Raw genomic sequence first — 57,014 nt, forward strand, 5'->3', positions numbered from 1 at the left:
TGAAGCTCGGCGACACCACGCTGAACGTGAAGGCCGGCCGCTTCGCCTGGCTGCCGGGCGAGTTCCTGTTCGGCAACGGCGGCAGCTTGAGCTACTCGATGGCGCCCAACGACGGTCGCAAGTCCGACTTGAGCCCCGGCTCGTCGGCCAAGGAAACCGCCATTCCGATCGGCCAGCTCGCCGGGACCTGGCAACTGCGCAGCGACTTCTCCCTGATGGGACAGTACACGGCCGAGTTCCGCACTTCGCGCATCTCGGAAGGCGGTACGTTCTGGTCGGTCGCGGACGTCGCGCTCGAAGGTCCGCAATTCATCTCCAACCCGGCCGTGCCACGCGTCGCCCCGTTCAAGGGCGGCAAGGGCGATGTGGCTCTGGGCGCCAAATGGACTCCCGCGGCATTGGACGGAGACTCCCTGCAGCTGTGGTACCGCAAGTTCGACGACAAGACTCCCACCTGGCAGAACCAGGTTGCGATCGCGGGCGCAGCACGTACCGGACGCGCCGTCTACGCGAAGGACATCGAGCTGCTGGGCCTGGCCTACAACACCTCCCGGGGCGGTTGGGGCACGGGCATCGAACTGAACTACCGGAAGAACATGCCGCTCGCCATCCGCAGCGGCGTCGCGTTCGGCACCAGCCAGGGCCTCGTGAATGACCCCGCCATGGAAGGCCCGCGCGGCAACACCGTCCACTTCCTGGCGAGCTCGGTGTTCACGATCAACAAGAACCCGATCTTCGACTCCGGCTCGTTGGCGATGCAGTTCGATGCCACGCACCTGCAGAAGATCACCAGCGGTGCCAACCTCTACAACGGCGAGGGCGGCAACGCCGCCTGCGTCGACAACCTGGTGCTGCGCGGTTGCTCCACGCGCAACGCGGCCAGCGTCGGCTTCAGCTTCACCCCCACGTGGCAACAGGTCATGCCCAGCGTGGACGTCTCCATGCCAGTCCTGCTGCTCTACGGCCTCAAGGGCAACGCAGCCGCGGTCGGCGCCGGAACCCTGCCCCAAGGCTCGTACCTCTTCAAGCCCGGCATTCGTGTCGAGTACCTGAAGGGGGCTTACAAGCACCAGTTCGACCTGGCCTACACCGCGCGCGGCGGCAAGACCGGCATGCTGGACAACGGCGCCGGCGCCGTCAAGGGGCACGGCGGCGCGCAACTCTTCAACGCGTCGGGCCTCGCCAACTTCCGCGACCGCAATCTCGTGAGCTTCACGTACCAAACCGCGTTCTAAGGATCCGAAGGAATCAACGCCATGACCATTCGACACATCACCGCCGCAGCCCTGATCGCCACCGCGGGCGCCGCGCTCGTCACCTCCGCTTTCGCACAAACCGGCGAACGCCTGCCCTGGGGCGCGCTGAAGGCCGGCAACAAGGACAACACCATCCCGGCCTGGGACGGCGGCCTGCCGGTCACCACCCAACCCCCGGGTTTCAAGAAGGACAGCGGCTTCTGGGCCGACCCGTACTCCGCCGACAAGCCGCTGTACTCGGTGACGGGCAAGAACGTGGCGGAGCACGCCGACAAGCTGACCGAAGGCACCAAGGAACTGCTGAAGCGCTATCCGACCTTCCGCATTGACGTCTACCCATCGCACCGGCCGGCCAACTACTCGCAATGGGTGGTCGACAACACAGTGAAGAACGCCGCGGGGCGCTGCAAGACGATCGAAGGTGGCGAGGCCTTGTCCGGCTGCTTTGGCGGCGTGCCGTTCCCCAGCCCCAAGACCGGCCACGAAGCGATGTGGAACCTGATCCTCGCGCCCAAGGGCTCGTCCGTGTGGACGTACGGTCAAGGCTGGTACGTGGATGCGGCCGGCAACAAGGTGATGACCGCCGAGGTGAACAACCGCAACAACAACGAGTACTACAACAAGAACCAGAACGTCGAGAAGTTCTACGCCGATGGCGGTTTCTATTTCGGCAACAACAACCTCTACACGGCCCCCGCACGCAACACGGGCGAAGGCAACCTGCAGCGCAAGTACATGAACCCGGTCGCCAACCCCGACAAGACCTGGAGCTACTCGCCGGGCCAGCGTAGGGTTCGCCTGTCGCCGGACGCGGCCTACGACTTCCCGATCGCGACCAGCGGCGGCGCCAACCTCTATGACGAGATCTACATGTTCTCGGGCAAGATGGATCGCTTCGACTGGAAGCTGGTGGGCACGAAGGAGATGCTCATCCCCTACAACGCCTACAAGTACCTGCAGTCCAAGGCCGAAGACCTGATGCACAAGGGCCACCCCAACCCGGACCTGATCCGCTGGGAGCTGCATCGCGTCACCATCGTCGAAGCCACCCTGAAGCCGGGCGCGCGCCACGTCGCCGCCAAGCGCCGCTACTACTTCGACGAAGACATGCCCGCCGCGGCGATGTCCGATGCATGGGATGCGCAGGGCAAGCTGTCGCGCACGGGGATGGCCCCGGTGGCCTGGGCCTACGACAAGCAGGTCATCATCGCCGGCGGCGGCTTCTTCTTCGACATGGCCACGGGCGTGTACTACAACTCGTCGGTCACAGGTTCGTACAAGGGCATGTTCATCGAAACCGACACGGTGGATGTGAACTCGTTCTATAGCCCGGAGGGCCTCGCCCGCCGCACCCAGCGCTGAGAAAAGGCTCCCCCCCGAAGCGGGCTGCGCCCGCCTCCCCCTCAAGGGGGCGCCACCAGCGGCCCGGCGAAGCCGGTTCCGCGGTGGCCCCCGCATAGCCCGCACGCTTCATGCGCCCCATGCCCTACTTCAGAACTCTCACACTCGGTACGGCGCTGGCGACCACACTGGCCCTCACGCCCTTGCACGCCACACAGGCTGCAGGCGCTGCCGCTTTCGCCGACCCGCTGGACACGCCCGCGCGCGTGTCGCCGCGCGCGGTGCGCTCGCCCGTCTTCGCGCTGGCACCCGTGGACGCCGACCACATCGTGGGCGTCGGGCCGCGTGGCCACATCCTTCGTTCGGCCGACCGCGGCAAGACCTGGACACAGCAGCCCTCGCCGGTGAGCACCGACCTGGTCGCGGTGCACTTCCCGACGCCCAAGCTGGGTTGGGCCGTGGGCCACGACGGCGTGGTGCTGCGCAGCACGGACGGCGGCGTGAGCTGGACGCGCGTGCTCGACGGGCGCGGGCTGGGCAAGCTGATGGTCGCGCACTACGAAAAGGCGCTAGTCGCCGGTGACACATCGGTTGCGAAGGCGCTTGAAGACGCCAAACGCATGGCGGCCGAAGGTCCCACCAAGCCTTTCCTGTCCGTCTACTTCCGCAGCGCAAACGAAGGCTGGCTTGTCGGCCAGTTCAACCTCATCCTGCACACGGCCGACGGCGGCGCCACCTGGCAGCCGTGGCTCGATCGCACGGAGAATCCCGACGGCTATTCCCTGCATGCCATCCGCGCCGCCGGCGACGAGGTCTACATCGTGGGTGAGCTCGGCCTGGTGCTGGGCCTCGATGCCGGCGCCAGACGATTCAAGCGCATCAAGACGCCCTATCCCGGCACATGGTTCGGGCTTGCCGCGATGAAGGGTGCCCTTGTTGCGGTGGGTTTGCGCGGCGCGGCCTGGGCCTCCACCGACGCAGGCGCCAACTGGCGGCAACTCAACACCGCAACGAACGCATCTATCAACAATGGCATGTTCCTGCCGGACGGCCGGCTGGTGCTGGTCACGCAACAGGGCAGGGTGCTCACAAGCGCCGACCTGCGCGACATCGCCGAGCTGCCGCGCGTGCCCGGCCTCGCCAGCGCATTCGACATCGTGACGATGGAGCCCGGTTGGCTCCTCATCAGCGGGCCCGGCGGGGTGCAGCGGCTCGCGTTGCCGCCGGCGCCGCAGTAACTAACAAGGGCGAAGGCCGTGGCTACCTCATTGAATTCAGACGGAGACCAGTTCCCCATCGTGCGGGATCGCGCGCAGTTCGACGGGCAGTCGGGCAATGCGCTCGAGCGCATCATCTTCAACAACCGGCGCGTCATCCTGGTGGTGTTCGCCATCATCTCGCTCTTCCTCGGCTGGCGTTCCACGCTGCTCGACGTTAACGCGAACTTCGAGCGGATGATTCCGGCGTCGCACCCCTACATCAAGAACTTCCTGGAGAGCAAGGACGAGCTTCGCGGGCTGGGCAACCAGGTGCGCGTGGTGGTCGAGAACACTCAGGGTGACATCTTCGACCCCGAGTACTTGAAGACGCTCGCGCGGATCAACGACGAGCTCTACGCCATGCCGGAGGTCGACCGGCCCTGGCTGAAGTCGCTGTGGACACCCCTCTTGCGCTGGAGCGAGGTCACTGAAGAGGGCATGCGCGGTGGCCCTGTGATGCCCGACCGCTTCGACGGATCGCCGGCCAAGATGGAGGAGCTCAAGATCAACATCGGCCGCTCCGTCTCGGCTGGCCGCTTCATCTCCGATGACCAGCGCTCGTCGATGATCGTGGTGCCTTTGCTCGACAAGTACGCCGACAGCGGCAAGCCGGTGAACTACCTGGCCCTGTCGCGCAGCCTCGAAGAAAAGGTGCGGGCGAAGGCCGGCGGGAAGGATGGCGCGAAGGTCAAGATCTACATCGTGGGCTTCGGCAAGCTGGTGGGCGACCTGATCGAGGGACTCTCCACCGTCATCTCGTACTTCGCCTTCTCGGTGGCGATCGCTGCGCTGCTCGTCTTTCTCTACACGCGCTGTGTGCGCAGCACGCTGGTGCTTGTGACCACCGCCGTGCTGGGCGTGGTGTGGCTGATGGGCCTGCTGGAGCTGCTGCGGTTCGAGCTCGACCCGTACTCCATCCTGGTGCCCTTCCTGCTGTTTGCCATCGGGCTTTCCCATGGTGCGCAGAAGATGAACGGCATCATGCAGGACGTCGGCCGCGGCACCCACAAGTACGTGGCTGCGCGCTACACCTTCCGGCGGCTGTTCCTGGCGGGCCTGACCGCGCTGCTGACCAACGTCGTCGGCTTCATGGTGCTGATCATCATCGACATCCCTGTGATCCGCGCCCTGGCCGTCATGACCAGTGTGGGCGTGACGGGGCTGATCTTCACCAAGCTGGTGTTGATCCCGGTGCTGCTCTCGTATACCGGTGTCAGCCCGAGTGCCGCGAAGCGCTCGCTGCAGGATGAAACCGGCGGCGCCGGGCACGGCGCGCACCGCGGCATGGGCCGCGGCATGGGTCGGGTGTGGTCCGCGCTGGAACTGCTCACGCAGCGCCGCTGGGCGCTCATCGCAATCATCGCTTCCGCCGTGTTGAGCGCCGGCGCGCTCAGCCTGCGCACCGGCCTGAAGATCGGCGACCTCGATGAAGGCGCGCCGGAGCTGCGTGCCGACTCGCGCTACAACCTCGACAACGCCTACATCTCTCGCCACTACGGGCTGTCCAGCGACCAGTTCGCCGTGATCGTGAAAATCCCGAAGGGCCAGTGCGAGCGTTACGAAGGCCTGGTCGACGCCGACCGCCTGGGCTGGGAACTGGAGCATGTGCCCGGCGTGAAAGCGGTGACCTCGTTTGCCGACCAGACGCGCCGCGTCGTGGCCGCGACCAGCGAGGGCTACTACAAGTGGAACACCATTGCGCGCGACGCCAAGACCCTGGGCTATGCCGCGGGGCGCGTGATCCAGGACAACCCCGACTCGATGAGCCCCAACTGTTCGGTGTTTACCGTGACGGCCTACCTGGCGGACCATCGCGCCGACACGCTCGCGCGCACGTTGAAGGTGGTCGAGGACTTCGGCGCCACGCACAACCGCCCCGAAGTCATGTTCCTGCCCGCCGCCGGATCGGCCGGCGTCGAGGCGGTGACCAACATCGTCGTGCAGGAGTCTTTCTACATCATGCACGCCGTGCTCTACGTCGCCGTGATCCTGCTGTGCTTCATCACCTTCCGCTCGTGGCGTGCGGTGGTGGTCGCCATCGTTCCGCTGGCCATCACCTCGATCCTCTGTGAAGCGATCATGGTGGTGATGGGCATCGGCGTGAAGGTGGCGACGCTTCCTGTGATCGCGCTGGGCGTCGGGGTGGGCGTTGACTACGCGCTGTACCTGCTGTCGATCCAGCTCGCGATTCAGCGCCGGGGCGGCAGCCTGCGCGAGGCTTACGCGCAGTCGTTGCAATTCACCGGCAAGGTGGTCGCTCTGGTGGGGGCCACAATGGCCGCAGGCGTCGTCACCTGGGCCTGGTCGCCCATCAAGTTCCAGGCCGACATGGGCATCCTGCTGACCTTCATGTTCATCTGGAACATGCTGGGTGCGCTTGTGCTGATTCCGGCGTTGTCGCATTTCCTGCTGCGCAATGTGGGCGTGGAGCGTCGCAGCACGACGGCAAGTCCGGCTGCGATGCCCGCATGACCTGCCTGTAGATAGCGCTGCTCATCAGGGGCTGGCGGACTAACATGAGGGTTGGCGCATGCGCGTGAGCTGCCTGTGCCACACCCGATGACGCCAGCCAAGCCTGAAGACCTGATTCGCGCGCGCGGCGAAATGGCCGACCTTGTGCGCGCATTCGATTGGGCGAGCACTCCGGTGGGCCCGATGGAAGATTGGCCCGCCAGCCTCAGGTGCGCGGTCGCGACCATGCTGGAGTGCCAGATCCCCATGTACATCACCTGGGGCGACACATTCATCCAGTTCTACAACGACGCGTGCCGGCCCATGCTGGGCACCACCAAACATCCGCAAGCGCTGGGCACGGGGGCGCAGGCATCTTGGCCCGAGATCTGGCAAACGCTAGCGCCGATGTGGCAGGACGTTCTCAGTGGTAAAGCCATCGGACTCAATGACTTCAAGCTGACCATCGAGCGCCATGGCTACCCCGAGGATGTGTACTTCAACATTTCGTACAGTCCGCTGCGCGACGATTCCGCCAAAGTTGCCGGCATCCTGGTCACCTATTCCGAAACCACCGATCGCGTGCGCACGGAGAGGCGCCTGAACGCGGCGCGGGACCAGCTGCGGTCGATCTTCATGCAGATGCCTGCCGCCATCGCGATCCTCCGCGGCAGCGAGATGCGGTTCGAGTTTGCCAATGCGGCCTACCAGAGCCTGGTTGCGAAGTCTGAAGACGAATTGATCGGCCGGAAAAGAACGGATGTCTTTCCGGACTCGCCCGAGCGGATCAATTCGCAGTTCTCGCATGTGTATCGCACAGGCGATCGGTTGGTGACCAGCGAACATAGCTTCACCCGGGACTGGAACAACGACGGCCACGCGTCCGAGCGCTCCCTCAACCTGATTTTCGAACCGTATAGGGACGCCGACGGAATCATCGTCGGCGTGATCATCTTTGCGTTCGACGTGACCGAACACGTCGAAGCCCGCCGCAAAGCGCAGGAAGCCGAAGCCCGCACCCGGTTCGTCCACGAGGAACTGCGCGAGGTTGGCCGGCAGAAGGACGAGTTCCTGGCAACGCTGGCGCACGAACTGCGCAATCCCTTGGCGCCGCTGCGCAACGCAGCCCATGCGCTCGGACAAAGCGAGCTTTCGCCGACCGCGCTGGCCTGGTGCAGGGATGTGATCACCCGGCAGGTCAAGCACATGGCCTTGCTGCTGGACGATCTGCTGGATGTCTCCCGTATCAATACGGGCAGGATCGAACTGAAAAGGGAGACGGTCCGGCTGGACGCGGCCGTCAACGCGGCTGTCGAGACGGTTGCCCCATTGATCAGCAAGAAGCAACACGCGTTGCAGGTGAGCCTGCCGCGAGAAGCCATTGAGCTGGATGCAGATCCCTTGCGGCTGGCGCAGGTCTTCACGAACCTGCTGACCAACGCCGTCAAGTACACCGATCCGGGGGGCCGGATCGAGTTAAAAGCCGAGGTGGATGGCGAGGGGCTCAAAGTTTCCCTCCGCGACAACGGGATCGGCGTGGCGCCCGAGGCGCTTCCCAACCTGTTCAGGATGTTCAGCCAGATACCCTCGGCCATCGACCGGACCGAGGGCGGCCTGGGCATCGGGCTTGCGCTGTCGAAGGGGCTGGTCGCGCTGCATGGCGGCAGTCTGAGCGCCCATAGCGAAGGTCCGGGATGCGGCACGACGTTCGAGCTCCACCTGCCGGCATCCGTCATCAAGCTGCCCGCTTCGCCGGAGCACCCGCCCGCCAGTGCGAATGAGGCGTCACGCACGCAACGCCGGGTGCTGGTCGTCGACGACAACCGTGACGCCGCCGATTCCCTGGCCATGCTGCTCGACATCGAAGGGCACGACGTGACGGTCGCCTATGGGCCTGAAGAGGCGCTGTCGCTCGCCCCGAGCCTGATGCCCGAGGTGGCGTTCCTCGACATCGGCATGCCGACGATGAATGGCTATGAATTGGCCCGCCGCATCCGGCAAGAGACGTGGGGGGCTTCGATGTTCCTGGTGGCCGCGACAGGCTGGGGCACGGAAGACGATCGGCGCAAGGCGGCATCCGCGGGGTTCGACCGGCACTTGACCAAGCCCGTGAATCCGTCGGAAGTCCTGGCCCTGCTGTCGGAGAGAACGTCGCCTGAAATCAGAACGGCAGCGCGTGCGGCTCGCGCGTGACGGCGAGCGGGCGCAGGTAGGACGGGTCGGATTTGTCGCGCGAGGCGACGCCGGTTGCGGCGTAGGCCGCCAACGCCACTGCCGGCACGTCGATGTTGCCCAGTGAACCGCCGCCTTCGATGACGCACTTGCGCGCGGCAATGGCCCACTTGCCGTTGCGCTTCTCGAAGCGATCCAGGTAGCGCCCGGTGTGCATCGATGCCGCGGGCTCGCGCCGGTTGTTACCGACGAACAGCCAGTACGTCTCGGCGTGCGCCGTGTCGCCGTCGAGGTCGCAGCGATGGTTCAGGACGAAATGCTTGTGCGTGTGCTGGTACTTGGCGTGGTAGGCGAAGGCCCAGTCCACGAAAGCGTTGACCGGGCCGACGAAAGCGCCGTGGTCGTCCATCGCGTCCGGGTGGTAGACCGACAGCAGCATTTCGCGGTCGAAGCGGTCGACGCCGCTGCAGTAGCGCAGGATGCAGTCGTGGATCTGCTGGCGGTCGATGAGTTGCTGTAGGGCTGCTGGAATGGTTTCCGTCGTCATGGCGCCTCCTCGTGGGTTGATGCTGCAATTCGCAGAATGATCTTGCCGCGCGCGTGCCCTTGTTCGATGCGGCGGTGGGCTTCCGCTGCTTGCGCCAGAGTGAACTCGCTGTCGATCGTCACGTCCAGCTCGCCTGAATCGATGAGGCGGGCAATCTCCGTCAAGCGTTCGCCGTTCGGCAGTACGGTGGTCATCGCGGTGCGAACGCCATAGCTTTGTGCGACGGCGGCATCGGGCGGAGGCATCGCGACCGCCACCAGGATGCCGCCGCTTCGCAGCACGGGCCACGATCTTTCACGTGTCTGCCCGCCGACGGTGTCGAGCACCATGTCGAGGTTTGCCAAGCCCGCCGCAAAATCGGCGTTGCGATAGTCGATCACCACGTCCGCACCCAGGCGTCTCAGCAATTCATGATTGGCGGCGGAAGCGGTTGCGATCACGCGGGCTCCCGCGCGGCGTGCCAGCTGGATCGCGAACTGGCCGACGCCCCCGGCGCCGGCATGCACCAGCACCGATTGCCCGGCCTGCAGCTGCGCGATGTCGAACAGCGCGCTCCACGCGGTGAGCGCCGCCAGCGGCACGCCGGCCGCGTGTTCAAGCGGCAAGCGCGCGGGCGCATGCGCCACGTCGGTGGCGCGGACGGCGATGTATTCGGCGTAGGCGCCGTGGCGGCCCATGTCGGCCATCGCGAAGACGCGCTCATCCGCCTTGAAGCCGCCGGCGTTCGCCACGATGGCGCCGGCCACGTCCCAGCCAGGGATGAAAGGCAGCGGCAGCGGGGCGAACGCCTGGTAGTCGCCGCGGCGGAACTGCACATCCGCCGGATTGACGCCCGCGGCGTGCACCTTGATCAGCACATCGCCGTCGTTCGGCACGGGCAGCGGCGCATCTTCATGGCGCAGCACGCCGGCGTCGCCGTAGGCGTGGAAGCGGACGGCCTTCACGCGGGCTCGAACAGGGTGGGGGCGATGGCCTCCGGCACGACCTGGAACTGCGCCGTGGCCTGCGCAACCACGCGGCCCGCGCAGGTGATGAGGCAGGTGGTGAACACGATGGAGCGGCCGGCCCGCACGACTTCGGCATGTGCTTCGACCCATTCACCGGGTTTGGCATTGCCGATCAGGCTCACCGACAGGCCGGTGGTCAGTACCTTGAGGATCGGCTCGCGCGCATGCTTGGCGGCCCAATGGGTGGCCGTGTCCGCAAGAGTGCAGATCATGCCGCCGTGCATCATCTGGCCGCGGTTGCGGTGCTTGTCTTCGACGCGCATGCCCACGACGTGGCCCACTTTCTCGCGCTTCACGTACATCGGGCCCTGGGCTTCGTGGAACGGCCCGAAGATCGGCATTTGTTCGTAGCCTTCGGGGATGGCGCCCGGGTCGGCGTCGGCCAGATCGTGGAAGGGCCCGAAAGCCAGCTTGTCCGCGTGATTCAAGTCCATCGGTGTCTCACAGGTTGCCAAAGCGCGGAGGACGCTTCTCGAAGAATGACTTGCGTTTCTCGGCCGCGTCTTGCGTCGCTTGCGCCATGAACACGGCGCGGGCCTCGATCTCGCACGCGGCCTCCAGGCTGGCCACGCCCTGGTTGAGCCACAGCGACTGCTTGGTCAGCCACACGCCCAGGGGCACGTTCGCGCAAACCGCCTCGGCCAGCGAATGGGCCTCGGCCAGGAGCTTGTCGTCGTCGACCGCGCGCAAGGCCAGGCCGATGCGCTCGGCCTCGTCGGCCAGCACCGGGCGCGAAGTGAGCAGGATCTCGGCGGCGCGCTGGGTGCCGATCGCGCGCGGCAGCATCCAGCTCATGCCGAGCTCGTGACCGGTGCCCGCGTTGTGGATGGAATTGACGAACTTGCCGGAGCGGCCCACCAGGCACATGTCCGCGGCCAATGCGAAGGCAAAGCCCAGGCCCGCCGCCGCGCCGTTGACCGCGGCGATCACGGGCTGCGGAATGGCTCGCATCAGTAGCGGGATCTGCGCGATGCGGGTGATGGAATGCTTGGCGGCATACGGCTTGCCCAGCGCAGGGTCGACCCAGGGCGCGGTGCCGCCGCCGCGCAGGTCATGCCCGGCGCAGAAAGCGCGCCCGGCGCCGGTGAGGATCAGAACGCGAGCGGATGCGTCGTGCCGCAAGCCTTCCAGCAGCGCGATCAGCTCTTCGTACATGGCAAAGCTGAACGCATTCAATGCATCCGGCCGGTTCAGCGTGAGCGTGACGACGCCGTTGGGCGTGCGCTCCTGGAGGATGTCGGACATGGCGGCCTTTGCAATCGGTGGCGTTTCTATTATAGTACATCGTTCACATATGTGAAGGCAAGAGACAATGCAAAAAGCCGATCCCTGGTTCGACACGCCGGCGCGCCCCGTGCGCCTCGGCGAGACCGCCTGCCATGTGGAGCGCCAGCCCGATGGCGGCATCCGCATGCGCCTGAAAGAGCCTCTGGCCGCCTACCCCCGCCGCTATACCGACCGCCTGGTCCAGTGGGCCACCACCACGCCGGACCAGGTTTTCCTGGCCCGCCGTCCGCCCGGCGGCCCCAGCGTCGGCGCATGGGATACGTTGAGCTACCGGCAGACGCTGGAACAGGTACGCGCCATCGCGCAGGCGCTGCTGCGGCGCGAGCTGTCGCGCGAGCGGCCCGTGGTGATCCTGTCGGAGAACGATTTCGAGAACCAGTTGCTGGCGCTGGCCTGCACACACGTGGGCATTCCGTACGTGCCCGTGACGCCCGCGTACTCGCTGATGTCGAAGGACTACGCGAAGCTGAAGTTCCTGAACGGCCGCGTGCGCCCCGGCCTGGTCTTTGCGTCGAACGCGGCGCAATATGAAAGCGCCGCGCGCGCGGCGTTTCCCCAGGCGGAATTCGTCGCCACGCGCATCGAAGGCAGCGCCGCGACGCCTTTTGAAACCTTGCTCTCGTGCGATGCCGGGCCGGCGGTCGATGCCGCCTACGACGCGATTCAGCCGGAAGACGTGGCCAAGCTGCTCTTCACTTCGGGCACGACGGGCGAGCCCAAGGGCGTGCAGCTCACGCACCGCATGCTGTGCAGCAACCGCCAGCAGCTGGTGCAGGCCCTGCCGTTCTGCCTGGACGCGCCGCCGGTGCTGGTGGACTGGCTGCCCTGGCACCACACGTTCGGCGGCACCAACAACGTCGGCCTGGCCCTGTATTGCGGGGGCTCGTACTACATCGACCCCGGCAAGCCGATGGCCGAAGCCGTGCAGCCCACCATCGAAGCGCTTCGCGAGATCTCGCCGACGATCTACTACAACACGCCCGCCGGCCTGGCGGCGCTGTTGCCGCACCTGCAGCGCGACCAAACGTTACGAGACCGGTTCTTTGCGCGCCTGCAACTCATCTACTACGGCGGCGCGGTGCTGCCGGTGCACACCTGGGCCGGGCTGGATGAAGTGGCCGTCAAGCACATCGGCCAGCGCATCCTGATCGTTTCGGGCCTGGGCTCCACCGAGTGCGGGCCGGTGCCCGCCACGACATACACCGATCCGCGGCGCGAAGCCATGGTGGGGCTGCCGGTGCCGGGCGTCGAGTTCAAGATCGCGCCGGTCAACGACAAGCTGGAACTGCGGCTGCGCGGCGACTGCGTCACGCCGGGCTACTGGAACGACCCGGCATTGACCGCCGCCGCATTCGACGAGGAAGGCTTCTTCCGCCTGGGCGACGCCGTGACCTTTGTCGACCCCGAACATCCCGAGCGCGGCCTGCGTTTCGACGGCCGCATTGCGGAGAACTTCAAGCTCTCCAGCGGCACCTGGGTCCACAGCGGCACGATGCGCACCGCTGCCGTCGCGGCGTTCTCGCCGTTGGCGCTCGATGTGGTGATCGCAGGCAGTGGGCAGGACTTTGTCGGCGCCTTGGTGTTCCCCGATCTCGCCGCGTGCCGCGCGCTCGATCCCGAACTGCCCGCAAGCGCCCCAGCGCAAGCCGTGCTCGCCAGCCCAGCGGTGCGTGCGCGCTTCCAAGGCATGCTCGACACGCTGGCGGCCGCCGGCACCGGCAGCGCCAATCGCGTGGTGCGCGCTATCGTGGTGGCCGAGCCGGCGACGCTGGACAACGGCGAGATGACGCCCAAGGCGACGGTGAGCGCCGCGACCGTGCTGCGGCGGCGCGCGCAAGAGGTGGCCGAGCTGTTCGCGCCGGCCCCCGCCGCGCACGTGCTGCGTGCGGGCGGGGCCTGACACGCATGCGCCCGCCATCGTTTCGCACGCGCATCACCGAGCTGCTCGGCATTCGCCATCCGATCCTGGCCGGTGGCCTGGGGCCCAAGGTCTCGGACGCCCGCTACGTCGCCGCGGTCGTCAACGCGGGCGGCATGGGATTCATCGTCGCCGCCGGCTTCCCGGAACCCGCTGAGTTCCGCGCGCAACTCGAACAGTGCCGCGACCTCACCGAAGGCAAGCCCTTCGGCGTGAACCTCTACATCTCGCGCCAGGAGGGCGGTGTCGACCGCGTCAGGCGCCAGATCGACATCCTGGTCGAAGAGGGCGTGGCCTGTGTGGAGACCGCGGGCGCCAGCCCGGAGCCGATCGTCCCTTTGCTCAAGCAGGCCGGCATCAAGGTGCTGCACAAGGTGCCGGCGGTGCGCTACGCGCAAAGCGTGGCGAAGCTCGGCGTGGACGGCATCATCGTCGTCGGCAACGACTGCGGCGGCCACCCGGGCATCTACGGCATCAGCTCCATGGTGCAGGCGGCGCACGCGGCGCAGGTGATCGACCTGCCGCTGGTGATCGGCGGGGGCATTGGAACCGGCAGCCAACTCGCGGCCGTGTTGGCAATGGGCGCCGACGCCGTCATCATGGGCACGCGCATGATGGTGACCGAGGAGCTCTGGATCCATCCGCACACCAAAGAGCAGGTGGTGCGGGGCGACGGCACGGAAAGCGTGGTCGTGAAGAAAGCGATCCGCGACCACCATCGCGTCTACCGCAACGCCAGCGCCGAGGCAGCGTTGGCCTTGGACGACGCGAAGGTCACCGATTTCGAACAGTACCGCCCGCATGTGATGGGCAAGCTCGCCCACCACGCCTACGTCAGCGGCGACACCCGTAACGGAATGCTCGACTACGGGCCCGCCGCGGTCTTTGCCGACGCCATCGAAAGCGCCGAAACCATCATCGACCGCGTCATCGACGACGCCCTGGCCGCCACCGCGCGCGTGGGCGCCTTGCACCTCGCGGCGCGCCCGGTCGGCTCTCGCATCAAGAACACAGCAACAGGAGACATCGCATGAGTTCAGCCATCCGCTTCGACAACCGCGTCGCCATCGTCACCGGTGCGGGAGGAGGCCTGGGGCGAGGCTATGCATTGGACCTCGCCGCGCGCGGCGCGTCCGTGGTGGTCAACGACCTGGGCGGCAGCTTCGACGGCAAGGGCAGCTCGTCGTCGATGGCCGACGCGGTCGTCGCCGAGATCAAGGCGGCCGGCGGCAAGGCCGTGGCGTCGTACGATTCCGTATCGACTTCAGCCGGCGGCAAGGCCATCGTCGAGTCGGCGCTCGATGCGTTTGGCCGCGTCGACGTGCTGGTGAGCAACGCCGGCAGCCTGCGCAACGCGCCGATCGACGAACTGCCCGACGACACGCTCGACGCCATGATCGAAGTGCACCTGAAGGGCGCCTTCAACGTGGCTCGCCCGGCGTTCCGGTTGATGAAACAGCAGGGCTATGGCCGCATCGTTTTCGCTTCCTCGGCCGCCGGCATGCTGGGCAACGAGCAGCAGGCCGCTTATGGTGCGGCCAAGGCGGGCCTCGTGGGGCTGATGAACATCCTGTCGCTCGAAGGTGCGCCTCATGGCGTGAAGGCCAATGCGCTGTTGCCGACGGCGATGAGCCGCATGGCGGCGGCGATGGATCCGAAGCTGATGGAATCGGCCGGCGCCCTCTACGCCGCGCTGGGGGACAAATTGGGCAACTCCGCGGACCCGAGCTTCGTCACCCCGCTCGTGGTCTACCTGTGCAGCGAAGCCTGCGACAGCACGCACAGCATCTATTCGTCCACGTTGGGCCGCTATGCGCGTGCCTTCCTCAGCATGGGCGAAGGCTGGGTCGGCCCGCGCATGGAAGCACCGCGTGCCGAAGACATCGCCTCGCATTGGGCGGAGATCTGCGAGAAGAAGGGCGCGGTCGAACTCGCCTCGTTGATGGACGAGTTTGCGGTGGTCGCCAGGCAGCTCACGGCGGGCTGAAGGCCTCTACCGAACCGCTGGTCGGAAATATAAACGTCGTTCGGGAAAGTACCTAGCGACCGCGACTTAACAGCGTTAAACAATCTCCACATAACGGTGTTAAGTAGCGCTCGCCGAGCGCGGCACCGCGACGAGGAGACCTCGCTTGGCTCAAGTCAAACACCTGGCCGCCGGACCGACCGAGCTGGACCAGGCCTGGGGCGTTCGCCCCGGGTTCTATTCGGTATTCATGGCCGACTACCAGGCCTCGGTCGCGCGCGCTGACCCGGTCCTCATCGAGCTGTGCCGCCTGCGCATGGCGCAGCTGGTCGACAGCGATTTCGACCGCAGCCTTCGTTATGCACCCGCCTCGGCCGCGGGCCTCTCGGAAGCGAAGATCGGTGCCCTCGGCGACTACGGCACATCACCTCTCTTCACCGAAACCGAGCGCCTGTGCCTCGCCTTCGCCGAGCTGTTCGTCATCCAGTCCAGCAGCATCAGTGACGAAGACGTGGATCGTGTGCAGAAGGTCCTCGGCTCCGAGCAGTTCATCTACTTCGTCAAGGCGCTGAGCGTCGTCGACCAGCTGCAAAGAAGCGTGGTCGCTTTCGACGTGCGCCCCGGCCCGGTCGTGCCGAAGACGCTGAGCGACTTCCGTTTGCTCCAAGCCGCCTGACTCCGAGGAACCGCCCATGTCCACCACACCCCGAATCCCCGCCGAGCTCGCGCAAGGCTTCACCATGCTCTCCGAGGGCAGCGACGCCCCGGCGGCCAAGATCGCCATCCCGATCGAGTTGACGCGCCTGTCCGGCATCCCCATCGCCAGCGAAGGCTCCATCCGCCTCGACGCCGTGGTGCACGAGTGCATTCGCCTCTTCAACGCCAAGTACCAGGGCTGCGAGTACTGCATGAACGCACGCGCGGCCATCGCGGTGCAATCCGGTCTCGACGAGAGCTATGTCGAACAGCTGTCGCGCTTCGAGACGAGCACGCTGCCCGAGAAGATCAAGGCCGCACTGCGCATCACCAGCGCCATCGCCTCCGCCCCGAAGATGGTGACGCCGGCTGTGCTGGACACGGCGCGCCAGTTCTTCACCGACGAAGAGATCAGCGACATCATCCTGCTGTCCGTCGTGACGACCGGGAGCAAGGTCGCCATCACGCTCGGCGTGGAGCCGGGCAAGGGCGCCTCGGGCCGCGTGTTCTATCCCACAGACCCGGTCTACGGCAGCTCCGCCGAGCTCAAACGCGCGATCGAGGAGTACGCGAGCAAGGGCTTCTCCGTCGCCGGGGACGTCATCCCGGTTCGCGAAACCACACCCACTACCTGAAAGAACCAAATCATGGAACGTCTTTCAGGCAAGGTGGCGGTGGTCACCGGTGGCGCGTCCGGCATCGGCGCCGCGACATGCAGGCGGTTGGTGCGCGAAGGTGCGCGCGTCGTCATCGGCGATCTCGACGCACTGCGCGCGCACGAGCTCGCCAAGGAGCTGGGCGATGTGTCGCTGGCTGTTCCCTTCGATGCAGGTGACGTCAAGTCGGTCGAGGAGCTGATCGCCGCCGCCGTCGCGCGATTCGGGCGCCTGGACATCCTGCACAACAACGCGGCCATCATGGCCAACGAGCACATCAAGCGCGACAACAACCCGGTCGACATCGACTTCGACGTCTGGGACAAGACTTTTGCCGTCAATGTGCGGGGTTATGTGGCGGGCTGCAAATACGCCATCCCCCACATGCTCAAGGCGGGCGGCGGCGCCATCGTGATGACGTCTTCCGGCTCGGCGCATCGCGGCGACCTGTCGAACATCGCCTACGGCGCATCGAAGGCGGCGGTGACGAACTTCGCACGCTACGTCGCCACCATCTATGGCAAGCAGGGCATCCGCTGCAACACCATCTCGCCCGGACTCATCCGCACCGAAGGCGGACAGAAGAACGTGCAAGGGGCCATGGTGAAGGTCATGGCGGACAACACGCTCGCGCCGCGCCTGGGGTTGCCGGAAGACATTGCCGCGGCGGTTGCCTATCTGGTGTCTGACGACGGCGCCTTCGTCACCGGACAGGACATCGCCGTCGACGGCGGAATGCTCGCCCACATGCCTTATTACAGCGATTTCCTGAACGCCACCGCGGCCTGGTAAGCCGCACCCACAAGAACCACATCGGAGACAAGACATGAAGGCATACCTCGCCCTGGCGCCGCTCGTGTGCGGCGCCGCCGCCCAGGCTTTCCCCATCGAGACGGGCAACCCCGATCTCGCCATTCGCCTCGACACCGAGGTGCGGTACAACGCCGGCTGGCGCATGCAGAAGATCGACCCGCGCATGCGCCTGTCGAACCCCGGCGCGCCGGTGCTGTCCGCCATCGGCGACAACCAGTTCGAGCGCGGCGACGTGATGCTCAACCGCTTCGACCTGTTCACCGAGTTCGACATCGTCTACAAGGAGCGGTCCGGCGTGCGCGTCACAGGCGCGGCCTGGTATGACCCGACCTACGGCAAGAAGGTCAACGACCCCACCGGCACCATCGCCAACTGGTATGCGAACGGCGAGTACTCGCCGTACACGCGGCGCTACATCACGGGGCCGTCGGGCGAGTTCCTGGATGCATTCGCCTTCACCACCGTGGACATGGGCCAGATGACCGCGTCGGCCAAGCTTGGCCGCCACAGCGTGTACTGGGGCAACTCGCTGTTCCCGCAGTCGTATCACAGCGCCATCGCCTACGACCAGTCGCCGATCGACAACCAGAAGGGCGCCGCGAGCCCGGGCGCGCAGACCAAGGAAATCCTGCTGCCGTTGAACCAGTTGACCGGCACGTTGGCGATCGATCCCGCGTTGTCCGTGTCGGGTCTCTACACCCTGGAGTGGCGGCCGCGCCGCTACCCCGAAGCGGGCACCTTCTACGAATACTTCGCCGGCGCCTTCTGGGGCCCGAACGGCCCGAGCGCGCTGCCCGAAAAGTACAAGCCGCCGAAGAAGGGCGGTGACTGGGGCGTGATGGTCAAGTACGGCCCTGAGTCCTGGGGCGGCTCCAACGTGAGCCTGGTCTACCGCGAGTTCTACGAGAAGATGATCGGCAACCTGTACTCACCGGATTTCGGCGGGCACATCGGCATGGCTTACAACGACCAGAAGAACCGGCTCATCGGCGTGGCGGGCGAGACGAACCTCTGGGGCCTGAACTTCGGCAGCGAACTGACGTACCGCCAGAACACATCGATCAAGACCGCCGCCGCCGTGTCGGCGCTGCTCGACTCCGATGCGCCGGCGCGCGGCAACACCGCGGGTGCATTGGTCAACGTGGTCAAGTTGCTGCCCAAGACGCCGCTGTGGGAGGCCGGCGAGCTGGCGATGGAGCTCGCGTACTCCAAGGTGCGCAAGGTCACCTACAACCCGGGGCTCAACGGCATGGGCGCGTTCGTCACGGGCAATGCACCCGGCACGCCCGCCGGCTACCAGAACGTCGGCTCGCCGTTCTGCCAGAACGCGGCAGGCGCTTTCGGCGCGGGCAGCGAGGACAACGGCTGCATCAGCAACAAGGGCGCGTGGATCGTTTCGGCCAACTTCCAGCCGCGGTGGCTGCAGGTGGTTCCCGGCGTTGACATGAGCGCGCCGATGTTCATCACGTATGGCCTGAAGGGCAACGCCAACGCGGCCACCATCGCCGCCAAACAGGCGCTCTACCAGGTGGGGCTGCAGTTCGACGTGCGGCAAAAGCACGTCGTGAAGATCGCGTACACCGGCGGCCGCTCGCACGCCGAAACCACCGCGAGCGGTGGCATGACCGGCTCGGGCACCTGGTGGCAGAACGACCGCGGCTGGCTGAACGTCAGCCTCAAGTCCTCGTTCTGACCGCCCACCTCCATTCAACGTACATCCCAGGAGTACACGCATGAACACACCCCATCGCCTTCTCGCGGCCATCCTGCTGGCGCTGAACGCACTGCCCGTGATGGCGGGCCCCACGCCCGCCGAAGCCGCCGAGCTGGGCAAGTCTCTGACTGAAGTCGGCGCCATCCGGGCCGGCAATGCCGAAGGCACCATTCCGGCCTACGACCCGGCCAAAGTGATCACCAAGCCCGTCGAGCCGTACGCGCCGGTGAACCCGGCGGGCGGCTTCCCCTACACCGACCCGTTTGCTGCCGACAAGCCCCTGTTCTCCATCACCGCAGCCAACATGGACAAGTACGCGTCCAAGCTGAACGAGGGCACCAAGCACTTATTGAAGACACACGCGGGCTATCGCGTCGACGTTTACCCGACGCGTCGCACCGCGTCGCTGCCGAAGTTCGTGCTCGAGAACACCGTGAAGAACGTCAACAGCCCCAAGCTCGTGGGTGATGGCGACGGCATCGAGGGTGCCCACGCACAAGTCCCGTTCCCCGTTCCGCACGCGGGCAAAGAGGCGATGTGGAACGCGATCCTGCGCTACAAGCAGCCATACGAGCGCGCCGATTCCTATGCCGCCTGGTTCATGGACGGTTCGGGCAACCGCTCGCTGATCTACCGCGCGGCTGTGGACTACGAGCACCAGTACTGGGACCCGAGCATCAAGAACCCCGAGTACTTCCTGCGACTCGTCAACTACATCACCGCGCCCGCGGCCCGCACGGGGGCCCGCGACATGCGCGTGAGCCCGCTGCGCCTGGACATCAAGGAACAGAACGCGTGGTCTTACACGCAAGGGCAGCGGCGCGTGCGCCTCGCGCCCGAGTTCAAGTACGACACGGTCAACGCTCAGGAAAGCGGCGTGAAGGTCTATGACGAGATTGCCGGGTTCGACGGCAAGATGGACCGTTTCGATTTCAAGCTGCTCGGCAAGCGCGAGATGTACATCCCCTACAACGCGTACAAGGCGCAGCAAAGCGCCATGGAGACGGTGCTGACGCCGAACTTCGTCAACCCGGATGTGATGCGCTTTGAGCTGCACCGCGTATGGGTCGTGCAAGCCGACCTGAAGCCGGGCGCACGCCATATCTACAGCCGCAAGGTGTTCTACCTGGACGAGGACAGCTGGAACTTCGCGCTCTACGATTCGTTCGACCAGGCCGGCAAGCTCTATCGCTCGTCGGTGTGGCCGCTGTATGTGGCGCAGGAAACCGGCGTGCTGCGCCAGGACGCGCAGGTGTTCTACGACCACGTGAAGGGCGCGTATTCGCTGTCCGGCTGGGTCGAGCCGGGGATGACGGGTTGGCATTCGCGCGGCGCGTTGCCGCCGAACTACTTCTCTCCCGAAGCGCTCGCCGCCAGCGGCTGGCGATAGGGCGACGTATAGTCGCACCACACAGTGCGACGCAAGGAGTCCATGAAGGAAGCAGTGAAGAAAAAGTCCGCCGGCAAGTCCGCCCCGGCGGCCGTGCGCGACAATCTGACGGTGGAAGTCATCGTCACGGCGGCTATCGGGCTGCTGCAAAAGGACGGGCTGGCCGGCCTGTCGATGCGGCAGCTCGCCGCGACGCTCGACGTCACGCCGACGGCGATCTACCACCACGTGAAGGACAAAGACGAGCTCCTCGACCTCTGCGCGGTGGAGATCCTCGCGCAGATCCCGAAGTCCGATCGGAGCCTGCCGTGGCCCCAGCGCCTGCGGACGCTGATCATCGAGCAGCAGCGTGTGTTCATGCGTGTCCCGGGCCTTGCCAAGTTTCTGCTGGTGCATCGCGAGTCGTCCGTCGCTTCGCTGCTCTGGGCCGAGGCGGTGCTCAGCGTCATGCACGATGCCGGCTTCAAGGCACAGCAGTCGCTGCCCGTGCTGATGTCGATGTCCTTCCTGCTCAACCCGATCACGCTGGTCGACGACAAGCAGCCCGCCAAGTTCACGCCCGTCCTCTACCGAACACGCGCCACCGCCCTCATCAAGAAACACCCGGGCATGTTCCCCTGCGTCAGCCAAGTCTTGCCGCTCATGCAAGCCGGCTCGTACGAGTCGCAGTTCGAGACGGCCCTCGACCGGGTCATCTCCGGCATCGAGCAGGAACTGGCCGGCCGCCCAGCCTGACTTCGCGGGAAATCCCTAGTTCAACATAGTTGAACGAAGGTCGAAAATATGAACGCATGCGGACATCAAAACTCGGTGCGCCGATGGGCGAACTCAAATGCGCGAATGACCTGCTCGATGACCGCGAGGCGCTTGCAGCGGCGTGGGAACGAGACGGCTACTGGTTTTTCCGGGACGTGCTGGACAAGGAAGTCATTGGTCGCATCCGTCAGACCTACACCGACTATCTGCTGGAGATGGGCGTCGCCAGAATGGAAGGGCCGTCGCCTCGCTACAACGGGGCCGACGTGTCCGGCTTGCATCTTCATACCGCCCTGACCCGGCTGAACGACGCCAAGGTCCACAAGATCCTCCACGAAGCGCCGACGATCAATGCATTCTTCGCGAAGCTGTTCGGCTGCGATCCGTTCTGGATCCCGTTCACGATGCACCGGACCAACCCGCCGGTCAGCGATCGCAGCACATCGCGCTTCGACCTGATCCATGAGGACGGTGTCTACAACGACGGGCTGCCCTTCCTGATCTGCTGGGTTCCCGTCGATGACATCGACGAAGACACGGGCGGCGTTGCCTTGCTGGAGGGCGTGCACAAGGGGCCGTGCCTGCACCGCCGCGAGGGCACGAATATCCTGCCGATCGATGAGCAGGATGTGCCCAGCGGCCAATGGCGCCGGACCGACTACAAGCCCGGTGATGTACTGATGATGGGGCTGCATACGCCGCACAGCGGCCTGTCGAATATCTCGGCGGACCGCTTTCGCATGTCGCTCGACACGCGCATCATGCCTTCCACCGGCAAGGTGCCGCTGGTCGGAACGCTGACCGAGGTCACGAAAACCGGCTTGAAGGTCGAGGACGCCAACGGCGTGCACGAACTCGCCTTCGACAGCACGAGCTTTGTCCGTGGCCACCAGGGCGACAGGATGCCGCTCCATGAAATCCCGGACCGGTACAAGCCGGGGAAGGAAGTGATCATCGCGTTTGAAGACCGGCGCGTCGTCAACATGCGGCCGCAGAACTGAAGCGATGCCGCAACCGCAAAAGTACGGCAGCCGCCTTGCGGGCAAAGTCGCTGTGGTTACCGGCGCCGGTGCCGAAGGGTCTCAAGTGGGTATCGGTCGCGCCATTGCACTCGTTCTGGCAGGGGAGGGCGCTCGCGTCTGCTGCAGCGACATCGACCTGGCCCGGGCCGAAGAAACCGCCCTGCGCATCAATCGCGAAGGTGGCGATGCATTCGCCTTTGGGGGCGACGTCAGCGATGGCAAAGCCTGCGCACGGCTGGTGTCGGAAACCGTCGCACGTTTCGGACGGCTGGACGTCCTGGTCAACAACGTAGGCATTTCGACCCCGACGACGCTCGAAAGCATCGACGACGCCGCGTGGTCGCGCATCTTCGACATCAACCTCAAGAGCGCGATGCTGATGTCGAAGTATTCGATCCCCGAAATGACGAAGACCGGGGGCGGGTCCATCATGAATATCTCGTCGATTGCCGGCATCGGCGCGCTCGGCTCGCTCGCCTATGGCACGTCCAAGGCCGCGATGGCGCAACTGGCGCGCGAGATCGCCGTGATGCACGGCCGTGACGGCATACGCGCCAACACCGTGGCGCCCGGGCATTTGATGACGCCCCACGCGATGCACGTCCTGCCCGCCGATATGCGCGAGACGCGCCGCAAGATCGGCCCGCTCGGCCTGGAAGGTGATGCCTGGGATGTGGCGCTGGCGGTGTGCTTTCTGGCGAGCGACGAGGCGCGCTTCATCACGGGCGTCGAGTTGCCTGTCGATGGCGGCGTGACCGCGATCGGGCCGATGGCAGCCCACGCGTTGATCATGCGGGCCGACTGAGTCGCCATGCAATACAGAAGACTGGGCCGCAGCGGCCTCAAACTGAGCGAGCTGGCGCTCGGTGCCGGCAATTGGGGCTATCAGGGCATGAATGAAAACGCCGTGCGCGAGACCGTCGCGCTTGCGCTCGATGCCGGGATCAACTACTTCGACAACGCCGAGAGCTACACCGGTGGCCGGGCCGAAGAGATCATGGGCCGCGTTTTCAGGTCGCTCAAGCTGCCGCGCCTCAAGGCCGTCGTGTCGACCAAGTACTACTGGGGGATCAACGACGGCCCGAACTCGAGGAACACCCTCAACAGGAAGTACTTGATCGACGGCATCGACGGCTCGCTCAAGCGGCTGCAGATGGACTATGTAGACATCGTGTATTGCCACCGCAACGATCCCCATACGCCAATCGAGGAGACGGTCTGGGCGATGCACAACATCATCGAGTGGGGCAAGGCGCTTTATTGGGGCACGTCCGAATGGCGGGCCGAAGAGATTCGCGCCGCCTGGGACATCGCCGAGCGGCACCATCTGCACAAGCCGGTTGTTGAACAGCCGGAGTACAACCTCTTGCGGCGCAGCCGCGTGGACACCGAGCATCGGCGCCTGTTGGACGACATCGGCCTGGGCATCGCCGTCTTCAGCCCGCTCGCGGGCGGCACGCTGACCGGCAAGTACCGGGGCGGTGCGCCGGCCGACAGCCGCGCGGCGGATCCCAGCCTGGCGCGCTTCCACGGCACGCTGCTGGGCAAGCGGCGCAATGACATCGTGGACGGTCTGGAGCAGTTTGCCCGGCAGCTCGATTGCTCGCTGACCGAGCTGGCCCTGGCCTGGATCCTGACGAATCCCCGTGTCAGCACGGCAATCCTCGGCGTCTCGCGGCCGGCGCAATTGAGCGCCAACCTCAAGGCACTTGATGTGGTGCCACGGCTGACGCCTGACATCCTTGCCGCCATCGCTAAGTGTGTCGGCGACTACAGCGAACCCTGGTCGACTGTGACCGATCCGCAATAAGGACAACGACCCATGCGAGCAGCCATCTTCCAGCGCGCCGGCGAGCCGCTCGTGATCGAGCAGCGGCCCGACCCGACACCCGCCGAAGGCGAAGTCGTGATCAAGGTCCACCGCTGCGGTGTCTGCGGCACCGACCTGCACATGACCGACGGCCACGCGCCCGGCTTCTGCTATCCCGGAAATTCGCCGCTTGGGCACGAGTTCGCGGGCGAGGTTGTCGCGGTCGGGCCGCACGTGGAGCGACTGAAGGTGGGCGATCGCATCACCGCGCTGCCGTTCTTCGGCTGCGGGCGCTGCGCCACCTGCCTGGCGGGCAAGCCCAACTTCTGCGCGAAGTTCCAGGGCCACGCCGCAGGCTTCGCCGAATACATGGCGGTCAAGGAACGCGTCGCGACGCGCTTGCCGGCCAGCCTGTCGATGGAGGACGGCGCGCTGGTCGAGCCCATGGCGGTGGGCCTGCACGGCGTGGCGCTGGCGCGCCTGGCGCCCGGCGCGCGCGTGCTGGTCATCGGCGCGGGGCCGGTGGGCCTTGCCGCAGTGTTCTGGTCGCGGCGCATGGGCGCCGGCCGCATCGCGGTCACCGCCGGTTCGCGCCGCCGCGAGGCCTTGGCTCTGGCGATGGGCGCCACGCAGTTCGTGCTGCCCGAGCCCGACGAAAATCTGCCGGCGCTGGCCGCGGAGGCGCTCGGCGGGCCGCCCGACGTGGTCTTCGAATGCGCCGGACAGAAAGACCTGATCGCGCAGGCGATCAACTGCGTTCGCCCATCGGGCCATGTGGTTGTGCTGGGCTTTTGCACGGTGGCCGACAGCTTCATTCCCGCCATCGCCGTGTGGAAGGAAGTGCGGGTGCAGTTCGCAGTCACGTACAGCATGGCGGAGTTCGCGCACGTGGCCGACACCTTCGACGCCGGCCATGTGGAGCCGCGCGCGATGATCACCGATCGCGTCTCGCTGGACGCCTTGCCCGCTGCCTTCGAGGCGCTGCGCGAGCGCAGCCACCAGTGCAAGCTGATGGTCGACCCCTGGTCTTCCTGAGGAACAAGAGATGGCCTCATCGCTGCTGACCTGGAAGTCCTACCTTGCGATGCTCGAGTCGGCCGGCGACCTGACGGCGCTGACCGAGCATCCCGACAGCGAACAACTTCGCGCCGAACTGTACCGGCAGCTCCAGATGAACCTGTCGCTGGGCTACTTCATGTACTTCGGCGCCACCGCCGAGCACCCCGACTGGATGCCATTCCTCAACTCGGTGTTCATGCTGCAGCCCAACCCGGATGACGCCTACGTGTTCGCGCCGGTCCAGGGCGGGGGCAGCTATCGCATCGTCGGCGAGCGGGGCAGTGTGCACCTGCTCACCCTGGACGTGGGCCGCCAGATGATGGGCATGGCAGACCGGTCCGCGCCGCCGTTGCTCCAAGTCGATCTCGACTCGCTGGAGCGTGACGCGCAAGGCCGCTTCGAAGTTCTGGTGAGCGCCGAGCGACCGGCAGGGCATCAGGGCAACTGGCTGCCGCTCGATCCTTCGGCCGAGTTCTTCATGGTGCGGCAGCGCAGCTACGACTGGGGCAACGAGCGGGACGCGCGCTTGGCCATCGAGCGAGTCGATACGCAATCCCTGAAGCCGACTATGAGCGCCGCCGAGATCGCGGAGCGGACGCAAGCGCTGATGGGCGGATTCGTGCGTCGGCTATCGCAGATGTGGCTCACGCACCTGCGCCAGCTGCGCGAACGCGACACGCACAACCGCTTCGAGTTCCACGCCTTCGGCGGCGGGCTTACCAACCAGGCATATTGGCAGGCGCTGTTCGACTTCGGCCCCGACGAAGCCCTGGTCCTGGAGACCGAGTTGCCAGAGACCCGTCGCTACTGGAACGTGCAGCTCAACGATCCGCTGTTCAACACCATCGATTTCGTGGGAAGGCAAAGCAGCCTGAACGGCCACCAAGCGCGCATCGACGGCGACGGCAAGTTCCGCGCCGTGATCGCACACCGCGATCCGGGTGTGCCCAACTGGCTCGACACGGCCGGATTCAACCGCGGCACTGCCATCGGCCGCTGGTACGGCTGCAGCTCCCACCCCATGCCGACGCTCGAGCGAGTGCCTCTGTCGCGCCTGCGGGAGCACCTCCCCACGGACACGCCGCTCGTGTCCGCGCAGGAACGTTCGGCAACGCTCCGGGCCCGGCGCATTGGCGCGCAATTGAGGCGACGCTGGTAGGCCAGCCACATCAACACCATCATGAACATTCCCAACACCTTCTCCGCATCCGGCGACGCTTTGCACGCAGCGGCCAGCGCCGCCACCGGCCTTGACGACTTCGGACCGTCACACGATTACCAGCCCGGACTGACGCGCCTGCTGGATGCGCTCGACCGCGACGGCCCGCGCCTCGCCCCGGGTGGCCGCGAGTTCGTCTTCGGCACACTGGTCGGAGTGCTGGTAGCGAGGTTGACCTTGCAGCGCAGCTTGCGCGACCTCCCGGAGGAGGCCGCGCGCACTATCGTGCGTCCACTGGTGATCACCGGCGTTCCCCGCACCGGCACCACGGCGCTGCACAAGTTGCTGTCAGTGGATCCGCAGTTCCAGGGACTGGAGCGCTGGCTCACCGCGTTCCCGGTGCCGCGTCCCCCGCGCGCGAGTTGGCCTTCCAACCCGATGTACCAGGCGACGGTGGCGGGCATCGAAGCCTTCCTCGCCCGCGCGCCGGAGATGCGCGCAGCACACGACATGGTGGCGGACGACGTGGACGAGTGCCTCGAAGTGCTGAAGCAAGGCTTCTGCAGCAACACCTACGGCTCGACCTTTCGCGTGCCGGGCTATGACGCGTGGTGGGCGGGGCAGGACGAAGGCGCTTCGTACCGGCGCTATGCGAACGCACTGAGCGTCATCGGCGCCGGGGACGCGAGGCCCTGGTTGCTCAAGAACCCCGGCCACATCCACACCCTCGATCATTTGCTGGCGGTGTTCCCTGATGCCTGCATCGTCCAGACGCACCGTGATCCGGTCCAGGCCCTGCCATCGCTTTGCAGCGTGCTGGCGATGGCGCGCCGCCTGAGCGAAGGCGACAACGTCGTGCCTGCCGAGATCGGCGCGCGCGAAATCGCCAACTGGGAGAAAGCCGTGACCCGGGCCATGGCCTTGCGCGAGCAGGCGCCGCCGCGACAATTTCTCGATGTGCGGCACCGCGACTTCCATCGTGACCCCATGGGTGTGGTGCGGCGGATCTACAGGCACTTCGGTTACGAACTGAGCCCGCAAGTTGAAAAGGCGATGCAGGCGCGCATCCATGCCAACCCGGAAGGCCGCCACGGAGCCCACTTCTACACGTCGGAGCATTTCGGCCTGGAACCCGGCGCGATCCGCGAGCGCTTCGCGGCCTACATCGAACGCTACAACCTCGCCTGACGTTCAGATCACGCGCGCTTGCGCCAGCCGCGCCAGCTCCGCGTCATCCGCGCCCAGCAGTTCTTTGAGCACTTCGTTGGTGTGTTGGCCCATGGTGGGCGGCGCGCGGTAGCGCGTGATCGGCGTATCGGAGAAGCGAATCGGGTTGGCGGCGAGCTTTACCGTGCCGGAGAGCGGGTGCGGCACTTCCACCGACATGCCGCGGTGCTTCACCTGCGGGTCGTTGAAGACCTGCTCCAGGTCGTAGATCGGCCCGGCCGGCACGCCCGCGTTCTCCATCGCGGCCAGGATGTCCTGCTGCTTCCACTCGCGCGTGATCGCGTCGAACGTGTCGGCCAATGGCTTGCGGTTCTGCACGCGGATGGAGTTGGTGACGAAGCGCGGGTCGTCGGCGAGTTCGGGGTGGCCGAGCGCGCTGCAAAAGCGCCGGTATTGCTCGTCGTTGCCGCAGACCACCATCACCGCGCCGTCGGCGCAGGGGAACATCTGCGAGGGCAGGCCGCCGTTGCCTTGCGTTCCGCGTCGCACGGGCACGATGCCAGTGGCGAGGTATTGCGCGGTGTAGTGCGTGAGCGAGGCAATCACCGAATCGAGCAGGGCGATGTCGACCTGCTGGCCCCGCCCGCTCGCCGTCTTTCGGCCTTCGGGCAGCCCGCCGTCGCGCTCGTACAGCGCGGCGAGCACGCCGATCGCCGCAAACTGGCCGCCGATGAAGTCGGCGATCGAAGGGCCCGTCTTCACAGGCGCGCCGCCTTCTTCGTCGGGATAGCCGGTGACGCTCATCAAACCGCCCATGGCCTGGAAGATCGAATCGTAGCCGGGCCGCGGTGCGTACGGGCCGCTCTGGCCGAAGCCGGTGACCGAGCAATACACCAGGCGCGGATTGATCGCGCGCAGGCTCTCGTGGTCCAGGCCGTAGCGCTTGAGGTCACCGACCTTGAAGTTTTCCACCACCACGTCGGAGATCTCGACGAGCTTGCGCACGATCTCCTGGCCTTCCGGCTTGGCGAGGTCCAGCGTGATCGATTTCTTGTTGCGGTTGGTGCCCAGCAGGATGGGTGACTCGCGGGTGTCGCGGCCGTCCGTGTCCTTGAGGAAGGGGGGGCCCATCTTGCGTGAGTCGTCACCGGCGCCGGCGCGCTCGACTTTGATGACCTCGGCGCCGAGGTCGCCCAGCATCTGCGCCGCCAGCGGGCCGGCAAGAACGCGGGAGAGATCGAGGACGCGAATGCCGGAGAGTGGAAGTGCCGACATTTATTCGCGTCCCTTCATGCCCGTCTCGGCGATCACCTTCGCCCATTTTTCGTGTTCGCGATGCAGGAAGGCGGCGTAGCCGGCGGGCGGCAACGCCATCGGCGTGAACCCCATTTCCTCCAGCTTGCCGCGCACAGCGGGCTTCTTCAGCGCTGCGTCGAAAGCCGTGTACAGCTTGTCGATGATGGGTGCAGGCGTGGCGCCGGCGACGTTGATGCCGACGAAGGTGCCGGCGAAGTAGTCCGGATAGCCTTGTTCGGCCACCGTCGGAACCGTGGGCAGGGTCTTCGACCGTATCGGCGGCCACACGGCCAGCGCGCGCACCTTGCCTGCCGTGATCAGCGGCGTTGCCTGCTGCACCGAGAACAGGCCGATCTCGATCTGGCCGCCGAGCATGTCCGTCGTGACGTTGCTCTCGCCTTTGTATGGCACGTGCAGGAAGCTGGCGCCGGCGCGCTGCTTGAACAGTTCCATGCCCAGGTGCGCCGGCCCGCCGATTCCCGTCGACCCATAGCTGATCGCGCCGGGGCGGGCCTTGGCCGCGGCGACCAGTTCGGCGAGTGTCTTGTAGGGCGTGTCGGCCCGCACCACCATGACGAAGTCCACCAGGTGGCTCAGGATCACGGGCGCCAGGTCGCGAGTGGGGACATATGGCAGCTTGGGGTCGAGCAATGCGAGCATCACCATCGGCCCGCCGCCGCACAGGCAGACGGTGTAGCCATCGGGCGCGGACTTGGCGACGTGGTTCGCGCCCAGCGCGCCGGCGGCGCCCGGCTTGTTGTCGACCAGCACGGGTTGGCCGAGTTGCTGGCTGACTTCGCCGGCCAAAAGCCTGGCCACCACGTCGGTCGCACCGCCCGCGGCAAAGGGGACAACGAGGGTGACTGGGCGGCTCGGATAGGAAGCCGGGGCCTGGGCCTGCGCCGCCGGCGCGGCGAACACGGCGCAGCAGGCGATGAAGGTACGAATGAAGTGCTGCCAACGACTGGCGGTTTGATGGGTGGCCATATTTGTCTCCTGCTCGGGCCTATGGGCGTATTTTCTTCTCATCTACTGCGCAGCGATACCGTTTTCGCGGATGACTCGGCCATAGGTGGCGAAATCGGCGTCGGCGAGCGCGGCGAAATCGCTGGGGTTCAAGTAGTGCGGCGTCATGCCCATGCCTTGCAGTTTGTCCTGCACCGCTGGGGAATCCATTGCAGCCTTGAGGGCCGCAGCGAGCCGTGCCTGCACCGTCGCGCTCAAGCCGGGCGACGCGGCCAGGCCGCTCCAGGGGGTCACCACCAGGTCCGGGAATCCCTGTTCCACCAGCGTGGGTACTTCGGGCAAATCCTTCACGCGCTGGCTGCTCGTTACCGCCAGCGCACGCAGCTTTCCAGAGCGCAACTGGGGCAATGCCGTTGCCGAGTCGGCCAGCATCATGGGGACCTGCCCGCCGAGCACGTCCAGCATCGCGGGCTGCGCGCCGCGGTAGGGGATGTGCGTCATCGGCGCGCCGGCCATCTGTGCGAGCCGCGCGCCGGTGAGGTGCCCCAGGCTGCCCTGGCCGGCGCTGGTGTAGGCCAGCCCGCCGGGTCGTTTTTTTGCGGCCGCCATCAGCTGCGCCACCGTCGTAACGCCCGCCATGTCGGGCAGCGCGGGGTTGATGACGAGAACGTTGAATTGCGTAGCGATGAGGCCGATGGGCGTGAAGTCGCGCGCCGCCGAGAACTGTTTGCCGAGGAAGTGGTAGTTCAGCACCGCCGGGATGACCAGCGAGACCAACGTGTAGCCGTCTGCCGGGCTGCGCCTCACGTCTTCGTGGCCGATCTGACCGACGCCGCCCGACTTGTTGTCAATGACGACCGTCTGCTTCAGCTGCACAGCCATCTCCGCTCCGACCAGTCGCGCCACCGAGTCGGTCGGGCCGCCGGCGGGGAAGGGAACGACCAGGCGCAGCGGCCGGGTGGGGAAGTCTGCCTGGGCTCGAGCCACGGAGGCGGCCACCAGGCCGGCGGACGCGAGCAGCAGGGAGCGCCTGCGCGCGTTGAGATGGTTGGGTTTCATGAGGCCGTTTCGAGTTGTGATGCAAGTTCGCGCTTGAGGACCTTGCCTGTGGGACCCATCGGCATCGCCTCGACGAACACGTAGCGCGACGGGCACTTGTAGGCGGCGAGCTGGTGGCGTACGTGCGCCGCGAGCTCATCGCGCAGCACGTCGGTGGCGTCAAGGCCCGGGCGCAATTCAATGAAGGCGACCACCATCTCGTCACCCAGGTCGCCCGCCTGCCCGACGACGGCCGCCTGCAGCACGGCGGCGTGCGTCGCAATAGCGGCCTCGACCTCCGCCGGATAAACGTTGAAGCCCGAGCGGATGATCATTTCCTTGCGACGGCCCACCACGGCCAGGTCACCGTCGGGCAGCCACCGCCCCAGGTCACCGGTGGCGAACCAGCCGCCCTCGCGAAGCACTTCGCGCGTGGCTGCTTCGTTCCGGTAGTAGCCGCGCATCACGCCGGGACCGCGCGCCTGGATCTCGCCCACATCGCCGGTCGAGACGGGCTGGTCCGATGCGTCGACGATCCGCACTTCCACTGTGGCTTCGGGCGGGCCGACGCTCCACGGCAACGTTTCGGAGCCGGAGCGCGTGCGCGAGAGCGGTGCGCATTCGGTCATCCCATAGGCGTTGACCAGAGGCCGCCCGAAAGCCCGCTCGACACGCGCTTTCAGTGCCGGGTCCAGCGGCGCGCCACCGGCCACGAGCGTGCGCAAGCCATGCCCTGATAGATCGATTTGTTCCTGCTCGATGCGATCGAGCAGGCGGGCCCAGCCCGCCGGCACCATGGACGCCTGCTGCACGCTGCCGCGCGCGATGGCTTCGACCAGTTCGGCCGGCGACAGGCGCGGCCGCAGCCGGATGGCCGCGCCGAACAGGAGAGCCGGTACGGCGCTGGACAAGCCCATGGCATGCGAGAGGGGGGCGGCGACGTCGATCGTGTCGGCGGCGGTGGTGCCCCGGGCTTGGCCGACAACGCGGCCCATGTTGATCAGGCTCTCGTGCGACACCATCACCGCCTTGGGCTGCCCGGACGTGCCCGACGTGAAAACGAGCAAGGCGATGTCGGCCGCGTCTGCTTCGGCCGCGGCGCCGGAGTTGAAGCAATGCAGTGCGAGCCGGCCCAGGCCTTCGATCTCGAGCGGCCGCGCTTCGAGGCGGCGGGCGTGTTCGGCAGTGTCAGGGGAACCGTCCAGCGAAAAGAGCAGCCAGCGCGGGTCGGCGCACTGGGCCAGGCGCCGCAGTTCGGCCAGCGGCAGGCGTGCGTTGAGCACGGCCGGCCAGGCCCGCAAGCTCTGCGCGGCGAGCAGCAGCACGAGCGTGTCGGCGCTGTTCTCCGAGACCATCACCAGCCGCTCGCCCGCCTGCACGCCGAGGCTCCCCAGCGCGCTGCTAGCGCTCACTACCCGCTCAGCGAGTTCGCTCCAACGCCACGAAGACTCCGGTGTGTGCACGGCCCATGCATCGGGCTGCGCGCGTGCGCGCAGCGCGACGATGTCGGGCAACGAGGGGCAGGCGGGCGCAGCGGCGGTCAGGGGTGGGCTCATTGACAGGGGAAAAAGGACCGTTAGAATAAACGAACAACGTTCATATAGTCGACGTTAAGGTCCTATGGTTTACCCGAAGGCAGGCGATGCCATCCTGGTGAGCGGTGCCACCGGCGCGCAGGGCGGGGCCGTGGTCCGCGCGCTGCTGGCCCGCGAGCGTTCGGTTCGGGCACTTGTGCGCAATCCACGCTCGCCGGGGTCGCTGGCCTTGCGCGAGGCGGGCGCCGAGCTGGTCACCGGCGACATGGAAGATCCGGCCTCCCTGGCCGCCGCCATGCAAGGCGCGGCCGGGGTCTTTTCGGTCCAGGTACCGGATACGCGGGGCGACGACAGCGAACGCCGGCATGGCCTGGCCCTGATCCACGCCGCGCGCGCGGCCGGCGTCGCCCAGTTCGTGCATACGTCGGTCAGCGGCACTGCGCAGCGCACGAGCTTTGCGCGCTGGGCGTCGGGTTACTGGAGTCAGAAGTACTGGAATGACAAGTGGGACGTGGAGGAAGCCGTGCGTCGCGCCGGCTTTGCGGCGTGGACGGTGCTGCGCCCCGCGTTCCTGATGGACAACTTCGCCCAGCCGAAATCGGCGTGGATGTTCCCGCAGCTCAGGCACGGCGAAATCGCGACGGCGCTGCTTGCCCAAACGCGCTTGCAGCTCATCGCAGCGGACGACGTCGGCGCTTTCGCCGCCGCGGCGTTCGACGACCGCAAAGCCTTCGGTTCGCGGGAGGTCGACCTTGCCGCCGAGGCACTGACCATGGGTGAAATCGCCGGGGTCCTGGCCCGGACGACGGATCGCCCGATCGCCGCGCTCTCGCTGACGCCCGGTGAGGCGCTGGCGCGCGGGCTCAATCCCGGCTGGGTGCGCTCGCAGGAGTGGACCAACGAAGTGGGCTACCAGGCCGACATCGAAGGACTGGCCCGCTGGCAGATACCGCTCACGTCATTCGAAGTCTGGGCGCAGCGGCACCGAAGCGCCATCGGCATCCCGGCCTGATTGCATCGGCCGGCAGTTGCCGCGCGCCTTGACAGGAATGCGGTACGCGTTAAACTATACGAACACTGTTCGATAATACGTTCAACGATGCGTTTTGAATTTTCCGCTGAGGATGAAGCCTTCCGGCTCGAGGTACAGGCTTTCTTCGCGGCGCACCTGCCCCGCGAGATGGCCAGGCGCTTTGCGATCGGCGCCCACCCGCCCGAGCGCGCCGACGTGCGAGCCTTCCAGGCGTTGCTGCATGCGCGCGGCTGGGGCGCGCCGCATTGGCCCGTGGAGTGGGGCGGCACCGGCTGGTCGCCGCTGCGCAAGCACATCTTCATGGAGGAGCTCTACAACGCCGACGGGCTGGACTACGGCTGGCAGGGTCTGCACATGGTGGCGCCGGTGCTGATCGCCTTCGGCAGCGAGGCGCAGAAGAAGCGCTTTCTGCCGCCCATGCTCAGCGGCGACGAATTCTGGGCGCAAGGCTTTTCCGAGCCCAACGCGGGCTCGGACCTGGCCAATCTGAAAACGCAAGCCGTGCTCGAGGGCGACGAATGGGTGGTCAACGGCCAGAAGATCTGGACCAGCGACGCCATGATGTCCGAATGGGGCTTCTTCCTGGTGCGCACCGACAGCACCGCGAAGCCGCAGCGCGGCATCTCCTTTCTGTTGATCCGCATGGACACGCCCGGCCTCACCGTGCGGCCCATCGTTTCCATCGAAGGCGGCACCGGCCTGAACGAAGTCTTCCTGGAGAACGTGCGGGTGCCGGCCGAAAACCTGGTCGGCGAGGCCGGCATGGGCTGGACCTACGCGAAGTACCTCCTGGAAAAGGAGCGCACGACCAGCGCCTTTCTCTACTTCAACAAGCGCGAGCTGGAGAAGGCCCGCGAGATCGCCCAGGCGCAGAAGATCGGCGGCGTTCCGTTGATCGACACGCCCGCCTTCGCGCACAAGCTGGCGCGCGCAGAAGTCGATGTGATGGCCCTGGAATTTTCCGTTCTGCGCATCCTGTCCGGCGAAGCCACGCAGAACCTGAACGCGGTCGTGTCGGCGCTCAAGCTGCGCGGCTCTGCGCTGCAGCAACGCGTCACTGATCTGCAGGTGGAAGCGCTAGGCCTGCACGCGCTGCGCTCATGGGGCCACGGAGAAGGTGAAGCGAGCGACAGCCCAGAAGCGTTGCGCTGGCCTGCTTTCGTGCCGGGCCGCACCGCCGCCGCGCTCATCGCGCGTGCCTCCACCATCTACGGCGGCTCGCAGGAAGTGCAAAAGAACATCATCGCCAAGCTGGCGTTCGGGCTCTAAATATGGATTTCAACCTCACCGACGAACAACAGATGCTGCGCGAATCCGCTTCGCGCTTTGTGCGCGAGCAATACGGCTTCGAGGCCCGGCGCAAGTGGACGGCCGATGCCGGCTGGTCCTCCGAGCGCTGGGGCCAGTACGCGGAAATGGGCTGGCTGTCGCTGTCGATCCCGGAAGAGATGGGCGGCCTGGGCTGCAGCTTCGTGGAGACTGCGCTGGTCGCCGAGGAGTTGGGACGCGGCATGGTGCTCGAGCCGTTCATCGGCTGCGCTGTACTCGCGGCAAGGCTGGCCGAGCGTGGCGACGCCCCCGGCTTCGCCGCCCGGCGTGAAGCCTTGTTGGCCGGGATTGCCGACGGCAGCGCGATTGCACTGCTGGCGCACAGCGAGCCCGGCAGCCGGTTCGAACTGGACGCGGTCGCCACGCAGGCGCGCGAGACCCCCGGCGGCTGGGTGATCGACGGCACAAAGATGATGGTCCCCGGTGCACCGGGCGCGACTCACTTCATCGTGTCCGCGAATGTGCAGGGGCAGGGCGTCGCGCTGTTCCTGCTGCATCGCGAAGCCGTGGTGCTGCAAAGCTATGCCCTCATCGACGGCACGCGCGCGGCCGACATTGAACTGCACAGCGTCGCCGTCGGCAAGGATGCATTGCTGGCCAATCCCGGTAGCGCTTTGCCGCTGCTGGAAGAGGCGATGGACCGCGCCGCTTTGGCGCAGGTGGCCGAGGGCCTGGGCTGCATGGAAGCCGTGCTCGCGCTTACGGCCGAATACCTGAAGACCCGTCAGCAGTTTGGCCAGCCCATCGGAAAGTTCCAGGCGCTGCAGCACCGCATGTCGGAGATGTTCGTCGAGGTGCAGGAGACACGTTCGATCCTGCTGCGCGGCATCGCCCACCTGGAAGGCGAGCCCGCGGCGCGCAAACAAGCCGTGTCGGCCGCGAAGGTGATGCTCGGCACGGCCGGGCGCTTCGTCGGCGGCCAGGGCATCCAGTTGCACGGTGGCATCGGCGTGACGGACGAATACCAGGTGGGCCACTACTACAAGCGGCTGCTGGCGCTCGAAAAGATCTACGGTGACAGCGACTGGCACCTCGACCGTTTCATCGCGGCGCAACGCGAAGCCGCGTGATTGGAGACAAAGCAATGAACTACGAGAACTACAAGACCCTCAGCTTTCGCCGTGACGGCCGCGTGCTGCACGTGACCTTCAACCGGCCCGATACGCTCAACGCCTTCGACAACGACTTGCATGGCGACTTCGACCGGTTCGTGCATGAAGTGCCGCGCGACGAAGCCACGCACGTGATCGTGCTCACCGGCGCGGGCAAGGCCTTCAGCGCTGGCGGCGACATCGACCACATGCAGGAACTGATCGACGTGCCCAGCGGCATCTATGGGGAGATCGCCGAGGGTAAACGCCTGATCAACGCTCTGCTGGACATTCCGCAGCCGATCATCGCGAAGATCAACGGCGCGGCCATTGGCCTGGGGGCCACCCTTGCGCTTTTTTGCGACATCAGCTTCGCCGCCGACCACGCAAAGATCGCCGATCCGCACGTGAAGGTCGGATTCGTTGCGGGGGATGGCGGCGCGGTAATCTGGCCCCAGCTCATTGGCTATGCGCGTGCCAAGCACTACCTGCTGACGGGCGATGCAATTACCGGTGCGGACGCCGCGGCAATGGGCCTGGTCAACTTCGCGTTTCCGGCGGCGGAGCTCGACGCGGCCGTGGATGCCTATGCGCAACGTCTGGCTGCGGGCGCTCGTCGCGCGGTGCAATGGACCAAGGCCACGATCAACGTGGGCCTGAAGCAGGTCGCCGCCTCGGTGCTGGAGGCTGGCGCCGCTTACGAGATGCTGTCGAACCAGACGCGTGACCATGCCGAAGCCGTCGCCGCGTTCCGCACCAAGCGCGCGCCGGACTTCAACGGCGACTGAACACAATCAAAGGAGCATTCAATGGGTATCGTTCAAGACAAGGTGGTGGTCGTCACCGGCGCGGGCGCCGGGATCGGCCGCGATTTCGCCAAGGGGTTCGCTGCTGCCGGCGCCAAGGTCGTGGTCAACGACCTGGCGCGCGACAAGGAAACCGGCAAGGCACTGGCCGACGGCGTCGTGGCTGAAATCCGCGAGGCCGGCGGCCAGGCCGTGGCGGCCGTGGAAAGCGTGGCCGAATGGGACTCGGCACACAAGATCGTGCAGGCCGCGCTTGACAGCTTCGGGCGCATCGACTGCATTGTGAACAACGCGGGCATCGTGCGCGACCGCTTCATCTTCAACATGAGCCAGGAAGAGTGGAAGGCCGTGGTCGACGTCCACCTGAACGGCTCGTTCTTCATGACGCGCGCCGCCGCGCCGCACTTCAAGAGCCAGGAAGGCGGCAGCTACATCCACATGACCTCCACCTCGGGGTTGATCGGCAACCTGGGCCAGGGCAATTACTCGGCGGCCAAGATGGGCCTCGTCGGCCTGTCGAAGTCGATCGCGCTGGACATGGCCAAGTTCAAGGTGCGATCCAACTGCATCGCGCCTTGGGCCTGGACCGCGATGACGGCCAGCATCCCGGCCGACACGCCCGAGCAGAAGGCCCGCGTGGAAAAGTTGAAGCGCATGGAAAGCGCCAAGATCGCGCCACTGGCCGTGTACCTGGCCAGCGACCGCTCGGCCCACGTGTCGGGCCAGATCTTCGGCGTGCGCGCCAACGAGATCTATTTCTTCAACCAGATCCGCATGATCCGCTCGATGCACCGCAGCGAAGGCTGGACGCCCGAGACCATCGCCGACGAGGCGATGCCCGCCTTCGAGGCCAGCTTCTTCGAGAACGTGCCCTCGATGAAGCTGACCCCTTGGGATCCCGTGTAAGGAGCGACGAACATGAAAGCATTGGTCGCGGTCAAACGCGTGATCGACTACAACCTCAAAGCCCGCGTCAAGTCCGACGGCAGCGATGTGGACCTGGCCGGCGTGAAGATGTCGATGAACCCATTCGACGAAATCGCGGTCGAAGAGGCCGTGCGGCTGAAGGAAGCCGGTGTGGTCACCGAGGTGGTGGCCGTGAGCATTGGCGTCGCGGCCTGTGCCGAGACGCTGCGCACGGCGATGGCGCTGGGCGCGGATCGCGCGGTGCTCGTCGAAACCGCTGCCGAACTCGAACCGCTGCACGTCGCCAAGCTGCTGAAAGCGGTGGCCGACAAGGAGCAGCCGCAGCTCGTGTTCCTGGGCAAGCAGGCGATCGACGACGACGCCGGCCAGACCGGCCAGATGCTGGCGGCGCTCCTGCGCTGGCCGCAAGCCACTTTCGCATCGAAGGTGTCGGTGAACGGTGGGGCGGTCGAAGTCACGCGGGAAGTCGACGGCGGGCTCGAAACGCTGGCGCTGGACTTGCCCGCCGTAGTGACCGTCGATCTGCGACTGAATTCCCCGCGCTACGTGACGCTGCCCAGCATCATGAAGGCGAAGAAGAAGGTCATCGACACGCTGCCCGCCGAGACGCTGGGCGTCTCGCTGGCGCCTCGTACGCAGGTGCTGAAGGTGAGCGAGCCGAAGGCCCGGGCCGGCGGGATCAAGGTCGCCGATGTGGCGGCACTGATCGACAAGCTGAAGAACGAAGCCAAAGTGATCTAACACGCCCAATCCAGGAGTCTTCATGACAACACTCGTCATCGCAGAACATGACAACACTTCGATCAAAGGCGCCACGCGCGCTGCGATCACCGCGGCCTTGCAGGTCGGCGGAGATATCCATGTCCTGCTGGCCGGCCACCAATGTTCCGGCGCGGCATCCACGGCGGCCGGCATCGCAGGGGTGGCCAAGGTGCTCGTTGCCGACGCCCCAGCTTATGCCCACCCCCTCGCCGAAAGCCTGGCCGCACTGGTGGTGAACCTCGCCCGCGACTACAGCCATGTGATGACCGGCGCCACGGCCGTCGGCAAGAATTTCATGCCGCGCGTGGCGGCGCAGCTCGACGTGGCGCAAATCTCCGACATCACGGCCGTGGAAGCGCCCGACACGTTCGTGCGGACTATCTATGCGGGCAATGCGCTGGCCACCGTGAAGGCGCTGGACGCAATCAAGGTCGTGACCGTACGCGGCTCCGCGTTCGAAGCGGCAGGCGACGGGGGCGCGGCCGCTATCGAGCCGGTGCCCGAGGGCCCTGCCTTCCCGGCGGCTCGTCTCGTCCGCGAAGAATTGACGAAGTCCGAGCGGCCGGAGCTGACCGCCGCGCGCGTGATCGTGTCCGGCGGACGCGGCCTGGGCAGCGGCGAGAACTTCCATCTGCTTGACAAGCTGGCCGACAAACTCGGCGGCGCGGTGGGCGCATCGCGCGCCGCTGTCGACGCGGGCTACGTGCCCAACGACTACCAGGTCGGCCAGACGGGCAAGATCGTTGCGCCGGACCTGTACATCGCGGTCGGTATCTCCGGCGCGATCCAGCACCTGGCCGGCATGAAGGACAGCAAGCTGATCGTCGCGATCAACAAGGATGCGGAAGCGCCGATCTTCGAGGTGGCCGACTACGGGCTGGTGGCCGACCTTTTCCAGGCAGTGCCCGAACTGACGGCCGCACTTTGACGCGCGGGCCGCGCACGGCGACCGTCCGGTCGGTTACGATTGCTGCGGCACCCCATCGGAGGATGCCGCCAGCAGACACCAACCGTCCGGAGGAACCCCCCATGCCGCCCAAGAAGGAAACCGAAGCCGCCGCACCCGAACGCGATGTCAGCGGCCCGCGGTCATTGACGCGGCTGCTGGGGCTGTTCGGCGTGCTCTCGCAGTCCGCCAACGGCATGACGCTGGCCGAGCTCAGTGTTTCGCTCGAATCGCCCAAGAGCAGTTTGCTCAATCTCCTGCGGCCGCTGGTCGCGGAGGGCTACCTCATTCACGGTGCCGGCTCATACAAGCTCGGCCCGTCGATCTATCGCCTGTCGGCCGGCGTGATGTCGGCCTGGAACTTCCCCAACATCATCCGCCCCTTCATGGAGGAGCTTTCGGCCCGCACCGAGGAGACGGTGCTGCTGGGTGTGATGAACAACGAAGCCGAGGCGCTGACGTACGTCGAGATCATCGACAGCCCGCACCCGGTGCGCTACCAGATCCCCGTGGGCACCACCCGCCCGCTGTATGCGAGCGCGGCCGGCCGCCTGCTGCTGGCGTTCAGCGACAAGAAGTGGCTCGACAGCTACCTCTCGTCGGTGGTGTTCAAGGCCAAGACTGCCATCCCGATCAGCCGCGGCGCGCTGCGCCAGGAGCTGGAGAAGGTCCGCCAGGAAGGCGTCTCGTGGTCGATCGACGGCTACATGAAGGGCCTGTCGGCCGTCGCCGGCCCGGTGTTCGACGCCAGCGGCCGCTGCGTCGCGTCGCTCAACATCGCCGGGCCTTCTGAACGCTTTCGCAGCGAGCTGGATTTCCTGAAGGCCACCGTCAAGGAAGTGACGAACAAGGCCTCCGGCGTGGTGGGCAGCATCGGCGCTGCTCCGACCAGGAAGAAGGCTTAGGCCAGGCTGTCATTGCGGGCTTGATCCGCAATCCATGACCCTGGCTGTCATTGCGGACTCCGATCCGCAATCCATGCATCGCTTGCCTGTGCCGTGGGCGAGATCGAGGCGGCAGGGCACTCTGCGCAGCGGATGTCCCCCGGCCCGGGAGGGGCCTCCTCCTTTACTCCGCTGCGCAGAGCGCCCAGCCACCTCGATCATCAAGGGTTGCTGGTGTCCGTTCGCTCAAGTCCGTCATGGCGGACTTGAAGAGGTCAGGCCGCGATCAAGCCGCCGGAACGCGCGAGCTGCCGCACATGGTGCGCGGTGTCGCCGAACATCATCTCGATCATCGTCAGGCGGCGCAGATAGTGGCCGACCTGGCATTCCTCGGTCATGCCGATTCCGCCGTGCAGCTGCACCGCCTCCTGCCCGACGAAGCGGCCGGAGTTGTTGACTTGCACCTTGGCCGCCGAGATTGCGCAGCGGCGCTCGGTGGCGTCGGGCTCGGTGCACATCATGGTTGCGTAGAGCGCCATGCTGCGTGCCTGCTCCGTCGCCACGAGCATGTCCACCGCTCTGTGCTGCAGCGCCTGGAACGAGGCGATGGCCACGCCGAACTGCTTGCGTACCTTCATGTAGTCGACGGTCAGCTCGTGCGCGTACGTCATTGCGCCCACCGCTTCGGCGCAGAGCGCGGCGATGGCGCCATCGACGGCCTGCTCGATGGCGGGCAGCGCGTTGCCAGGTTTGCCGATCAGCGCTTCTTCGCCGACCTGCACGGACTTGAGTTGAACGTCGGCGCTGCGTCCTCGATCCTGCGTGGCGTAGCCGCGGCGGGTCAGGCCTGGCGCGTTTGCATCGACCAGGAAAAGGGCGATGGCGTCCTCTCCCGTGCCCGCTGGTGCCACCCGTGCCGAGACGATCAGCCGATCGGCCGTGTCGCCGTTCAGGACGAAGCGCTTCTCGCCATCGAGTACCCATGCATTGCCCTGCCGCCGCGCGGTCGTCTGCACGTTTGTGAGGTCATAGCGCGCTTGCGCCTCACTGTGCGCGAAGGCCAGCGTCAGCTCGCCTGCGGCGATGGCCGGGACGAGTTCCGCGCGCTGTGCCGGCGACGCTGCCGCGCGCAGCAGTCCGCCGCACAAGACGACTGTGGCGAGATAAGGCACGGGCGCGAGTGCGCGGCCCAGCGTTTGCATCACGATGAAGGTGTCCACCGCACCGCCGCCGAAGCCGCCGTCTTCTTCCGAAAACGGCAGGCCCAGCAGGCCGAGTTCGGCGAATTGGCGCCAGAGCGTCTTGCCGGCGCCGGCGGGGTCACCCAGCAACGCTTGCCGTTGCTCGAAACTGCAGCGCTCGGCCAGCAGCCGTTGCACGCTGTCCTGCAGCATGCGTTGTTCGTCGGAAAGGTCGAAGTCCATGAAGTTAGAGGCCCAAGACGGTCTTGGCCAGGATGTTGCGCTGGATTTCGTTGGAGCCGCCGACGATGGAGACGTGGCGTGCCCAGAAGTGGTTGGGCGCGAGGGTGAGTGCCCATTCGTCGCCGTCGGCGTCGCTGTGCAGGCCGCTCACGAACGCGGCGTCGAACTCCATCGCGCTGTAGCCGCCGACTTCCATCAACAGTTCCGCGGTGGCCTGCTGCAGCTGGCTGCCCTTGATCTTGAGGATGGACGATTTCGGGTCGGGCTTGTTGTCATGGCTCTTGCCGATCTCGGAGATAAGGCGCATCTGCGTGATCTCCAGCGCCTTGAGTTCGACTTCGATCAGCGCGACTTTCTCGAGGAAGCGCTCGTCCTCGATCAGCGGCCGGCCCTCCGACATGACTTTCGCAGCGAGCTGCTTCGCGCGCCGGATGCGCATCTTGGACACGCCCACGCGCGAGATACCGCTGCGCTCGTGCCCCAGCAGGTACTTGGCGCAGTCCCAGCCCTTGTTCTCTTCGCCCACGAGCTGGCTCACGGGCACGCGCACGTTGTCCAGGAACATCTCGTTGGTTTCGTGATGGCCGTCGATGGTGACGATGGGCCGGATCGTGATGCCCGGCGACTTCATGTCCATCAGCAGGTAGCTGATGCCCTGCTGTTTCTTGGCGGCGGGGTCGGTGCGCACCAGCAGGAAGCACCACTCGGCATGGTGGGCGGTGGAAGTCCACAGCTTCTGGCCGTTGACGACGTAGTGATCGCCATCGCGCACGGCAGTCGTGCGCAACGCCGCCAGGTCGGAGCCGGCGCCCGGCTCGGAGAAGCCCTGGCAGAACCAGTAGTCCATGCGCGCGATTTTCGGCAGGAAGTGGCGCTTCTGCTCCTCGGTGCCGAAGGCGATGAGCGTCGGGCCGATCATGTTCATGTTGAACGAGATCGGTTCCGGCGCCGGCGCCATGTGAAGCTCTTCCTTGAAGATGTATTGCTTGACCGGGTCCCAGCCGGTTCCGCCCCATTCGGGCGACCAGGACGGCGTGGCCCAACCCTTGTCGTGCAGGATGCGCACCCAGCGCAGCATCTCCGGCTTGGAGATGCGCTGGCCGAGTTCAGCCTTGCGGCGGATGTCGGCCGGCAATGCCGTCTTGAAAAAAGCGCGCACTTCTTCGCGGAAGGCGTTTTCTTCGTCGGTGAAACGGAGATCCATGTTCAGTCGATCAGTCCCTGCTCGCGCAGCGTCTCGATTCTGCTCGGCGCGAGCCAGTCGGACAAGCAGCGGTCGGTGTTTTCGGGGGTGATGGCGGCGGGTGGCGTCGGGACCGAAGGCACCGTGCGCGAAAAGCGCGGGGCCGGTCCGGCCTGCGTGATGCCGTCGATCTCGAGAAAGGTGCCGCGCGCTTTCAGGTGCGGGTGCTGCGCCGCCTCGTGGAAGCCCAGCACCGGCGACACACAGGCATCGCTGGTCTGGAGCAGCGCCGTCCACTCGTCGCGCGTGCGGGTCTTGAAGTGCGCCGCGAGCAGGGCCTTGGCGGGTTTCCAGCTGTCCCGCGCCATCTGTGGGCCCATGCTTCGCGGGTCGATGCCGAGCTTGTCCAGCAGGACGGCGAAGAACTTCTCTTCGATCGGCCCCACGGCGACCCAGCCGCCGTCACCGCATTCGTAGCAGTCGTAGAAGTGCGAACCCGAATCGCTGAGGTTGGTGCCGCGTTCGCCCCGCCAGATGCCGCCCGCCACCATGCCGAAGAAGGTGGTCGCGAGATGGGCCGCGCCGTCGACGATGGCGGCGTCCACGACCTGGCCCTGGCCGGACTGGCGGGCTTCGAGAATCGCCGCCAGCAGGCCCACGGCCATGTAGAGCGATCCGCCGGCATAGTCGCCGACGATGTTCAGCGGAATGGTGGGCGGCTGGCCTTCGCGGCCGATGGCACCCAGCAAGCCCGTGAGCGCCAGGTAGTTGATGTCGTGGCCCGCGGTTTTGGCGAGCGGCCCGTCCTGGCCCCAGCCGGTCAGGCGGCCATAGGCCAGCCGCGGATTGCGCGCCAGGCACACGTCGGGCCCCAGGCCCAGGCGCTCGGTGACGCCGGGGCGGAAACCTTCGACCAGCGCGTCGGCTTGCTCCACCAGTTCCAGCACGGCCTCGATCGCGCGCGGGTCCTTCAGATCCAGCGCGATGGCGCCGCGGTTGCGCAGCAGCGTGTTGAACCTCAGCGGCCGCTCGATGCCCAGCGCGACCGGCTGCTTCCGGTCCACGCGGATGACCGTGGCACCCAAGTCGGCCAGCAGCATCGCGCACATGGGCCCGGGACCAATGCCCGCCAGCTCCACGACCTTGATGCCGGCGAGTGGGCCTTTGCGGGGCGTGGACACTGCGTTCACTTTGCGGCCTTGCCGAGCAGGCTGCCCGCAATGATGTTCCGCTGGACCTGGTTGGTGCCCTCGATGATCTGGACGACCTTGGCATCGCGGAAGTAGCGGTTGATCGGGTATTCGGCCGAAACGCCGGCCGCGCCGAACAGCTGCACGGCGTCGGTCGCCACTTTCATCGCGACGTCGGAGGCGAAGCACTTGGCCATCGCGGCCATGGGCGCGAGCGCCTTGCCCGTCACCCCGGCGTCGACCATGGCGGCGGTGCGATAGACCAGCTGGCGCGCGGCTTCGGTCTGCATCGCCATGTCGGCGACCATCCAGCGTGCGCCCTGGAAGTCGCTGATGGCGTGGCCGAAGGCCCGGCGCTCCTGGATGTACTTGACCGTGTGGTCGATCGCGCCCTGCGCGATGCCGACCGCGCGCGCCGCCACGATGGGCCGGCTGGTGTTGAGCGCTTCCATCGCCACCTTGAAGCCTTCGCCGCCCTCGGGGCCCAGGCGGCTTTCGGCGCTGATGCGCGCATTGTCGAAAAACAGCGGGCAGGACGGCACGCCGCGCGCGCCCATCTTGTCTTCCTTGCGGCCCACCGTGAGGCCGGGCGTTCCCTTGTCGACGATGAACAGGTTGATGCCCAGCGGTGCCCCACTTTCATCCTGGGTCTTGGCGGCGACCAGGATGAAGTCCGCGATGTCGGAATTGGTGGCCCAGATCTTGGCGCCGTTCAGCACGTAGCCGTCCGCCGTGCGGCGCGCGGTGGTCTTGATGCCGGAGACGTCGGAGCCGCTTTGCGGCTCGGTGAGCGAGAGCGAGCCGCGCAGCTCACCGCTCGCCAGCCCGGGCAGCAGGCGCTGCTTCTGTTCCTCGGTGCCGCCGGCGAAGATCGCGCCGAAGGGCGTCCACTGCACCACCAGCAGGTAGCCCGTGTTGTAGCAAACGCGCCCCAGCTCCTCCACCGCGATGCAAGCCGCCAGCGTGCTGCCGATGCCGCCGTACTCGGGCGGAAAGGGCAGGGCGAACAGCCCCAGGTCCTTGAGCAGCTCGAACATGTCGTGCGGGTACTCGGCCGTGCGGTCGATCTCGTCGGCGCGCGCGGCCACCTTCTCCCGCGCGACGCGGCGCACCAGGTCCTGGATGCTCTTTTGCTCTTCGTTCAGTTCGTAGGTCACCCCGGTAGCCTCTCCGTCATGCGGTCTAATATGTGAACACAGTGCGATATTCTGAACTTGCAGCCTGAGCGTGTCAACCGCCGAGCGGGTATTCCCCGCGGTGCCGGGGGCGGGGTCCAGGAGCATTGACACGGCTTGGGGTCGCGTTTATATTTCAGAACGTCATTCACATAAAGGTGTTTCCGGCTCTGCCGGGGCGCCGCGAGGAGATGTTTTGGACACTGCCGTGAAGCCCAAGGTGCGCGTGGACCACGTCCCGGCCGAGCACTACCTGTCGCGCGAGATCGTGCAGCTGGAAAAGCGCCTGCTCTGGCCCAAGGTGTGGCAGCTGGCCTGCCGGCTCGAGGAAATCCCCTACGTGGGCGACTACGTCACCTACGACATCAACGACGAGTCGATCATCGTGGTGCGCCAGACGGAGAGCACCATCCGCGCCTTCCATAACGTCTGCCAGCATCGCGGCCGCCGCATCACCGAGGGCTGCGGCACGGCGCAGCGCCTGCACTGCAAGTTTCACGGCTGGCAGTGGGGCCTGGACGGCAAGGTGATCCGCATCGTCGACCGCGAGGACTGGAACGGCTGCCCCGAAATGGGGGACGAAGACTTCCAGCTGCCGGAGATCAAGCTGGACACCTGGGCCGGGTTCGTCTTCGTCAACTTCGATGCGAACTGCGAGCCGCTCGCAAAGTTTCTGGCCCCCGTGCCCGAATACACCGATTGCTACGAGTTCGAGAAGATGCGCTACCGCTGGTACAAGTCGGTGCGCCTGCCCTGCAACTGGAAGGTGGCGCTGGAAGCCTTCAACGAGGGCTACCACGTGTTCGGCACGCACCCGCAGTTGCTGGACACCCAGGGCGACGACGTGACGCGCAGCTTCACGTTCGGCAAGCACGGCATGTTCGGCTACCCGAACCCGGCACGGCTGCCCGGCGCTCCTTCGCCACGCACCGGCCGCCCGGTGCCCGACGACGTGCGTCCGGGCATCGTCAAGTTCTTCCAGGATCTGGAAGACCAGCTCAAGGCCATCATCACCGACCGCGATCTGCAGGCCACCAAACGCATCCTCACCGAGTGCCCGCCCGACACGCCGCACCTCGAACTGCTGATGAAGGCCGGCCAGTTCCAGTACGAGGCCGCGATGGCCGACGGCGCCGGCTACCCCGCGATTACGCCGGAGCAAATCTACAAGGCCGGCACCGACTGGCACGTGTTCCCGAACATGGTCTTCCTGATGTCGCCGGACGGCATGCTGTTCTACCGCGCGCGGCCCGACGGCGACAACCCCGATTCCTGCTTCTACGACATTTGCTCCATCGCACGCTACGCGCCGGGCACCGAGCCGCCGATCAAGCGTGAGTTCTTCTGGGGCGTGGAAGACTGGAAGACCAACACCGTCGAGAACTTCGGCCTCATCCTGGCGCAGGACTTCGCCAACATGACCGAAGTGCAGAAGGGCATGAAGTCCAGCGGTTTTCGCGGCTCGCGCACCAACCCATTGCAGGAGTCGTCGATCTCGAACTTTCATCGCGTGCTGCGCGAATACCTGTTCGACGAGGGTTCCAAATGAGCTGGGACGAAAGCTTCGACCTGGTCGTCGTGGGCAGCGGTGGCGGCTCGATGTGCGCGGCGTTGGCGGCCAAGCGGCTGGGCAAGCGTGCGCTGATCATCGAGAAGCAGGCGCTGGTGGGCGGCTCCACGGGCTATTCGGGCGGTGTGTGGTGGATCCCGAACAATCACGTCATGAAGCGCCACGGCGTCGATGACAACGAAGCGCGCGCGCGCCAGTACCTCGACGCGACGGTCACCTACGAGGGGCCAGGCACATCCCCCGCGCGGCGCGATGCATTCCTGCGCGAAGGTCCGCGCATGATCAAGTTCCTCGAAGACAGCGGCATGAAGTTCGTCTACGCCGACGGCTGGGCGGATTACTACGACGAGCGTCCCGGCGGCGAGCCGCGCGGACGCTCCCTGCTGGCCGAAATGTTCGACACCCGCGAGCTGGGCGAATGGGAGCCCAAGCTCTCGCGCTACAAAGGCTTGAGCCTGCCGCTGCCCACGCACCGGTTCACCGACCTGATGCTGGCCAAGCGCACCTGGCGCGGCAAGCGCACGGTGCTGGGCCTGGCGGGCCGCATCATCAAGAACAAGCTGAAGGGCGCGCGCGTGGCGGCGCAGGGCGCGGCGATCCAGGGGCGCATGCTGCAGATCGCGCTGCGCGAACAGCTGCCGATCTGGACAGAGACGCCGCTCGTGGAGTTCATCCAGGAAGGCGGCCGCGTCACCGGCGTGTCCGTGCAGCACGAAGGCCGCGTCAAACGCATCGAAGCCAAGGACGGCGTGCTGATGAACGTCGGCGGCTTTTCTCGCAATGCCGCGATGCGCGAGCGCTTCCAGCCCCAACCCAGCTCCGCCGAGTGGACCAACGCCAACCTGGGCGACACGGGCGAAGCGATCGAGCTGGCGATGGCGCTGGGCGCCGCGGTGGACTGCATGGAGGAGTCCTGGTGGGTCGTCACCTCGCTCGGCCCCGATGGCAAGCCGCCCAAGCCGGGTGGCTACGCCGCCGACGGACAACCCTTGCCCTTCATGCACCACCTCGACCTGTCGCTGCCGTATTCCATCATGGTCGACCAGCTGGGGCAGCGCTTCTGCGACGAAGCGGGTGCCTACATGGAAATCGGCCAGCGAATGTACCGGCGCCAGCAGGAGACGGGCAAGGCGATGCCGAGCTGGGTGGTCATGGACAGCCGCCAGCGCGCCTACTACCCCTGGGGCACCGCCGCGCCGGGGCAGGTTCCCAAGGAATGGCTGGACAGCGGCTACATGATCAAGGCCGAATCGATCGAGGAACTCGTCCAGAAGACCGGCATCGACAAGGCGGGCCTGGCCCAGACGCTCGAGCGCTTCAACGGGTTCTGCAAGACGGGCGTCGACAGCGACTTCGGCCGGGGCTCCCGCGCCTTCGACCGCTGCCACGGCGACCCGACAGTCACGCCGAATCCGAACCTCGGCGCCATCGAGAAGCCGCCGTTCTACGCCGTACGCATGTACCCCGGCGACGTCGGCACGGCCGGCGGCGTCGTCACCGACGAGCACGCCCGCGTGCTGCGCGAGGACGGCTCGGCCATCGCCGGGCTCTACGCCACGGGCAACTGCACCGCTTCCGTGGTCGGCCGCTGCTACCCCGGCGCCGGCGCCAGCATCGGCGCTTCCTTCACCTTCGGCTACATCGCCGCGCACCACGCCGCCGGCGCGGCCCTGCCTTGAATCCCAGGAGCTTTCCATGACCCCAGAAACACGCGTCGACAAGGCCACGCTGGTCGACATCTACCGGCGCATGGCGCTCATCCAGCGCAGCGACGACAAGTTCCGCGCCGTGATCAAGTCCGGCAAGATCGTCGCACCGTACTACTCGCCGCGCGGGCAGGAGGCGATTCCGGCCGCCGTGTCGGTGAACCTCACGAACGACGACTACATCTGCACCATCTACCGCGGCATCCACGACATGCTGGCCAAGGGCGTGCCGTCGAAGCTGCTGTGGGCCGAGATCGCCGGCAAGGCGACGGGCACGTGCAAGGGCAAGGGCGGGCCCATGCACATCACGCACCCCGAAACGGGCGTGATGGTCACCACCGGCATCGTCGGCAGCAGCATGCCGATCGCCAATGGCCTGGCGCTGGCCGCGCAGATCCGCGGCGAGAAGCGCGTCGCCATCGCCTACTTCGGCGACGGCGCTTCCAACATCGGCGCCTTTCACGAATCGCTGAACATGGCGTCGGTGTGGAAGCTGCCTGTGGTTTTCGTCTGCCAGAACAATGGCTACGGCGAACACACACGCTACGAGCTGGCCACTTCGGCCAAGAACATTTCCGACCGCGCCATCGGCTACCAGATGCCGGGCGTCACCATCGACGGCAACGACCCGCTGGCCGTCTACGCCGCCGCGCGCGAAGCCGTGGCGCGCGCCCGCGCCGGAGAGGGCCCGACGCTGATCGAGGCCAAGACCTTCCGGTTCCACGGCCACGTGTTCGGCGACGCCGACGCGTACATGGAAAAGGGCGAGAAGGAAGCCGCGATGGCGCGCGACCCGGTGCCGCGTTTTCGCAGCTGGCTCACCGAAGGCGGTGTCGCCGAAAGCGAGCTGTCCGCGCTGGAAGCGGCCATCGACCGCGAGATCGAAGAGGCCGTGGCCTTCGCGCTCGAGAGTCCCGTGCCGGATCTTGCCGAACTGCACAGCGACGTGCTCGCCGAGGAGGCCGCATGAACGCGCCCGAGAAAATCAAGGTTCCCACGATGAACACCATCCAGGCCGTCAATCGCGCACTGGACGATGCGATGGGGCTGGACCCGAACGTGATCCTGCTGGGCGAGGACATCGCCGACGCACAGGAAGGCGGCATCGTCGGCGTGACCAAGGGGCTGTCGAGCAAGTACGGCACGTCGCGCGTGCGCTCCACGCCCATCTCCGAGCAGGCCATCATCGGCGCGGCCATCGGCGCCGCGATCGTCGGCATGCGCCCGGTCGCCGAGATCATGCTGATGAATTTCACGACGGTGGCGATGGACATGATCGTCAACCACGCCGCCAAGCTGCGCTACATGTCGGGTGGGCAGACCCATGTGCCGCTGACCATCCGGACAATGACCGGAGCCGGGTTCGGCACGGGCGGCCAGCACGCCGACTACCTCGAAGCCTGGTTCGCGCACACGGCCGGCATGAAGGTCGTAGCGCCGTCGTCGCCGGCCGACGCGTACGGCCTGATGCTCTCGTGCATCTTCGACGACGACCCGTGCCTGTTCATCGAGAATCTGCCGACGTACTGGAACCCCGGCGCGATGCCGCAGCTTGGCGAGCGAATTCCGCTGGGCAAGGCCAACATCGTGCGCGAAGGCAGCGACGTCACGGTCATCAGCTACAGCCGCATCCTGCAGGACTGCGCGGCCGTCGCGCAGAAGCTGGCGGGCGAGGGCATCAACGTCGAGCTGATCGATCTCCGCACAATCTCACCGCTCGATGAAGCCACGCTGCTCAAATCGGTGGGCAAGACCTGCCGAGCGGTGGTCGTGCACGAAGCCGTTCGCAACTTCGGCGTGGGCGCGGAGATCGCGGCGCTGCTGCAAGAGCATTTGTTCAGCGACTTGAAGGCTCCGGTGCAACGCGTCGGCGCGAATCATTCGCCGGTGCCTTTTTCAAAGACGCTCGAGATGGCGTTCGTCCCGCAACAACCCGCCATCGAAGCCGCGATCCGTAAAGCACTCGGCTAGAGCACCCATTTCAATTTCACAAGGATTTCATCGTGGCCACCCAGGTTCTTCTCCCCAAGATCGGCTTTTCCATGAACGAGGCGACGCTGGCCGAATGGATGGCGGCCGACGGCGCTTCGGTGACCGAAGGCCAGCCGCTCTACGCGCTGGAAAGTGACAAGTCGGTGCAGGAGGTCGAGTCGCCCGCCACCGGCACCCTGAAGATCATCGCGACGGTGGGCGAGGTCTATGAAGTGGGCGCCGTCCTGGCGGAAATAGCTTGAGCGCCGTGCTGCAAGCGCCGGCTGCCGCGGCACTGCCGGCCTGGCCAGCGATTGACTTTGCCGCTTTCGGCGAAGTCGAGGTGAAACCGCTGTCGCGCATTCAAGGTCTCACCGCCGGCTTTCTCTCGCGCAACTGGGTCACGATTCCGCACGTCACCCATCAGGACGACGCCGACATCACGGCGCTGGAAGCCTGGCGCAAGAACCCCGCGAAACCGCGGCTGTCGCCACTGGCGTTCTTCGCAAAGGCACTGGTGTCGGGCCTGAAGGCCTTCCCCCAGTTCAACGCTTCGCTCGACGCGACGGGCAAGAACCTGGTTTTGAAGAGGTACTTTCACATCGGCATCGCCATCGACACGCCGCGCGGCCTCGTCGTTGGCGTGGTGCGTGATTGCGATAGCAAGAGTGTCGCCAGCATCGCGCGCGACATCGCGGCCCTGTCGGAAAAGGCTCGCGGCCGCGGCTTACCGATGACTGATATGGAAGGCGGTTGCATGTCGATCAGCTCCCTCGGCGGCATCGGCGGCACCGGCTTCACGCCCATCGTCAACGCGCCCGAAGTGGCCATCCTGGGCATCACCAAAGCCGAATGGAAGCCGCGCCGCGCGGCGGATGACACGGTCCAGTGGCGCCTGAAGGTGCCGCTATCGCTGAGCTATGACCACCGCGTGATCAACGGCGCCGACGCGGCGCGGTTCCTGCGGCATCTCGATGAAGTGCTGGCTGCGCCAGAACAACTGTGAAGGCCGCCGTACAAGCCCCCGCCCACGTCAGCCCCGAACGCGTTGTCGACTTCGACTACCTCGCTCCGCCGGGGCATGAAGACGACGTGCACCGCGCCTGGCATCGCCTTCACGACCTGGGCGTGCCGCCCATCGTCTGGACGCCGCACTACGGCGGCCACTGGATCGCCACCCGCGCCGACGACATCGACGCGATGCAGCTCGACCACGCGCGCTTCTCGCATTCATCGGTGACGGTGCCGCAGAGTTCGCAGACCTTTCGCCTGGTCCCGCTGGAGATGGACCCGCCCGAGCACACGCCGTTTCGCGCGCTGCTCTCGCCCCGGTTCGGCCCACGTCCCGTCGCGGAGCTGGAAGCTGGCGTGCGTGCGCTGGCCAACGAGCTGATCGACGGGTTCATCGGGGATGGGGAATGCGAATTCATCGATGCCTTCGCCAAGCGCCTGCCCATCGTCGTGTTCCTGCGGCTGGTCGACCTGCCGCTTGCGGACCGCGACATCCTGCTGGAGATGACCGAGGCGTCGGTGCGTGGGGACGCCGAGCGCCGCGCCTGGGCGTCCGGCCAGCTGCAGCAGTACGTCGGCAAGTGGATCGCCGAGCGCCGCGCCAACCCCGGGACGGACCTGTTCAGCGCGATGGTGAACGCCAAGGTGGACGGGCGCGAGTACACGCCTCTGGAGACCTTCGGCCTGCTGGTCAACGTGATCTTCGGCGGCCTCGACACGGTGGCGGCGAGCATCGGCTTTGCGACGCGGCACCTGGCGGAGCACCCGGAATCGCGGCGCGCGCTGGCGCAAGACCCATCGCTCATTCCGGCGGCGATCGAGGAGTTCCTGCGCCGCTTCGGCATCCCGAACACGGCGCGCGTGATCGCGCACGATTGCGAATACGGCGGCGTGCGCTTCAAGGCCGGCGAGCAGATCATGATGCCCAAGGTCCTGCATGGGCTGGACGCGCGGCGCTACCCCCATCCGCTGAAGGTTGACTTCGCGCGCCCCCCTTCGCGCCATGCCGCGTTCGGCGATGGGCCGCACCGCTGCCCCGGCGCTGGGCTGGCGCGCATGGAGATTCGCGTGTTCCTGGAAGAGTGGTTGCGCCGCATCCCGGAATTCGGCATCAAGCCCGGTGACAGGGCCAGCACCAGCTCGGGGCAGGTCAACGGGATCATGCGGCTGCCGTTGGTGTGGCCCGCCCCACAACAGGACTAGACCAATGACGCAAAACGCGGCCGCAGGGCTTGCCTTGGGGGCGCGGGTGATTCCCGTGCCGACGACGATCAGCGAACAAGCGCACCAGGTGCTTTCCGGCCCTTCGCGCGTGGCGATGTCCGCCGATCTTCCGCCCGTCGATGACAAGGCACGGTGGAAGGCAATGATCAGCCAGATGGACGCCACCTTGGTCGGCATGATCGCACCGCGTTTGCCGACGCAGGGCTACACGCACGAGGCTCGCACCATCGCGGGTGTCACCACCCATGTGATCACGCCGGCCGGCGTTGCGGCGGATGACCTGCACGTGTTTCTCGACATCCACGGAGGCGGGTTCGTCTTCGGTGGCGGCGAATGCTGCCGGCTGATGGCGATCGGCATGGCTTTGCGTGTGGGCATGCGGTTGGTGTCGGTGGACTACCGCATGCCGCCGGACCATCCCTTCCCCGCAGGCCTGGACGACTGCCTGGTGGTGTACCGGAGCCTGCTGGAAACTTCGCGCCCCGAACACATCGTGGTGGGCGGCGTCTCCGCCGGCGGTAACCTGGCCGCCGCGCTCACGCTGCGCGCGCGCGAGGAGGGCCTGCCGATGCCGGCCGCCGTGGTGATGCTGACGCCCGCGAGCGACATCACGGGCGCCGGCGACACGTTTGAAACCCTGCGCGGTATCGACCCGATCCTTCCGTCGTCCATGCCCGAGATGATGGCGTTGTACGCCGGCGCCACGCCGCTGGACCATCCTTACGTGTCGCCCCTGTTCGGCGACTTCAAGCCCGGCTTCCCGCCCACCTTGCTGCAATCGGGCACGCGCGACCTGCTGCTGTCGAGCACCGTGCGGATGCACCGCAAGCTGCGCTCGGCGGGCATCGAGAGCGAACTGCACGTGTTCGAGGCCATGCCGCACGGCGGCTTCGGTGGCACGCCGGACGACATGGACGTGACGATGGAATTGCGGCGCTTCCTGGCGAAGCACAGGAAGTAGCCGTAACAGTCAGGCGGGCTGGCGCCGCTGGTCCTCCAGGATGAGTTCCGCCGCGCGCCAGGCCATGGCCATCACCGGGCCGTTCGTGTTGCCCGACAGCATGGTGGGCGCGACCGACAGATCCATCACGCGCAGCCCTTGCACGCCGCGCACCCGCAGCCGCGCATCGACCACGCTCGCTTCGTCGCCGCCCATGCGGCAGGTGCCGCAGGCGTGATAGCCGCTCTGGCCGCCTTGCCGGTATGCGTCCAAAAGCTCCTCGTCGGTCTCCACCGCCGGACCCGGCCGCGTCTCTTCGGCGATGAGCGCGGCCAGGCTGGGCTCGCGTACCAGGCGGCGCATGAAGCGCATGGACGCCACGGCGACGCGCCGGTCTTCGTCGTCAGCCAGGTAGTTCGGGTTCACGTCGGCCGGTACGTCGGCGTCGGGCGACGTGATGCGGACGTGTCCACGGCTCTCCGGGCGCAGCGCATAGCTGAACAGCTGCATGCCGGGAATCTTTTCCATCGCCATGCTGCCGCTCGCGAAGTCGAGTGTGAAAGGGCACATCATCAGTTGCGCATCGGCCCGGCTGGCTTGCACGTGCGTCTTGTAGAAGCCGCCGACGGGGTAGGGGCCGACCGCCAGCACGCCGCTCTTGGCCAGCACGTAGCGCGCGGCGTTGGCCACGAGGCGCCAGCCCGCGTACTGCCGATTTTCCGAGTGGCGCCATTCCTTCAGCCGCCACTGCGCCATGTACAGCAGGTGCTCGCGCATGTTCTGGCCCACGCCGGGGTTGTGCGCGACCGGCGCGATGCCGAGTGATTGCAAGTGTGCGGCATCGCCCACGCCGGAGAGTTGCAGCAGGCGTGGCGACTGCAGGGCGCCGGCGGACAGGATGACCTCTCGCGTCGCGGTGAAGCGCCGCAACTGGCCGCCGACGCGCACCTCGACACCGGTGGCGCGCGTGCCTTCGAACAGGACGCGGGTGGCTTGCGCGTCGGTCAGCACGCTCAGGTTCGGACGGGAGCGCACCGCCGCCAGGAAAGCACGGGCCGCGCTCTGGCGCACACCGTCGCGCAGGGTATAGGCCAGGTAGGCGACGCCTTCGTGGTCGAGCTGGTTGATGTCTTCGTGGCGCGGGAGGCCGAGTTGTTCGCAGGCCGCGATCACGGCGTCGGCCAGTTCGCTGCGCCGGCTGTGCAGCCCGATCCGCAGCGGCCCGCCCGAGCCCCGGAGCGAGTCCTCGCCCAGCACGTGGTCCTCGATGGCCTTGAAGCTGCGGCCGATCTCATCCCAGCCCCAGCCCGTGGCGCCCGCCGCTTCCCATTCGTCGTAGTCGGCCGGGTGCGCGCGCATGTAGACCATGCCGTTGATGGCGCTGGAGCCGCCCAGCATCTTGCCGCGTGCCCACACCTCCTGGCGATGGCCGTTGCCCGCATGGGGCGTGACAGGCGTGTAGGTGGCATGTCGGGGATCGGTGAGCAGCTTGCCGAAGCCCTTGGGCATGGCGATCAGCGGGCTCTTGTCCTCGGGTCCGGCTTCGATCAGCAGCACGCGCCGCGCCGGGTCCGCCGACAGCCGGTTGGCCAGTACACAGCCGGCTGAGCCCGCACCGACGATGACGTAGTCGTAGTTCATGTGAAAACAAATATAAGAACAGTATTCCTATACCGGAATTTCGATAGGAATTGTTGTCAACGTCGAGTCACGTGCCTTGCAACTTCTCCGACCCTGGGGAAACCCCCTAGATTCACGCGCTTTGAGGGCGGTCTCGTTTCCGCTAAAGTAGCGTGTATTCTATTATACGAACGCAGTTCAGATATGACAACAGCCACCGCACCTGTCGCCGACAGCATCCCGGACCACGTGCCCGCCGCGCTCGTGCACGATTTCGATCTGTACAACGTGCCGGTGGACGACGGCGACTATCACGCCGCGCTCAAGCGACTGCACGACACCGGCGTGCCCGACATCTTCTGGACTCCGCGCAACGGCGGCCACTGGGTGGCCACGCGCGGCGAGGACATCTATCACATCTTCAAGGACGCGGACCACTTCTCGTCGCGCAACCTGGTCGTGCCGCGCCACCGGAACGCGCCGTTCCCGCTGGCGCCGATCATGATGGACCCGCCCGAGCAGGCGAAGTACCGCTCGCTGTTCGCGCCGGCGCTCTCACCCAAGGCCGTCGCGCCGCTGGGGGAGGGCGCGCGCGCACTCGCCATTGAATTGATCGAGGGCTTCTACGCCCGGGGCGAATGCGAGTTCGTGAGCGAGTTCGCGCAGCACCTGCCGATCGGCATCTTCATGCGCATGGTCGACGTGCCGGCATCGGACCGCGACCAGCTGCTGCACTGGGCCGACCAGCAGGTGCGGCCGACCAGCGAGCACGAGCGCGAGCAGTCGTTCCACAGCCTGTTCGGCTATGCCGCGCAAAAGGTGAAAGAGCGGCGCGCCAACCCGGGCACCGACCTCATCAGCCAGTTGACGCGCGCGCAGGTCGACGGCGCGCCCATCACCGACGAAGCACTGGCGCCGATGATCTTCCTGTTGCTGGTGGGCGGGCTCGACACCGTCGCTTCCGCGATGGGCTTTGCCGCGCGCTTCCTGGCCACCAGCCCGGCGCATCGCCGTGAGCTGATCGAGCATCCGGAGCGCATTCCCAACGCGGTGGAAGAACTGCTGCGCCGCTTCCCCGTGGTGAACCAGGGCCGCATGGTGGTCGGCGACATGGAGTACAAGGGCGTCGCCATGCGCGCCGGCGACCAGATCATCATGCCGACCACGCTGCACGGGCTGGACGACCGCCAGTTCGACGACCCGTTGCGCGTCGACTTCTCGCGGCCCACGCCGATTCATTCGACCTTCGGCAACGGCGTGCACCGCTGCCCCGGTTCGCTGCTGGCGCGCACTGAGCTGAGGATCTTTTTGGAGGAATGGCTCAAGCGCATTCCCGATTTCCAGATCAAGCCCGGTGCCACACCGGCCGTGCGGGCCGGCGTCAACGCGACGATCTACTCGCTGCCCCTGGTCTGGGAGGTGAAATGAGTTCTTCAGCGAGCCGTCAGTGGCAATGCTATTTCTGCGCGCATGTGTACGACGAAGCCCTGGGCGATCCGGACAGCGGAATCGCGCCGGGCACCGCCTGGGAAGACGTGCCCGATGACTGGTTCTGCCCGGAGTGCGGCGCGGGCAAGGCCGACTTCGCGCTGTTGGAGATGAGCTGACGCCGGCGCGCCACACGGGTCGCCGTTCCATTTTCGTTTTTCGTGAAAGGACATCGCCATGAAGTTCTTGAAGACGAGTGCCATCGTGCTGGCCGCGGCGGCCGCGGCGATGCTGGCTCCATCGGCGGTTGAGAGCGCCGCGACCTTGTTCCGCGAAGAGGCGATGGAGGCGGCGCAGACAGTGCAGGCGGCCAGGCACGAAGTACATCTTCCTTACGCCTTCAACCCGGCGAACACGCCGCCCGATGCGACTTGGGGCAGCGTCTTCAGCGGGAACTGGCGCTGACCGGTTCTGGAGGCGAATTTGTCTAGAATTCTAGACAAATCAATTGCC

The 57,014-nt window shown here is 66.4% G+C and carries 52 protein-coding genes (1 of these 52 running past the window's edge); 39 read left to right on the forward strand and 13 right to left on the reverse strand.

The genetic code is table 11. The features are described 5' to 3' along the window. From EEB15_RS23655 to EEB15_RS23675, 5 genes are all read left to right on the forward strand, one after another. Positions 1–1,235 carry the 3' portion of a DUF1302 domain-containing protein gene (locus EEB15_RS23655; RefSeq protein ID WP_158290206.1) on the forward strand. The gene continues 490 nt to the left of window position 1, outside the view, so 1,235 of the gene's 1,725 nt are visible here — the last part of the coding sequence; the start codon falls outside the window, past its left edge; it ends in the stop codon at positions 1,233–1,235. Between the two features lie 21 nt (positions 1,236–1,256). Beyond that, on the forward strand, positions 1,257–2,618 hold the full coding sequence (locus EEB15_RS23660) for a DUF1329 domain-containing protein (RefSeq protein WP_141512415.1): 1,362 nt from the start codon (positions 1,257–1,259) through the stop codon (positions 2,616–2,618). 119 nt (positions 2,619–2,737) lie between these two features. Beyond that, positions 2,738–3,835: a YCF48-related protein gene (locus EEB15_RS23665; RefSeq protein WP_158290207.1), complete on the forward strand. Its 1,098-nt coding sequence runs from the start codon at positions 2,738–2,740 to the stop codon at positions 3,833–3,835. A gap of 30 nt (positions 3,836–3,865) precedes the next feature. Continuing rightward, the gene (locus EEB15_RS23670) at positions 3,866–6,328 is read left to right on the forward strand and encodes an RND family transporter (protein ID WP_199236608.1); all 2,463 of its coding nucleotides are present in this window, start codon (positions 3,866–3,868) and stop codon (positions 6,326–6,328) included. A gap of 303 nt (positions 6,329–6,631) precedes the next feature. Beyond that, complete coding sequence (locus EEB15_RS23675) at positions 6,632–8,500, forward strand: ATP-binding protein (protein WP_158290208.1); 1,869 nt, start codon at positions 6,632–6,634, stop codon at positions 8,498–8,500. Here the strand turns inward: EEB15_RS23675 and EEB15_RS23680 are convergent. From EEB15_RS23680 to EEB15_RS23695, 4 genes are read right to left on the reverse strand one after another with little or no spacing between them, the layout of a single operon-like run. Next, positions 8,469–9,026, reverse strand: coding sequence for a nuclear transport factor 2 family protein (locus EEB15_RS23680; RefSeq protein ID WP_141512419.1), 558 nt, complete (start codon positions 9,024–9,026; stop codon positions 8,469–8,471). The genes EEB15_RS23675 and EEB15_RS23680 overlap by 32 nt on opposite strands. After that, positions 9,023–9,970 carry an NADP-dependent oxidoreductase gene (locus EEB15_RS23685; RefSeq protein WP_141512420.1) on the reverse strand — a complete coding sequence of 316 codons (948 nt, stop codon included), beginning with the start codon at positions 9,968–9,970 and terminating at the stop codon, positions 9,023–9,025. Before EEB15_RS23685 ends, EEB15_RS23680 begins: the two co-directional genes overlap by 4 nt. Continuing rightward, a complete protein-coding gene (locus EEB15_RS23690) occupies positions 9,967–10,467 on the reverse strand; it encodes a PaaI family thioesterase (RefSeq protein WP_141512421.1) in 501 nt (166 codons plus the stop codon). Before EEB15_RS23690 ends, EEB15_RS23685 begins: the two co-directional genes overlap by 4 nt. 7 nt (positions 10,468–10,474) lie before the next feature. Beyond that, entirely contained in the window at positions 10,475–11,278 is an 804-nt protein-coding gene (locus EEB15_RS23695; RefSeq protein WP_141512422.1) for an enoyl-CoA hydratase/isomerase family protein, read from the reverse strand. Between the two features lie 67 nt (positions 11,279–11,345). Here EEB15_RS23695 and EEB15_RS23700 point away from each other — a divergent pair, with 67 nt between their 5' ends. The 15 genes from EEB15_RS23700 to EEB15_RS23770 all read left to right on the forward strand — a co-directional run bounded on the left by EEB15_RS23700 (position 11,346) and on the right by EEB15_RS23770 (position 27,467). Further along, complete coding sequence (locus EEB15_RS23700; protein ID WP_141512423.1) at positions 11,346–13,220, forward strand: feruloyl-CoA synthase; 1,875 nt, start codon at positions 11,346–11,348, stop codon at positions 13,218–13,220. Between the two features lie 5 nt (positions 13,221–13,225). Further along, positions 13,226–14,272, forward strand: a complete 1,047-nt coding sequence (locus EEB15_RS23705) for a nitronate monooxygenase family protein (RefSeq protein ID WP_141512424.1) — start codon at positions 13,226–13,228, stop codon at positions 14,270–14,272. Further along, the gene (locus EEB15_RS23710; RefSeq protein ID WP_141512425.1) at positions 14,269–15,225 is read left to right on the forward strand and encodes an SDR family NAD(P)-dependent oxidoreductase; all 957 of its coding nucleotides are present in this window, start codon (positions 14,269–14,271) and stop codon (positions 15,223–15,225) included. Before EEB15_RS23705 ends, EEB15_RS23710 begins: the two co-directional genes overlap by 4 nt. A gap of 145 nt (positions 15,226–15,370) precedes the next feature. After that, positions 15,371–15,880, forward strand: coding sequence for a carboxymuconolactone decarboxylase family protein (locus tag EEB15_RS23715; RefSeq protein ID WP_141512426.1), 510 nt, complete (start codon positions 15,371–15,373; stop codon positions 15,878–15,880). Positions 15,881–15,896: 16 nt separating this feature from the next. Then, a complete protein-coding gene (locus tag EEB15_RS23720) occupies positions 15,897–16,535 on the forward strand; it encodes a carboxymuconolactone decarboxylase family protein (RefSeq protein ID WP_141512427.1) in 639 nt (212 codons plus the stop codon). 12 nt (positions 16,536–16,547) lie between these two features. Beyond that, positions 16,548–17,348 (forward strand): SDR family NAD(P)-dependent oxidoreductase, encoded by an 801-nt coding sequence (locus EEB15_RS23725; RefSeq protein ID WP_199236609.1) that lies wholly within the window; start codon positions 16,548–16,550, stop codon positions 17,346–17,348. A 34-nt stretch (positions 17,349–17,382) separates the two neighbouring features. Continuing rightward, a complete protein-coding gene (locus EEB15_RS23730; protein ID WP_141512428.1) occupies positions 17,383–19,062 on the forward strand; it encodes a DUF1302 domain-containing protein in 1,680 nt (559 codons plus the stop codon). 40 nt (positions 19,063–19,102) lie between these two features. After that, the gene (locus EEB15_RS23735; RefSeq protein WP_141512429.1) at positions 19,103–20,473 is read left to right on the forward strand and encodes a DUF1329 domain-containing protein; all 1,371 of its coding nucleotides are present in this window, start codon (positions 19,103–19,105) and stop codon (positions 20,471–20,473) included. Positions 20,474–20,515: 42 nt separating this feature from the next. Then, the gene (locus tag EEB15_RS23740) at positions 20,516–21,208 is read left to right on the forward strand and encodes a TetR/AcrR family transcriptional regulator C-terminal domain-containing protein (RefSeq protein WP_141512430.1); all 693 of its coding nucleotides are present in this window, start codon (positions 20,516–20,518) and stop codon (positions 21,206–21,208) included. A 29-nt stretch (positions 21,209–21,237) separates the two neighbouring features. Continuing rightward, entirely contained in the window at positions 21,238–22,230 is a 993-nt protein-coding gene (locus EEB15_RS23745) for a phytanoyl-CoA dioxygenase family protein (RefSeq protein WP_199236610.1), read from the forward strand. Positions 22,231–22,234: 4 nt separating this feature from the next. Next, the gene (locus EEB15_RS23750; RefSeq protein ID WP_141512431.1) at positions 22,235–23,056 is read left to right on the forward strand and encodes an SDR family NAD(P)-dependent oxidoreductase; all 822 of its coding nucleotides are present in this window, start codon (positions 22,235–22,237) and stop codon (positions 23,054–23,056) included. Between the two features lie 6 nt (positions 23,057–23,062). Beyond that, positions 23,063–24,061: an aldo/keto reductase gene (locus EEB15_RS23755; RefSeq protein ID WP_141512432.1), complete on the forward strand. Its 999-nt coding sequence runs from the start codon at positions 23,063–23,065 to the stop codon at positions 24,059–24,061. A 12-nt stretch (positions 24,062–24,073) separates the two neighbouring features. Further along, positions 24,074–25,096 (forward strand): alcohol dehydrogenase catalytic domain-containing protein, encoded by a 1,023-nt coding sequence (locus tag EEB15_RS23760; RefSeq protein WP_141512433.1) that lies wholly within the window; start codon positions 24,074–24,076, stop codon positions 25,094–25,096. 10 nt (positions 25,097–25,106) lie between these two features. Next, complete coding sequence (locus tag EEB15_RS23765; protein ID WP_141512434.1) at positions 25,107–26,279, forward strand: DUF1214 domain-containing protein; 1,173 nt, start codon at positions 25,107–25,109, stop codon at positions 26,277–26,279. 21 nt (positions 26,280–26,300) lie between these two features. Continuing rightward, positions 26,301–27,467, forward strand: coding sequence for a sulfotransferase (locus EEB15_RS23770; RefSeq protein ID WP_141512435.1), 1,167 nt, complete (start codon positions 26,301–26,303; stop codon positions 27,465–27,467). 3 nt (positions 27,468–27,470) lie between these two features. Here the strand turns inward: EEB15_RS23770 and EEB15_RS23775 are convergent, their stop codons facing one another. From EEB15_RS23775 to EEB15_RS23790, 4 genes are read right to left on the reverse strand one after another with little or no spacing between them, the layout of a single operon-like run. After that, positions 27,471–28,721 (reverse strand): CaiB/BaiF CoA-transferase family protein, encoded by a 1,251-nt coding sequence (locus tag EEB15_RS23775; RefSeq protein WP_141512436.1) that lies wholly within the window; start codon positions 28,719–28,721, stop codon positions 27,471–27,473. After that, positions 28,722–29,729, reverse strand: a complete 1,008-nt coding sequence (locus EEB15_RS23780) for a tripartite tricarboxylate transporter substrate binding protein (protein WP_158290209.1) — start codon at positions 29,727–29,729, stop codon at positions 28,722–28,724. A gap of 42 nt (positions 29,730–29,771) precedes the next feature. After that, the gene (locus EEB15_RS23785; RefSeq protein ID WP_141512438.1) at positions 29,772–30,767 is read right to left on the reverse strand and encodes a tripartite tricarboxylate transporter substrate binding protein; all 996 of its coding nucleotides are present in this window, start codon (positions 30,765–30,767) and stop codon (positions 29,772–29,774) included. Beyond that, positions 30,764–32,302 (reverse strand): class I adenylate-forming enzyme family protein, encoded by a 1,539-nt coding sequence (locus tag EEB15_RS23790; RefSeq protein WP_141512439.1) that lies wholly within the window; start codon positions 32,300–32,302, stop codon positions 30,764–30,766. Before EEB15_RS23790 ends, EEB15_RS23785 begins: the two co-directional genes overlap by 4 nt. A gap of 64 nt (positions 32,303–32,366) precedes the next feature. On the opposite strand from EEB15_RS23790, the gene EEB15_RS23795 reads away from it, so the two are divergent. The 8 genes from EEB15_RS23795 (at position 32,367) to EEB15_RS23830 (ending at position 40,080) form a co-directional block, all read left to right on the forward strand. Beyond that, positions 32,367–33,293, forward strand: coding sequence for an NmrA family NAD(P)-binding protein (locus EEB15_RS23795; protein ID WP_141512440.1), 927 nt, complete (start codon positions 32,367–32,369; stop codon positions 33,291–33,293). 87 nt (positions 33,294–33,380) lie between these two features. Beyond that, positions 33,381–34,583 carry an acyl-CoA dehydrogenase family protein gene (locus tag EEB15_RS23800; RefSeq protein WP_141512441.1) on the forward strand — a complete coding sequence of 401 codons (1,203 nt, stop codon included), beginning with the start codon at positions 33,381–33,383 and terminating at the stop codon, positions 34,581–34,583. A gap of 2 nt (positions 34,584–34,585) precedes the next feature. Further along, the gene (locus EEB15_RS23805) at positions 34,586–35,713 is read left to right on the forward strand and encodes an acyl-CoA dehydrogenase family protein (protein WP_141512442.1); all 1,128 of its coding nucleotides are present in this window, start codon (positions 34,586–34,588) and stop codon (positions 35,711–35,713) included. A 14-nt stretch (positions 35,714–35,727) separates the two neighbouring features. Then, positions 35,728–36,522 carry an enoyl-CoA hydratase/isomerase family protein gene (locus EEB15_RS23810; protein ID WP_141512443.1) on the forward strand — a complete coding sequence of 265 codons (795 nt, stop codon included), beginning with the start codon at positions 35,728–35,730 and terminating at the stop codon, positions 36,520–36,522. 21 nt (positions 36,523–36,543) lie between these two features. Beyond that, a complete protein-coding gene (locus EEB15_RS23815) occupies positions 36,544–37,446 on the forward strand; it encodes an SDR family NAD(P)-dependent oxidoreductase (protein WP_141512444.1) in 903 nt (300 codons plus the stop codon). 12 nt (positions 37,447–37,458) lie between these two features. Beyond that, positions 37,459–38,208 (forward strand): electron transfer flavoprotein subunit beta/FixA family protein, encoded by a 750-nt coding sequence (locus tag EEB15_RS23820; RefSeq protein WP_141512445.1) that lies wholly within the window; start codon positions 37,459–37,461, stop codon positions 38,206–38,208. Between the two features lie 22 nt (positions 38,209–38,230). Then, entirely contained in the window at positions 38,231–39,157 is a 927-nt protein-coding gene (locus EEB15_RS23825) for an electron transfer flavoprotein subunit alpha/FixB family protein (RefSeq protein ID WP_141512446.1), read from the forward strand. A gap of 101 nt (positions 39,158–39,258) precedes the next feature. Then, positions 39,259–40,080 (forward strand): IclR family transcriptional regulator, encoded by an 822-nt coding sequence (locus EEB15_RS23830; RefSeq protein WP_158290210.1) that lies wholly within the window; start codon positions 39,259–39,261, stop codon positions 40,078–40,080. Between the two features lie 254 nt (positions 40,081–40,334). Here the strand turns inward: EEB15_RS23830 and EEB15_RS23835 are convergent, their stop codons facing one another. From EEB15_RS23835 to EEB15_RS23850, 4 genes are read right to left on the reverse strand one after another with little or no spacing between them, the layout of a single operon-like run. Continuing rightward, complete coding sequence (locus EEB15_RS23835) at positions 40,335–41,483, reverse strand: acyl-CoA dehydrogenase family protein (RefSeq protein ID WP_141512448.1); 1,149 nt, start codon at positions 41,481–41,483, stop codon at positions 40,335–40,337. Between the two features lie 4 nt (positions 41,484–41,487). Continuing rightward, entirely contained in the window at positions 41,488–42,687 is a 1,200-nt protein-coding gene (locus EEB15_RS23840; protein WP_141512449.1) for an acyl-CoA dehydrogenase family protein, read from the reverse strand. Positions 42,688–42,689: 2 nt separating this feature from the next. After that, positions 42,690–43,847 (reverse strand): CaiB/BaiF CoA-transferase family protein, encoded by a 1,158-nt coding sequence (locus EEB15_RS23845; RefSeq protein WP_141512450.1) that lies wholly within the window; start codon positions 43,845–43,847, stop codon positions 42,690–42,692. A gap of 5 nt (positions 43,848–43,852) precedes the next feature. Then, entirely contained in the window at positions 43,853–45,013 is a 1,161-nt protein-coding gene (locus EEB15_RS23850) for an acyl-CoA dehydrogenase family protein (protein ID WP_141512451.1), read from the reverse strand. A 214-nt stretch (positions 45,014–45,227) separates the two neighbouring features. Here EEB15_RS23850 and EEB15_RS23855 point away from each other — a divergent pair, with 214 nt between their 5' ends. From EEB15_RS23855 to EEB15_RS23890, 8 genes are read left to right on the forward strand one after another with little or no spacing between them, the layout of a single operon-like run. Further along, on the forward strand, positions 45,228–46,580 hold the full coding sequence (locus EEB15_RS23855; RefSeq protein ID WP_141512452.1) for an SRPBCC family protein: 1,353 nt from the start codon (positions 45,228–45,230) through the stop codon (positions 46,578–46,580). Continuing rightward, positions 46,577–48,280 (forward strand): FAD-dependent oxidoreductase, encoded by a 1,704-nt coding sequence (locus EEB15_RS23860; protein WP_141512453.1) that lies wholly within the window; start codon positions 46,577–46,579, stop codon positions 48,278–48,280. The genes EEB15_RS23855 and EEB15_RS23860 overlap by 4 nt, the downstream gene beginning before the upstream one ends. 16 nt (positions 48,281–48,296) lie before the next feature. Next, positions 48,297–49,277: a thiamine pyrophosphate-dependent dehydrogenase E1 component subunit alpha gene (locus EEB15_RS23865; protein WP_233259594.1), complete on the forward strand. Its 981-nt coding sequence runs from the start codon at positions 48,297–48,299 to the stop codon at positions 49,275–49,277. Next, entirely contained in the window at positions 49,274–50,278 is a 1,005-nt protein-coding gene (locus EEB15_RS23870; protein ID WP_233259595.1) for an alpha-ketoacid dehydrogenase subunit beta, read from the forward strand. Before EEB15_RS23865 ends, EEB15_RS23870 begins: the two co-directional genes overlap by 4 nt. Before the next feature lie 32 nt (positions 50,279–50,310). Next, positions 50,311–50,541 (forward strand): biotin/lipoyl-containing protein, encoded by a 231-nt coding sequence (locus tag EEB15_RS23875; protein WP_141512454.1) that lies wholly within the window; start codon positions 50,311–50,313, stop codon positions 50,539–50,541. A gap of 5 nt (positions 50,542–50,546) precedes the next feature. Beyond that, positions 50,547–51,284, forward strand: a complete 738-nt coding sequence (locus tag EEB15_RS23880) for a 2-oxo acid dehydrogenase subunit E2 (protein ID WP_233259597.1) — start codon at positions 50,547–50,549, stop codon at positions 51,282–51,284. Further along, on the forward strand, positions 51,281–52,492 hold the full coding sequence (locus EEB15_RS23885; RefSeq protein ID WP_141512456.1) for a cytochrome P450: 1,212 nt from the start codon (positions 51,281–51,283) through the stop codon (positions 52,490–52,492). The genes EEB15_RS23880 and EEB15_RS23885 overlap by 4 nt, the downstream gene beginning before the upstream one ends. 4 nt (positions 52,493–52,496) lie before the next feature. Then, a complete protein-coding gene (locus EEB15_RS23890) occupies positions 52,497–53,474 on the forward strand; it encodes an alpha/beta hydrolase (RefSeq protein ID WP_141512457.1) in 978 nt (325 codons plus the stop codon). A gap of 9 nt (positions 53,475–53,483) precedes the next feature. On the opposite strand, the gene EEB15_RS23895 is transcribed toward EEB15_RS23890, so the two are convergent. Further along, positions 53,484–55,094, reverse strand: coding sequence for a GMC family oxidoreductase (locus EEB15_RS23895; RefSeq protein WP_141512458.1), 1,611 nt, complete (start codon positions 55,092–55,094; stop codon positions 53,484–53,486). 183 nt (positions 55,095–55,277) lie between these two features. On the opposite strand from EEB15_RS23895, the gene EEB15_RS23900 reads away from it, so the two are divergent. The 3 genes from EEB15_RS23900 to EEB15_RS23910 are packed head-to-tail and all read left to right on the forward strand — an operon-like array spanning position 55,278 to position 56,966. Next, the gene (locus EEB15_RS23900; RefSeq protein WP_141512459.1) at positions 55,278–56,501 is read left to right on the forward strand and encodes a cytochrome P450; all 1,224 of its coding nucleotides are present in this window, start codon (positions 55,278–55,280) and stop codon (positions 56,499–56,501) included. After that, a complete protein-coding gene (locus tag EEB15_RS23905) occupies positions 56,498–56,680 on the forward strand; it encodes a rubredoxin (protein WP_141512460.1) in 183 nt (60 codons plus the stop codon). The genes EEB15_RS23900 and EEB15_RS23905 overlap by 4 nt, the downstream gene beginning before the upstream one ends. A 58-nt stretch (positions 56,681–56,738) precedes the next feature. Beyond that, positions 56,739–56,966 carry a hypothetical protein gene (locus tag EEB15_RS23910; RefSeq protein ID WP_141512461.1) on the forward strand — a complete coding sequence of 76 codons (228 nt, stop codon included), beginning with the start codon at positions 56,739–56,741 and terminating at the stop codon, positions 56,964–56,966. The last annotated feature ends 48 nt before the right edge of the window (positions 56,967–57,014 follow it).

The organism is Ramlibacter sp. WS9 (assembly GCF_003797765.1).
Lineage (GTDB): Bacteria > Pseudomonadota > Gammaproteobacteria > Burkholderiales > Burkholderiaceae_C > Ramlibacter.

What these genes read in the sequence shown, in the direction of transcription:
- EEB15_RS23660 (WP_141512415.1), top strand. Translation starts at nt 1,257, where the DNA reads ATGACCATTCGACACATCACCGCCGCAGCCCTGATCGCCACCGCGGGC.
- EEB15_RS23665 (WP_158290207.1), top strand. Translation starts at nt 2,738, where the DNA reads ATGCCCTACTTCAGAACTCTCACACTCGGTACGGCGCTGGCGACCACA.
- EEB15_RS23675 (WP_158290208.1), top strand. Translation starts at nt 6,632, where the DNA reads ATGCTGGGCACCACCAAACATCCGCAAGCGCTGGGCACGGGGGCGCAG.
- EEB15_RS23680 (WP_141512419.1), bottom strand. Translation starts at nt 9,026, where the DNA reads ATGACGACGGAAACCATTCCAGCAGCCCTACAGCAACTCATCGACCGC.
- EEB15_RS23690 (WP_141512421.1), bottom strand. Translation starts at nt 10,467, where the DNA reads ATGGACTTGAATCACGCGGACAAGCTGGCTTTCGGGCCCTTCCACGAT.
- EEB15_RS23695 (WP_141512422.1), bottom strand. Translation starts at nt 11,278, where the DNA reads ATGTCCGACATCCTCCAGGAGCGCACGCCCAACGGCGTCGTCACGCTC.
- EEB15_RS23700 (WP_141512423.1), top strand. Translation starts at nt 11,346, where the DNA reads ATGCAAAAAGCCGATCCCTGGTTCGACACGCCGGCGCGCCCCGTGCGC.
- EEB15_RS23705 (WP_141512424.1), top strand. Translation starts at nt 13,226, where the DNA reads ATGCGCCCGCCATCGTTTCGCACGCGCATCACCGAGCTGCTCGGCATT.
- EEB15_RS23710 (WP_141512425.1), top strand. Translation starts at nt 14,269, where the DNA reads ATGAGTTCAGCCATCCGCTTCGACAACCGCGTCGCCATCGTCACCGGT.
- EEB15_RS23720 (WP_141512427.1), top strand. Translation starts at nt 15,897, where the DNA reads ATGTCCACCACACCCCGAATCCCCGCCGAGCTCGCGCAAGGCTTCACC.
- EEB15_RS23725 (WP_199236609.1), top strand. Translation starts at nt 16,548, where the DNA reads ATGGAACGTCTTTCAGGCAAGGTGGCGGTGGTCACCGGTGGCGCGTCC.
- EEB15_RS23730 (WP_141512428.1), top strand. Translation starts at nt 17,383, where the DNA reads ATGAAGGCATACCTCGCCCTGGCGCCGCTCGTGTGCGGCGCCGCCGCC.
- EEB15_RS23735 (WP_141512429.1), top strand. Translation starts at nt 19,103, where the DNA reads ATGAACACACCCCATCGCCTTCTCGCGGCCATCCTGCTGGCGCTGAAC.
- EEB15_RS23740 (WP_141512430.1), top strand. Translation starts at nt 20,516, where the DNA reads ATGAAGGAAGCAGTGAAGAAAAAGTCCGCCGGCAAGTCCGCCCCGGCG.
- EEB15_RS23750 (WP_141512431.1), top strand. Translation starts at nt 22,235, where the DNA reads ATGCCGCAACCGCAAAAGTACGGCAGCCGCCTTGCGGGCAAAGTCGCT.
- EEB15_RS23755 (WP_141512432.1), top strand. Translation starts at nt 23,063, where the DNA reads ATGCAATACAGAAGACTGGGCCGCAGCGGCCTCAAACTGAGCGAGCTG.
- EEB15_RS23760 (WP_141512433.1), top strand. Translation starts at nt 24,074, where the DNA reads ATGCGAGCAGCCATCTTCCAGCGCGCCGGCGAGCCGCTCGTGATCGAG.
- EEB15_RS23765 (WP_141512434.1), top strand. Translation starts at nt 25,107, where the DNA reads ATGGCCTCATCGCTGCTGACCTGGAAGTCCTACCTTGCGATGCTCGAG.
- EEB15_RS23770 (WP_141512435.1), top strand. Translation starts at nt 26,301, where the DNA reads ATGAACATTCCCAACACCTTCTCCGCATCCGGCGACGCTTTGCACGCA.
- EEB15_RS23775 (WP_141512436.1), bottom strand. Translation starts at nt 28,721, where the DNA reads ATGTCGGCACTTCCACTCTCCGGCATTCGCGTCCTCGATCTCTCCCGC.
- EEB15_RS23780 (WP_158290209.1), bottom strand. Translation starts at nt 29,729, where the DNA reads ATGGCCACCCATCAAACCGCCAGTCGTTGGCAGCACTTCATTCGTACC.
- EEB15_RS23785 (WP_141512438.1), bottom strand. Translation starts at nt 30,767, where the DNA reads ATGAAACCCAACCATCTCAACGCGCGCAGGCGCTCCCTGCTGCTCGCG.
- EEB15_RS23790 (WP_141512439.1), bottom strand. Translation starts at nt 32,302, where the DNA reads ATGAGCCCACCCCTGACCGCCGCTGCGCCCGCCTGCCCCTCGTTGCCC.
- EEB15_RS23795 (WP_141512440.1), top strand. Translation starts at nt 32,367, where the DNA reads ATGGTTTACCCGAAGGCAGGCGATGCCATCCTGGTGAGCGGTGCCACC.
- EEB15_RS23800 (WP_141512441.1), top strand. Translation starts at nt 33,381, where the DNA reads ATGCGTTTTGAATTTTCCGCTGAGGATGAAGCCTTCCGGCTCGAGGTA.
- EEB15_RS23805 (WP_141512442.1), top strand. Translation starts at nt 34,586, where the DNA reads ATGGATTTCAACCTCACCGACGAACAACAGATGCTGCGCGAATCCGCT.
- EEB15_RS23810 (WP_141512443.1), top strand. Translation starts at nt 35,728, where the DNA reads ATGAACTACGAGAACTACAAGACCCTCAGCTTTCGCCGTGACGGCCGC.
- EEB15_RS23815 (WP_141512444.1), top strand. Translation starts at nt 36,544, where the DNA reads ATGGGTATCGTTCAAGACAAGGTGGTGGTCGTCACCGGCGCGGGCGCC.
- EEB15_RS23820 (WP_141512445.1), top strand. Translation starts at nt 37,459, where the DNA reads ATGAAAGCATTGGTCGCGGTCAAACGCGTGATCGACTACAACCTCAAA.
- EEB15_RS23825 (WP_141512446.1), top strand. Translation starts at nt 38,231, where the DNA reads ATGACAACACTCGTCATCGCAGAACATGACAACACTTCGATCAAAGGC.
- EEB15_RS23830 (WP_158290210.1), top strand. Translation starts at nt 39,259, where the DNA reads ATGCCGCCCAAGAAGGAAACCGAAGCCGCCGCACCCGAACGCGATGTC.
- EEB15_RS23835 (WP_141512448.1), bottom strand. Translation starts at nt 41,483, where the DNA reads ATGGACTTCGACCTTTCCGACGAACAACGCATGCTGCAGGACAGCGTG.
- EEB15_RS23840 (WP_141512449.1), bottom strand. Translation starts at nt 42,687, where the DNA reads ATGGATCTCCGTTTCACCGACGAAGAAAACGCCTTCCGCGAAGAAGTG.
- EEB15_RS23860 (WP_141512453.1), top strand. Translation starts at nt 46,577, where the DNA reads ATGAGCTGGGACGAAAGCTTCGACCTGGTCGTCGTGGGCAGCGGTGGC.
- EEB15_RS23865 (WP_233259594.1), top strand. Translation starts at nt 48,297, where the DNA reads ATGACCCCAGAAACACGCGTCGACAAGGCCACGCTGGTCGACATCTAC.
- EEB15_RS23870 (WP_233259595.1), top strand. Translation starts at nt 49,274, where the DNA reads ATGAACGCGCCCGAGAAAATCAAGGTTCCCACGATGAACACCATCCAG.
- EEB15_RS23890 (WP_141512457.1), top strand. Translation starts at nt 52,497, where the DNA reads ATGACGCAAAACGCGGCCGCAGGGCTTGCCTTGGGGGCGCGGGTGATT.
- EEB15_RS23895 (WP_141512458.1), bottom strand. Translation starts at nt 55,094, where the DNA reads ATGAACTACGACTACGTCATCGTCGGTGCGGGCTCAGCCGGCTGTGTA.
- EEB15_RS23900 (WP_141512459.1), top strand. Translation starts at nt 55,278, where the DNA reads ATGACAACAGCCACCGCACCTGTCGCCGACAGCATCCCGGACCACGTG.
- EEB15_RS23905 (WP_141512460.1), top strand. Translation starts at nt 56,498, where the DNA reads ATGAGTTCTTCAGCGAGCCGTCAGTGGCAATGCTATTTCTGCGCGCAT.
- EEB15_RS23910 (WP_141512461.1), top strand. Translation starts at nt 56,739, where the DNA reads ATGAAGTTCTTGAAGACGAGTGCCATCGTGCTGGCCGCGGCGGCCGCG.